The organism is Belnapia sp. AC561 (assembly GCF_979252845.1).
In genome coordinates this window covers 1-48,740 of sequence record NZ_CEEDBP010000044.1, presented here as the reverse complement: position 1 = coordinate 48,740, position 48,740 = coordinate 1, and the positions used below count along the sequence as shown (strand labels likewise).

48 protein-coding genes are annotated in these 48,740 nt (G+C 71.3%); 17 read left to right on the top strand and 31 right to left on the bottom strand.

What is annotated here, in order from left to right:
• A partial coding sequence (locus tag AC0IW9_RS26085; RefSeq protein WP_471651221.1) for an ATP-binding protein occupies window positions 1-266 on the top strand: 266 nt, incomplete at its 5' end.
• 42 nt (window positions 267-308) lie between these two features.
• Here AC0IW9_RS26085 and AC0IW9_RS26080 read toward each other — a convergent pair.
• The 13 genes from AC0IW9_RS26080 to AC0IW9_RS26020 all read right to left on the bottom strand — a co-directional run bounded on the left by AC0IW9_RS26080 (window position 309) and on the right by AC0IW9_RS26020 (window position 11,676).
• On the bottom strand, window positions 309-668 hold the full coding sequence (locus AC0IW9_RS26080; protein WP_471651220.1) for a hypothetical protein: 360 nt from the start codon (window positions 666-668) through the stop codon (window positions 309-311).
• Between the two features lie 129 nt (window positions 669-797).
• Entirely contained in the window at window positions 798-2,048 is a 1,251-nt protein-coding gene (locus tag AC0IW9_RS26075) for a molybdopterin molybdotransferase MoeA (RefSeq protein WP_471651219.1), read from the bottom strand.
• 12 nt (window positions 2,049-2,060) lie between these two features.
• Window positions 2,061-2,567, bottom strand: a complete 507-nt coding sequence (gene mobB / locus AC0IW9_RS26070) for a molybdopterin-guanine dinucleotide biosynthesis protein B (protein WP_471651218.1) — start codon at window positions 2,565-2,567, stop codon at window positions 2,061-2,063.
• A gap of 10 nt (window positions 2,568-2,577) precedes the next feature.
• Entirely contained in the window at window positions 2,578-3,774 is a 1,197-nt protein-coding gene (locus AC0IW9_RS26065; protein ID WP_471651217.1) for a formate dehydrogenase subunit gamma, read from the bottom strand.
• Window positions 3,771-4,367 carry a formate dehydrogenase FDH3 subunit beta gene (fdh3B, locus tag AC0IW9_RS26060; RefSeq protein WP_471651216.1) on the bottom strand — a complete coding sequence of 199 codons (597 nt, stop codon included), beginning with the start codon at window positions 4,365-4,367 and terminating at the stop codon, window positions 3,771-3,773. The genes AC0IW9_RS26065 and fdh3B overlap by 4 nt, the downstream gene beginning before the upstream one ends.
• 2 nt (window positions 4,368-4,369) lie before the next feature.
• Window positions 4,370-7,303, bottom strand: a complete 2,934-nt coding sequence (locus tag AC0IW9_RS26055; protein ID WP_471651215.1) for a formate dehydrogenase subunit alpha — start codon at window positions 7,301-7,303, stop codon at window positions 4,370-4,372.
• Window positions 7,304-7,312: 9 nt separating this feature from the next.
• Window positions 7,313-7,534 carry a twin-arginine translocation signal domain-containing protein gene (locus tag AC0IW9_RS26050; protein ID WP_471651214.1) on the bottom strand — a complete coding sequence of 74 codons (222 nt, stop codon included), beginning with the start codon at window positions 7,532-7,534 and terminating at the stop codon, window positions 7,313-7,315.
• A 22-nt stretch (window positions 7,535-7,556) separates the two neighbouring features.
• A complete protein-coding gene (locus tag AC0IW9_RS26045) occupies window positions 7,557-8,165 on the bottom strand; it encodes a TorD/DmsD family molecular chaperone (protein ID WP_471651213.1) in 609 nt (202 codons plus the stop codon).
• A gap of 134 nt (window positions 8,166-8,299) precedes the next feature.
• Window positions 8,300-8,917, bottom strand: a complete 618-nt coding sequence (locus AC0IW9_RS26040; RefSeq protein ID WP_471651212.1) for a DUF3306 domain-containing protein — start codon at window positions 8,915-8,917, stop codon at window positions 8,300-8,302.
• A complete protein-coding gene (locus AC0IW9_RS26035; protein WP_471651211.1) occupies window positions 8,914-9,447 on the bottom strand; it encodes a DUF3305 domain-containing protein in 534 nt (177 codons plus the stop codon). Before AC0IW9_RS26035 ends, AC0IW9_RS26040 begins: the two co-directional genes overlap by 4 nt.
• A complete protein-coding gene (locus tag AC0IW9_RS26030) occupies window positions 9,444-10,472 on the bottom strand; it encodes a DUF6352 family protein (protein WP_471651210.1) in 1,029 nt (342 codons plus the stop codon). Before AC0IW9_RS26030 ends, AC0IW9_RS26035 begins: the two co-directional genes overlap by 4 nt.
• Entirely contained in the window at window positions 10,469-11,011 is a 543-nt protein-coding gene (locus AC0IW9_RS26025; RefSeq protein WP_471651209.1) for a DUF6505 family protein, read from the bottom strand. Before AC0IW9_RS26025 ends, AC0IW9_RS26030 begins: the two co-directional genes overlap by 4 nt.
• On the bottom strand, window positions 11,008-11,676 hold the full coding sequence (locus tag AC0IW9_RS26020; RefSeq protein ID WP_471651208.1) for a biotin/lipoate--protein ligase family protein: 669 nt from the start codon (window positions 11,674-11,676) through the stop codon (window positions 11,008-11,010). The genes AC0IW9_RS26025 and AC0IW9_RS26020 overlap by 4 nt, the downstream gene beginning before the upstream one ends.
• A gap of 96 nt (window positions 11,677-11,772) precedes the next feature.
• Between AC0IW9_RS26020 and AC0IW9_RS26015 the strand changes: the two genes are divergently transcribed.
• The gene (locus AC0IW9_RS26015; protein ID WP_471651207.1) at window positions 11,773-13,812 is read left to right on the top strand and encodes a 4Fe-4S binding protein; all 2,040 of its coding nucleotides are present in this window, start codon (window positions 11,773-11,775) and stop codon (window positions 13,810-13,812) included.
• Here AC0IW9_RS26015 and AC0IW9_RS26010 read toward each other — a convergent pair whose 3' ends face one another.
• Both AC0IW9_RS26010 and AC0IW9_RS26005 read right to left on the bottom strand, forming a co-directional pair.
• A complete protein-coding gene (locus AC0IW9_RS26010) occupies window positions 13,813-14,103 on the bottom strand; it encodes a hypothetical protein (RefSeq protein ID WP_471651206.1) in 291 nt (96 codons plus the stop codon).
• Between the two features lie 111 nt (window positions 14,104-14,214).
• The gene (locus AC0IW9_RS26005) at window positions 14,215-14,679 is read right to left on the bottom strand and encodes a DUF427 domain-containing protein (RefSeq protein WP_471651205.1); all 465 of its coding nucleotides are present in this window, start codon (window positions 14,677-14,679) and stop codon (window positions 14,215-14,217) included.
• Between the two features lie 89 nt (window positions 14,680-14,768).
• Here AC0IW9_RS26005 and AC0IW9_RS26000 point away from each other — a divergent pair, with 89 nt between their 5' ends.
• Entirely contained in the window at window positions 14,769-15,788 is a 1,020-nt protein-coding gene (locus AC0IW9_RS26000) for an NADP-dependent oxidoreductase (protein ID WP_471651204.1), read from the top strand.
• 37 nt (window positions 15,789-15,825) lie between these two features.
• On the opposite strand, the gene AC0IW9_RS25995 is transcribed toward AC0IW9_RS26000, so the two are convergent.
• The 8 genes from AC0IW9_RS25995 to AC0IW9_RS25960 form a co-directional block, all read right to left on the bottom strand.
• Window positions 15,826-16,536 carry a pirin family protein gene (locus tag AC0IW9_RS25995; protein WP_471651203.1) on the bottom strand — a complete coding sequence of 237 codons (711 nt, stop codon included), beginning with the start codon at window positions 16,534-16,536 and terminating at the stop codon, window positions 15,826-15,828.
• 124 nt (window positions 16,537-16,660) lie between these two features.
• Window positions 16,661-17,500, bottom strand: coding sequence for a TauD/TfdA dioxygenase family protein (locus tag AC0IW9_RS25990; protein WP_471651202.1), 840 nt, complete (start codon window positions 17,498-17,500; stop codon window positions 16,661-16,663).
• 283 nt (window positions 17,501-17,783) lie between these two features.
• Window positions 17,784-18,338: an NADH-quinone oxidoreductase subunit B family protein gene (locus AC0IW9_RS25985; RefSeq protein WP_471651201.1), complete on the bottom strand. Its 555-nt coding sequence runs from the start codon at window positions 18,336-18,338 to the stop codon at window positions 17,784-17,786.
• A complete protein-coding gene (locus AC0IW9_RS25980) occupies window positions 18,338-19,846 on the bottom strand; it encodes a hydrogenase large subunit (RefSeq protein ID WP_471651200.1) in 1,509 nt (502 codons plus the stop codon). The genes AC0IW9_RS25985 and AC0IW9_RS25980 overlap by 1 nt, the downstream gene beginning before the upstream one ends.
• Entirely contained in the window at window positions 19,843-21,288 is a 1,446-nt protein-coding gene (locus tag AC0IW9_RS25975; protein WP_471651199.1) for a proton-conducting transporter transmembrane domain-containing protein, read from the bottom strand. The genes AC0IW9_RS25980 and AC0IW9_RS25975 overlap by 4 nt, the downstream gene beginning before the upstream one ends.
• Window positions 21,288-21,956, bottom strand: a complete 669-nt coding sequence (locus tag AC0IW9_RS25970; RefSeq protein WP_471651198.1) for a hydrogenase-4 component E — start codon at window positions 21,954-21,956, stop codon at window positions 21,288-21,290. Before AC0IW9_RS25970 ends, AC0IW9_RS25975 begins: the two co-directional genes overlap by 1 nt.
• 79 nt (window positions 21,957-22,035) lie before the next feature.
• Complete coding sequence (locus tag AC0IW9_RS25965; protein ID WP_471651197.1) at window positions 22,036-22,995, bottom strand: respiratory chain complex I subunit 1 family protein; 960 nt, start codon at window positions 22,993-22,995, stop codon at window positions 22,036-22,038.
• Between the two features lies 1 nt (window position 22,996).
• The gene (locus AC0IW9_RS25960; RefSeq protein WP_471651196.1) at window positions 22,997-25,057 is read right to left on the bottom strand and encodes a proton-conducting transporter transmembrane domain-containing protein; all 2,061 of its coding nucleotides are present in this window, start codon (window positions 25,055-25,057) and stop codon (window positions 22,997-22,999) included.
• Between the two features lie 224 nt (window positions 25,058-25,281).
• On the opposite strand from AC0IW9_RS25960, the gene AC0IW9_RS25955 reads away from it, so the two are divergent.
• The 4 genes from AC0IW9_RS25955 (at window position 25,282) to AC0IW9_RS25940 (ending at window position 29,112) form a co-directional block, all read left to right on the top strand.
• Entirely contained in the window at window positions 25,282-26,331 is a 1,050-nt protein-coding gene (locus AC0IW9_RS25955) for a TRAP transporter substrate-binding protein (protein ID WP_471651195.1), read from the top strand.
• A gap of 16 nt (window positions 26,332-26,347) precedes the next feature.
• Window positions 26,348-26,896, top strand: a complete 549-nt coding sequence (locus tag AC0IW9_RS25950) for a TRAP transporter small permease subunit (protein WP_471651194.1) — start codon at window positions 26,348-26,350, stop codon at window positions 26,894-26,896.
• A 34-nt stretch (window positions 26,897-26,930) separates the two neighbouring features.
• Window positions 26,931-28,346, top strand: a complete 1,416-nt coding sequence (locus AC0IW9_RS25945) for a TRAP transporter large permease (protein WP_471651193.1) — start codon at window positions 26,931-26,933, stop codon at window positions 28,344-28,346.
• 64 nt (window positions 28,347-28,410) lie between these two features.
• A complete protein-coding gene (locus AC0IW9_RS25940) occupies window positions 28,411-29,112 on the top strand; it encodes a hypothetical protein (protein ID WP_471651192.1) in 702 nt (233 codons plus the stop codon).
• A 61-nt stretch (window positions 29,113-29,173) separates the two neighbouring features.
• Here the strand turns inward: AC0IW9_RS25940 and AC0IW9_RS25935 are convergent, their stop codons facing one another.
• Both AC0IW9_RS25935 and AC0IW9_RS25930 read right to left on the bottom strand, forming a co-directional pair.
• Window positions 29,174-30,592, bottom strand: coding sequence for an amidase (locus AC0IW9_RS25935; protein WP_471651191.1), 1,419 nt, complete (start codon window positions 30,590-30,592; stop codon window positions 29,174-29,176).
• 41 nt (window positions 30,593-30,633) lie between these two features.
• Window positions 30,634-32,736 carry a 3-hydroxyacyl-CoA dehydrogenase NAD-binding domain-containing protein gene (locus AC0IW9_RS25930; RefSeq protein WP_471651190.1) on the bottom strand — a complete coding sequence of 701 codons (2,103 nt, stop codon included), beginning with the start codon at window positions 32,734-32,736 and terminating at the stop codon, window positions 30,634-30,636.
• A 135-nt stretch (window positions 32,737-32,871) separates the two neighbouring features.
• Between AC0IW9_RS25930 and AC0IW9_RS25925 the strand changes: the two genes are divergently transcribed.
• Window positions 32,872-34,113, top strand: coding sequence for an ABC transporter substrate-binding protein (locus AC0IW9_RS25925; RefSeq protein ID WP_471651189.1), 1,242 nt, complete (start codon window positions 32,872-32,874; stop codon window positions 34,111-34,113).
• A 57-nt stretch (window positions 34,114-34,170) separates the two neighbouring features.
• Here the strand turns inward: AC0IW9_RS25925 and AC0IW9_RS25920 are convergent, their stop codons facing one another.
• From AC0IW9_RS25920 to AC0IW9_RS25895, 6 genes are read right to left on the bottom strand one after another with little or no spacing between them, the layout of a single operon-like run.
• Window positions 34,171-34,761, bottom strand: coding sequence for an NADPH-dependent FMN reductase (locus tag AC0IW9_RS25920; RefSeq protein WP_471651188.1), 591 nt, complete (start codon window positions 34,759-34,761; stop codon window positions 34,171-34,173).
• A 21-nt stretch (window positions 34,762-34,782) separates the two neighbouring features.
• Entirely contained in the window at window positions 34,783-35,244 is a 462-nt protein-coding gene (locus AC0IW9_RS25915; RefSeq protein ID WP_471651187.1) for a deoxycytidylate deaminase, read from the bottom strand.
• The gene (locus AC0IW9_RS25910) at window positions 35,244-35,978 is read right to left on the bottom strand and encodes a 2OG-Fe dioxygenase family protein (protein WP_471651186.1); all 735 of its coding nucleotides are present in this window, start codon (window positions 35,976-35,978) and stop codon (window positions 35,244-35,246) included. The genes AC0IW9_RS25915 and AC0IW9_RS25910 overlap by 1 nt, the downstream gene beginning before the upstream one ends.
• A complete protein-coding gene (locus tag AC0IW9_RS25905) occupies window positions 35,978-36,742 on the bottom strand; it encodes a (Fe-S)-binding protein (RefSeq protein ID WP_471651185.1) in 765 nt (254 codons plus the stop codon). Before AC0IW9_RS25905 ends, AC0IW9_RS25910 begins: the two co-directional genes overlap by 1 nt.
• Window positions 36,743-36,798: 56 nt before the next feature.
• Window positions 36,799-37,743, bottom strand: coding sequence for a murein transglycosylase A (gene mltA, locus AC0IW9_RS25900; protein ID WP_471651184.1), 945 nt, complete (start codon window positions 37,741-37,743; stop codon window positions 36,799-36,801).
• Between the two features lie 50 nt (window positions 37,744-37,793).
• Complete coding sequence (locus AC0IW9_RS25895; RefSeq protein WP_471651183.1) at window positions 37,794-38,471, bottom strand: Tim44/TimA family putative adaptor protein; 678 nt, start codon at window positions 38,469-38,471, stop codon at window positions 37,794-37,796.
• Between the two features lie 178 nt (window positions 38,472-38,649).
• Between AC0IW9_RS25895 and AC0IW9_RS25890 the strand changes: the two genes are divergently transcribed.
• The 9 genes from AC0IW9_RS25890 to AC0IW9_RS25850 all read left to right on the top strand — a co-directional run bounded on the left by AC0IW9_RS25890 (window position 38,650) and on the right by AC0IW9_RS25850 (window position 48,544).
• The gene (locus AC0IW9_RS25890) at window positions 38,650-39,228 is read left to right on the top strand and encodes a histidine phosphatase family protein (RefSeq protein ID WP_471651182.1); all 579 of its coding nucleotides are present in this window, start codon (window positions 38,650-38,652) and stop codon (window positions 39,226-39,228) included.
• 58 nt (window positions 39,229-39,286) lie between these two features.
• On the top strand, window positions 39,287-39,775 hold the full coding sequence (gene secB / locus AC0IW9_RS25885) for a protein-export chaperone SecB (protein ID WP_471651181.1): 489 nt from the start codon (window positions 39,287-39,289) through the stop codon (window positions 39,773-39,775).
• A gap of 180 nt (window positions 39,776-39,955) precedes the next feature.
• Window positions 39,956-41,170: a DegT/DnrJ/EryC1/StrS family aminotransferase gene (locus AC0IW9_RS25880; protein ID WP_471651180.1), complete on the top strand. Its 1,215-nt coding sequence runs from the start codon at window positions 39,956-39,958 to the stop codon at window positions 41,168-41,170.
• 19 nt (window positions 41,171-41,189) lie between these two features.
• Window positions 41,190-42,419, top strand: a complete 1,230-nt coding sequence (locus AC0IW9_RS25875) for a glycosyltransferase family 4 protein (RefSeq protein ID WP_471651179.1) — start codon at window positions 41,190-41,192, stop codon at window positions 42,417-42,419.
• Window positions 42,416-43,507 (top strand): non-hydrolyzing UDP-N-acetylglucosamine 2-epimerase, encoded by a 1,092-nt coding sequence (gene wecB / locus AC0IW9_RS25870; protein WP_471651178.1) that lies wholly within the window; start codon window positions 42,416-42,418, stop codon window positions 43,505-43,507. Before AC0IW9_RS25875 ends, wecB begins: the two co-directional genes overlap by 4 nt.
• Window positions 43,504-44,661 (top strand): glycosyltransferase, encoded by a 1,158-nt coding sequence (locus tag AC0IW9_RS25865; protein WP_471651177.1) that lies wholly within the window; start codon window positions 43,504-43,506, stop codon window positions 44,659-44,661. Before wecB ends, AC0IW9_RS25865 begins: the two co-directional genes overlap by 4 nt.
• A complete protein-coding gene (locus AC0IW9_RS25860; RefSeq protein WP_471651176.1) occupies window positions 44,633-46,618 on the top strand; it encodes a polysaccharide biosynthesis protein in 1,986 nt (661 codons plus the stop codon). Before AC0IW9_RS25865 ends, AC0IW9_RS25860 begins: the two co-directional genes overlap by 29 nt.
• A gap of 321 nt (window positions 46,619-46,939) precedes the next feature.
• Entirely contained in the window at window positions 46,940-48,076 is a 1,137-nt protein-coding gene (locus AC0IW9_RS25855) for a hypothetical protein (protein WP_471651175.1), read from the top strand.
• Complete coding sequence (locus AC0IW9_RS25850; protein WP_471651174.1) at window positions 48,077-48,544, top strand: hypothetical protein; 468 nt, start codon at window positions 48,077-48,079, stop codon at window positions 48,542-48,544.
• The last annotated feature ends 196 nt before the right edge of the window (window positions 48,545-48,740 follow it).

The following is a 48,740-nucleotide window of genomic DNA, read 5'->3' as shown; positions in this document are numbered from 1 at the left end:
GCACTGGGGGCGGCGCGGGGGGGGATGCAAGGGGCGATGGCGCGGGCGACTCGCTCTGGGCGCAGGTGACGGTCGACGACGACGGGCCGGGCATCCCGGCCGGGGACCGCGAGGATGCCTTCCGCCCCTTCAGCAGCGGCTCCCCGGATGGCACCGGGCTCGGGCTGGCGATCGCCCGCGATATCGTGCGGGCGCATGGCGGGGATATCGTGCTGGAGGAAAGCCCGCTGGGCGGGCTGCGGGCGCGGCTGCGGCTGCCGGTCTGAGCGGGTCAGCTTACCCTCAGGCCGGCGCCTCAGGCCCGCCCCTCAGCCCAGGCCGGCATGGGCCTCGACCAGCGCATCCGCCGCGGCCCGCATCGCCGCCAGGGTCTTGTCCGCATTGCGGACCGAGGCGGCATCCGGATGCTCGATATCCTCCAGCATCGCCGCGGTATCGGCGACGCCGGCCAGCATGTCGTCGCGCAATTCCTCGATCACCTGGCGGGCCGCATCGCGCGTCTCCTCGCCGCCTTCCAGCAGGCCGGCGACGATCGCCTCCACCTCCCGCTGCATGCGGGAGGGCGCGGCACCGCGGCCGACGAGATCGGCGATGCGCGCCATGGCGGCCTTGCCGGCCGCCTTGGGCTTCGGCGCGGCGGATTTCGATGCCTGTGCCCGTTTGGCCAATCTGCGCTTCCTATCGGCGGGTGCGACTCGCCGGCCCGCCACTGCCTCGGGCTTCTAGCCCAGGTCCGGCGCCGAGAAAAGCGCCCGCCATGGTCTAGACTGTTGTTTTAACGGGGGATTCACGCCGCATCAGAACAGGGCGGCGAAGGGCAGCACCCGCAGCATGTCGCCCGGCGCCACCTCCAGCACATCCTCGGGCAATTCGACGAAGGCCTCGCTCTCGGTCAGCGAGGTCAGCAGCCCTGCCCCCTCCCGGCCGAATTTGCTGGCGACCGGCAGCGGCGCCTCGGGCCCGAGCCGCACCCGCACGTATTCCCGCCGCCCCGCCTTCTTGCGGTAGCTGAAGCCGGACCGTGCCGGGAAGCGCGGCAGGGGCTCCGGCGCGGCGCCGGCCAGGCGCAGCACCAGCGGCCGCGCCAGATGCAGGAAGGTGACGATCGCCGCCACTGGATTGCCCGGCAGCCCGACCACCGGCGTGCCCGCGACCACGCCCATCGCCGCCGGCCGCCCCGGCTTCACCGCCAGCCGCCAGAAGACCAGCCGCCCACCCTGCTCGATGGCGGCGCGCACATGGTCCTCCTCCCCGGTGGAAACGCCACCCGAGGTCAGCAGCAGGTCGTGGCTGCCGGCCGCCCTGCGCAACGCCGCCGCAGTCGCCGCCGCGTCATCCGGCAGGATGCCGAGGTCGACCGCCTCGACCGGCAGCCGCGCCAGCAGCGCCAGCAGGGAGAAGCGGTTGCTGTCATAGGTCTGCGCCGGCCGCAGCGGCCGCCCCGGCGAGGCCAGCTCATCCCCGGTCGAGAAGACGCCGACCCGCACCCTCGGTGCCACCGGCAGGGCATCGAGGCCGAGCGCCGCCGCCAGCCCGATCTCGGGCGCCCGCAGCCGGCGCCCGGCGGGCAGCGCGCGCGCGCCCTGGGCCACATCCTCCCCGGCCGGCCGCGCATTGGCCCCGGGCTTGAGGCCGGGCGGCACCCAGAGCCCGGCCTCCTCCGCCGCCGCATCCTCCTGCATCACCACGGTATCGGCGCCGGGCGGCATGGGCGCGCCGGTGAAGATGCGGCTGGCGGTGCCGGGCCGCAGCGGATGCGCCGCCGCATGGCCGGCGGCGACCCGCCCGTCATGGCCGAGGAAGCTGCGCGCCCCGGCGGTCAGGTCGGCATGGCGGAAGGCATAGCCGTCCACCGCGGCATTGAAGAAGGGCGGCAGCGGCCCCGGGGCGACGACGTCCCGCGCCAGCACCCGGCCGAGCGTGGCCAGCAGCGGCAGGCTCTCCTCCCCGCCGAGCGGCGGCACCCGGCTGGCGATCAGCGCCTCGGCCGCCTCCACCGAGAGCAGCGGGCCACCGAAGGCGAAGCAGTCGTCGGAAAGCTGGGCCATGCGCGGCGTGTCCTACCAGGCCGCCGCATCCACCGCGTGCCGCAGCACGAGATCGGCGATCGCCCGCGTATCGTCCAGTGCCGCCCAGGGCAAGGATGGGCCGGGGGGCGCGGCATCGGCGGCGATGGCGACGATGGCCGGGTCCTCCGGATGGATCCAGGGCTTGCCATTGGCCGCCCGGTGGACCTCGATCTTCGGGTGCCGGTCGCGCTTGAAACCCTCGACCAGCACGAGGTCGACCGGCGAGAGCTGTCCCAGCAGCTCCCGCAGCTCCGGCTCCGGCGCGCCCCGCAGCTCCGACATCAGCGCCCAGCGATTGGCGGAGGAGACCAGGACCTGCCGCGCCCCCGCCTCCCGGTGGATCCAGCTGTCCTTGCCGGGCGTGTCCACGTCGAAGCGATGATGCGCGTGCTTGATGGTGGAAACCCCCACCCCCCGCGCGGTCAGCTCGGGGATGAGCTTGGCGAGCAGGGTCGTCTTCCCGGCCCCGCTCCAGCCGGCGAGGCCGATCATCCGCATGATGCGGCCTTCAGTCGGCCCCGGCCGCCTTGATGCCAGGCGGCGACCCCGCCACCTCCCGCGCCTTGGCCAGTTCCTGCTCCACCCACAGCGCGTGATGCTCCTTGGCCCAGTTGTAGTCGACGCGGCCGGTGCCCATGGCATCGAAGGCGCCCTCCATGCCGAGCGAGCCGATGTAGATATGCGCCAGCATGGCCGCCACCATCAGCACCGACAGCACGCCATGGACCATATGCGCCCATTGCTGGCCCTCGATATCGGTGACGGCGAAGGGGAATATCAGCACATAGCCGGAGGCGGCGACCAGCCCACCCCCCAGCACGGTGATCCAGAATACCATCTTCTGCCCGGCATTGAACCGCTCGGCCTTCGGATGGCCGCGGCCGATGAAGCCGCCGCCGGCCTTGATCCAGGCGAGATCCAGCTTGTTCGGGATATTGTCCCGCACCCAGAGCAGCAGCATCACCACCAGCCCGGCGGTGAAGGGGAAGGCCAGGAAGTTGTGGGCGATCTTGCCGGCCTGGCTGACCGCGGTGAAGCCTTCCGGCCCGATCAGCGGCAGCAGCAGGTAGCGGCCGAAGGTCAGGTTCAGCCCGGACAGGCCGAGGATGATGAAGCAGGTCGCCACCATCCAGTGGTTCACCCGCTCGACGATGTGGAACCGCACCAGGGTGAAGCCGGCCAGACCCTCGCCCAGGCGGATGCGCCCGCGGATGAGGAAGAACAGGCCCAGCGCCCCCAGCATGCCGAGCACGGCGATGGCGGCGACCCAGGTCAGGGTCCGGTTGTGGAAGGCGCGCCATTCGCGGCCCTCCGGCTGGATCAGGTTCGCCGCCGTCGCATTGGGGATGCTGATCCGGCCGGAGATGCGCTCGCCGCGCAGCGCCGCGCGCAGCTCCATCTCCGCCGCATCCTGCTGGCCAAAGTCGCCGAGCGGCGGCGGCGCGACGATGGGGCTGACCGGCGTCGGCGCCACGCTGGCCTGCGGCGCGGCCGGCGTACCGGTCGGCCGGCTCGGCTCGGTGGTATTCGGCACCTGGCCGCCGCCGACGCCGCCACGGCCGCTGCCGACCTCGGGCACCGGCGCCTGCACCTCGGGCGCGCCGCCCGAGGGCGCCACGCTGGAGGACTGGTTCGCGGTCTGGGCCGAGGCGCCGCCGGCGGCCAGCGAAAGGGCGAGCGCCGCCCCGGCGAGGAAGCGCATCATGCCGGCAGCACCTCCTTGTAGGCGGTCCGCCAGCCCCAGGCGCCGGAGCCATAGCCGCGCTTCTGCACCCGTTCCTTGTAGATGCCGGCGATGATGTCGCCGTCGCCGGCCAGCAGCGCCTTGGTCGAGCACATCTCGGCGCAGAGCGGCAGCTTGCCCTCGGCGATGCGGTTGGCGCCGTACTGCAGGTATTCGGCGGGGCTGTTGTCCTGCTGCGGCCCGCCGGCGCAGTAGGTGCACTTGTCCATCTTGCCGCGGCCACCGAAATTGCCGACCCGCGGATACTGCGGCGCGCCGAAGGGGCAGGCGTAGAAGCAGTAGCCGCAGCCGATGCAGAGATCCTTGTCGTGCAGCACGATGGCGTCCGCCGTGGTGTAGAAGCAGCTCACCGGGCAGACCGCGGCGCAGGGCGCGTCGGTGCAATGCATGCAGGCCATGGAGATGGAGCGCTCGCCCGGCTTGCCGTCGTTGATGGTGACGACGCGGCGCCGGTTGATGCCCCAGGGCACCTCATGCTCGTTCTTGCAGGCGGTGACGCAGGCGTTGCACTCGATGCAGCGGTCGCTGTCACAGAGGAATTTCATTCGCGCCATGATCAAGCACTCCGGATCTGGCAGAGCGTGACCTTGGTTTCCTGCATGAAGGTCACCGGGTCATAGCCATAGGTGGTGATGGTATTGACGCTCTCGCCGAGCACGATCGGGTCCGTCCCCGGCGGGTAGAAGCCGCGCCGGTCCTCGCCCTGGTAGAAGCCGCCGAAGTGGAAGGGCATGAAGGCGACGCCGCGGCCGACGCGGTCGGTCACCAGCGCCTTCACCTTGATCCGCGCGCCGTTCTCCGGTCCGGCGACCCAGACCCAGCCGCCGTCGCGCACGCCGCGATCGGCGGCATCGGCCGGGTTGATCTCGACGAACATCTCCTGCTGCAGCTCGGCCAGCCACTTGTTGGAGCGCGTCTCCTCGCCGCCGCCCTCGTATTCCACGAGGCGGCCGGAGGTCAGCACGATGGGGAAGTCGCGCACCACCGTGGTGCTGCGCGCCTGGATGCTCTGCCCCAGGTGCGGCATGCGGAAGCCGCGGCGGTCCGGCAGGGTCGGGTACTTGGCCATCAGGTCGGGCCGGACGGTATAGATCGGCTCCCGGTGCACCGGCACCGGATCCGGCAGGTTCCAGGCGACGGCCCGGGCCTTGGCATTGCCGAAGGGCGAGCAGCCATGCTCCAGCGCGACCCGGATGATGCCGCCCGAGAGGTCGGTGGACCAGGCGGCGCGGTCGATGTTGGCGCCGAAATGCGTCTCGATGCTGGATTTCTCGGCGGCCGTCAGGTCGTCGAACCAGCCGAGCCGCTTCAGCATCGCCACGGTGAATTCCGGGTAGCCGTCCTGGATCTCCGAGCCCTTGGACCAGCTGCCCTCGGCGAGCAAGGTCTGGCCGTTGCGCTCGACGCCGAAGCGGGCGCGGAAGGTGCCGCCGCCGTCCTTCACGTGGAGGTTGGTGTTGTACAGGATATGGGTGCCGGGATGCTTGATCTCGGGCGTGCCCCAGCAGGGCCAGGGCAGGCCATAGGTGTCGTGCTCCACCGGCGTGCCGGGCTTGCCGCGCAGGGTCACCAGGTCGAACTTGTCCTGGTGCTCCATGTGCAGCTTCAGGCGTTCCGGCGATTGCCCGGTATAGCCGATGCTCCAGAGCCCCTTGTTCATCTCCCGCAGGATGCTCTCGGCCGAGACACGGCCGTCCTTGACCTCGATCGTCCGGAACATCTCGGCGCCGAAGCCGAGCTTCTGCGCCAGCGCATGGATGACGTCGTAGTCGTTGCGGCTCTCGAAGATCGGCTCGACGATCTTGTGGCCCCATTGCAGGGAGCGGTTGGAGGCGGTGCGGCTGCCGTCCATCTCGAAGCTGGTGCAGATCGGCAGCAGGTAGGTGCCGTCCTTGCGGCCGGAGATCTGGCTGAAGGTGGTCGGATGCGGATCGGCGACGACCAGCAGCTCCAGCTTCTCCAGGCCCTTCAGCGATTCCGGGATGCGGGTGACGGTATTGCCGCCATGGCCGAAGACCATCATCGCCTTCAGGCTATGCGGCTGGGCGACATAGGCCTCGCCATCCGCCGCGGTCTTCTCCAGCTCGCCCGGCATCAGGGTCGCGTCGAACCAGCGCGTGGTCGGGATGCCCGGCATCTCCATCAGCGCCTTGCTGCCGAAGCGGCCCAGCAGCCAGTCGTAGCCGACGCCCCAGACCCGGCCCCAGTGGCGCCAGGCATTCTCGTCGAGGCCGTAGTAGCCCGGCAGCGAGGTGACATCGAGGCCGAGGTCGGTCGCGCCCTGCACGTTGGTATGGCCGCGGAAGATATTGGCCCCCGTCCCGGTCGCGCCGACATTGCCGGTGGCCAGCAGCAGGATGGAATAGGCCCGCACATTGGCGGTGCCGACGGTCTTCTGCGTCGCGCCCATGCACCAGATCAGCGTGCTCGGCTTCTGCGTGGCGAACATCTGCGCCACGCGCTTGAGCTGGTCGCCCGGCACGCCGGCGACGCGCTGCACCTCATCCGGGTTCCACTTGGCGACCTCGGCGCGGATCTCCTCCATGCCATGGACGCGCTGGGCGATGAACTGCTTGTCCTCCCAGCCATTCTCGAAGATGTGCCAGAGCAGGCCCCAGATGATCGGGATATCGGTGCCCGGGCGCAGCCGCACGTATTCGGTCGCATGCGCGGCGGTGCGGGTGAAGCGCGGGTCGATGACGATCAGGTTGGCGCGGTTCAGCTCCTTGCCGGTCAGCACGTGCTGCAAGGAGACCGGATGCGCCTCCGCCGGGTTGCCGCCCATGATGATCATGGTCTTGGCATTGCGGATGTCGTTGTAGCTGTTGGTCTGGGCGCCATAGCCCCAGGTATTGGCCACGCCGGCGACGGTGGTGCTGTGGCAGATGCGGGCCTGGTGATCGACCGAATTGGTGCCCCAGAAGGCGCCCAGCTTGCGGTACAGATAGGCCGCCTCGTTGGTGAACTTCGCCGATCCCAGCCAGAAGACGCTGTCCGGCCCGGCCTTCTGCCGCAGGTCCAGCAGCTTGGCGGAGATCTCGGAGATCGCGGTATCCCAGCCGATCCGCTGCCACTGTCCGCCGACCAGCTTCATCGGGTATTTCAGCCGCCGGTCGCCATGCACCAGCTCGCGCACGGAGGCGCCCTTGGCGCAATGCGTGCCGCGGTTGATCGGGCTGTCGTAGCTCGGCTCCTGCCCCACCCAGGTGCCGTTGCGCACCTCGGCGGTCACGGTGCAGCCGACCGAGCAATGGGTGCAGACATTCTTGATCCGCGTCAGCGGCGCAGTGCGGTTCGCCATGTCCGGCGCCGCATGGGTCTGCGCCTCGGCCCGGCCGGCGCCGAGGCTGCCGAGCGCGGCCAGTCCGGCCCCGCCGAGCCCGGCCTGGCGGAGGAAGCTGCGGCGGTCGAGCCCGCCGCCGGAGAGACCCTGATAGGCGGTGGCGAGACGCTGCCTGGCGGCCCGGCCATCGGTGCGCTTGATGAGCATGGCGGGGCCTTACGTCTCGTAGCCGTTGGTGCGGTAGAAGGTCTTCACATGCGCGCTGTCCTGGTAGCGCGCGGCGAGGCGCTGGGCCTCGTTCTCCTTCGCGGCCTGCCCGGCGGGCACGGCATCGGCCCGCTGCGCCACGGCCGGCGCGACCGCGCTCGCCGCCGCCGCGGTGCCCAGCCCCAGGGCCCGGAGGAAGCCTCGCCGTTCGGCACCCGTCTTTTCGGTCATCGGCTGTTCCTCCCTCGTATGGTCATGCCGGCAAAGCCGCGGCAGCCTGTTCGATCTCGATGGCGGTGCGGCCCAGCGCGCCCACCGCCCGGTAGAAGACAGCCGCCTCGGCTTTCGCCATGTCGGCGAAGCAGCGCCCGGCCCAGGGCGCCAGGTGCCGGGCGAAGAAATCCTCCGCCGGCTGCCCGGCGAAGCGCCCCTCCAGCAGCCCGGCCATCACCTCGCAGCAGAAGCCGAGGTGGTCCTCCGGCTCCGCCACCCCGGCGGCCCGGGCAATGCCGAGCCGGGCCAGGGTGCCGCGCAGCTCGGCCAGCGGCCGCTCATGCAGGAAGCCGGTCAGGTAGTAGGAGGCATAGGGCAACAGCTCCCCCCGCCCGACGCCGATGAACAGCGCGAAATACTCCCCGGCCACCGCATCGGCCTCCGCGCGCCCGGCGGCCGTGGCGAGGCCGGCCAGGGCCTGGCCGAGCGGCGAGGCATCGCCTTGCAGCCCCGCCAGCCCGCGCAGCAGGGCTGCATCCGGCGGCGCGGAGACCAGCCGGCCCAGCAGCGCGAAAAGCCGCGCCCGCTCGGCATCCAGCGGATCCCGGGCTGCGGCGGCGACTACGGCAGCAGTCCCGGCAAGGTCCATCACGGTTGCTTTATCGACATTAAAACGGATCAACAAGTCACCCTCAGATGTGCCAGAGCCACCCACGTCCTGGCAAGCGGGATCCGTCCCACGCACTGCACATCGCCTCGAGACATGGGGCCGTCCCTGGCGATTCATACCGGCATGGCACGCCCATGCCGGCGCGGCGGCGGGGCCGCTGGCGGCGCGGCATCCTCGGCGGGCGCGATCGCCGCCGCAGCGGTCCCGGTCGGGGCGCTTGAGGCCTGCACCACCTCCGGCCCCGGCTCCACCGGCCGGTCCGCGAGGAGCGCGACCGGCGGCTCAGGCGCGGACGGCGTCTCCTCCGGCACCGCCAGATCCTCCAGCGCGCCGATCGCCTGGGCCAGCAACCGGGTGACATCGCCGCCGAGCTGCAGCGTGAAGCCCGGCACCCCATCCGGCGCGTTGTAATCCCAGGCATAATCCGCCGGGCCGATGAAATCCCGGATCGCCGGGTCCAGCGTCCAGGCCCGGCGCAGGGCCGCCTGGCGCAGCGGCGCCGGCACGCCGGGGCGGAGGAAGGCGGTGAAATCGCTGGCGCCGGTCAGGCTCTCGACCGGCGGCAGGCTGGCCGGATCGAATTCGGCGGCCGCCGCAGCGGGCTCCCGCCCAGCCTCGACTGCAGCCTCGACCTCGGGCACCACGGCCGGCGGCGGCGCCTCGGGCTCCGGCAGCTCGCCGCGCTTGCGCCGCGACCAGCGGCTGAGGAAGCCTTCCTCCCGCCGGCTCATCCGGCGTCCTCTCCGTCCCGGCGCCCGCCGGGCCGATGGCCCAGCGCCTCCGGGTCGGCCCGGTCGCGCCGGCGCTTGTGCGTCATCCGCTCGACATGGTGCCGGGCGACGAAAACCTCCAGCCGGGCGCGCAGGCCGGGCGGCAGCGGCAGCGCCTCCAGCAGGTCCTGGCCGGTATCGGCATAGAGATGCGCCTCCCCGGCATCCACCGTCACCGCATGCAGGGCCAGGCCGGGCGCGGCCTCCACCGGCCGCAGCACCACCCAGATGCTGGGCGCCGCGGCGGAGAGGTTGTCGCGGTAATTCGGCGTATCGGTCGGGCAGAACAGCACCTCCGCCCGGCCGGCGAGGAACAGGGTCCGCCCCGCTGCCTCCCGCAGCACCGTCCAGGCCGGCAGGTCGGGCGCCTGCTCCAGCACCTCCACCGCGCGCCAGGACCATTCGGCCCATTGGGTGACCCCCGGCCGCCGCTCGGCCAGCACCGCGACCGGGATGCGGATCGAGCCCGGGACGTCCAGATGCCCGCTCACACCGCCTCCCCCCGCGCCTTCAGCGGCAGCCCGACCAGGTTCTGCGGCTTGAGCCGCACCCGCTGCGCCGCATCCATCGCCAGCGCCAGATAGACCGGCTTGCCCACCGCCCGCGGCAGCACGCGGGAGCTTTCGGCGAATTCCAGCACGCCGAGCCAGAGGATCCGCGCCAGCCGCGCCTGCTTGACCTTGGCGCCCTTCCAGAGGTCGTTGGCGATCGCCGTCGCCTCGGCATCCAGGCCGACATGCCAGGACCAGTTGCGGTCGTCGATCACCGGCACCGGCCGGATCGTCACCGCCTCCCCCAGCACATGGCCGATGAAACCCTCGAGCGCCCGCGCCAGCCCATGCTGCCCCGGCCTGCCCTCGGCGATGTCGAGCGCCAGGTCATGCGCATCGGACCGCGCGGCGTATTCCTGGGCATTGGCCTCGGACAGCACCTCCAGCTCCACCTCGCGCGGCGGCGCCCCGGCCTCGGTCAGCAGCCGGCCGATGGCGCCGAGGTCGCCGTCCCCGGCCCGGGCATCGAGGAATTCCTCATCCGCCAGCAGCAGCGCGCCTGGGTGGATCGCCGCCCGCTGGGTGCGGAAGAAGGCCTCCGCCGCGCGCAGGGTGAAGGGATCGCCCACCCCCTCCAGCGCGGCCCGGGCGACCAGATGGGTCAGCATCTGCAGGAACAGCGGCGGGATGCCGGCGACCGAGCCGCGGAACAGCGCCAGCCAGGCCGCCTCCAGCGTCGGCTCCGCCTGCACCCGGTCGCGGAAGCCGAGGAAGACCTGCCAGTTCTCCCGCGCATCGGCATCGGCCAGCGCCGCCACCTCGACCGCCGGCACCGCCCGCAGCGGCGCCGCCAGCAGCCCGGTATGCAGCGCCAGCTCCGCCGCGCAGGCCTCCTCCGGCGGCACCAGCTCCGGCCGGGCGAGGAAGGCGCGCCAGAGATCCGGCGTCGGCACCAGCCGCCCCGCCGCATCCCGGTCACACAGGTGGTGGCCGGAGGAGAGCCAGAAGTCACCGGGCATGGTCATGGGCGGTCCTCGGCCAGGGTCGTCAGGTCGGGATGCTCGGGCGCCTCCTCGCCGGTCACCTCGAGGATGCCGAAGACCGGCAGCGCGCCGAAGTCGCCATGCGGCGCCTCCCGCCGGTGCAGGGTGCGGAAGCGCTCCCGCACCGCGCCCGCCTCCACCACCCGGCTCAGCGCCAGCACGGTGCCGGGCGGGTGGTCGCACAGGGAGGCGGCGAAGCCGATCTCCTCCCGCGCCGCCGCCTCGGCCGCCACCGCATCCGGCGCGCCGTAACGGGTGCGGATATGCGCCGCCAGCGCCGCCACCGCCGCCTCGACCTCGGCCGGGCCCGCCTCGGCCACCTCCACCAGGGTGGACCAGCCGAAGCTGCCGACTGCCAAAAAGCCGGCGCGGAATTCCTGCCGCCGCTTGCCCGCCAGCGCCGCCGGGTCCTCGTCCCAGAAGGCGAAGCCGCCCGGCACCGCCCATTCACCGGCCGGCGCCGCCTGCTGGAAGACCACCAGATCCGAGGGATCCAGCCGCAGGGTGCGGGGCAGCTTCATGCCAGCGGCACCCGGCAGGCGCCGCGCAGCAGCTCGCCCGTCGCCGGGTCGATCCGCGCCCCGGCCGCATCCTCCAGCCGGGCGAGGAAATCTGCCATCGGCCGCCCCGGCCCGTCGGCTTCCCAGCGGTCCAGCCCGGCCATCAGCTGCCGCGCCCAGCCGGCGATCAGGGTGGCACCGTCCAGCCCGGCGAAGCCCTCCTCCTCCAGGCAGGTGCGGCCGGGGTCGGCACCGGGTTCGCGGCCCGGCGGCGCGGCCAGCGCCACCTCGAAGCCGACCACCAGCCAGTCCGGCACCGAGGCTGCCCCCAACCCGGCCGGGCTGGCCAGCCGCAGCCGGCCGCAATTCCCGCCATTCACCAGCAGGATGCCCGGCCAGCGCCAGCCCAGCGGCACCTCCGGCGGGCCGAGCACGCCCAGCGCATCCGCCAGCGCATTGGCGGCCACCAGCAGCGCCAGCCGCGCCCCGCCCAGCGGCCGGTCCGGCTCCAGCACCACCGCCGCCTCCGCCCGGGCATAGGCGCCGACCCAGGCAAGCGTCCCCGCCCCCTCACCAACCCGGCGCAGCGCCTCGGCCATGGCATCGCCGCCCTCCCGCAGGGCATGCGGGGTGAAGACGCTGGGCAGCGCGGGCAGACGGGACGACAGCGGGCGGGTATGGGCCATGGAACTCCGGGACGGCCTCGCATCGGGGCGGGCCGCGGCATATATGCGCCCGATCCCGGCGCGCAAAGCCGGATCAACGCCGGGAATCGCCACCGAATGTCCGATCGCATCGCCTTGGTCTGCAGCTGCGAGGACAGCATGATCCTCGATGGCCGGGCGCTCGCCCGCGGCTGCGCGGCGCAGGGCACCGAGCTGCGCAGCGCCGAGCATCTCTGCCGCAGCCAGCTCGACCGCTTCCTCGCCGCCGTCGCCACCGGCCGCCCGGTGACGATCGGCTGCACCCAGGAAGCCCCGCTATTCGCCGAGGAAGCCGCCGCCGCCGGCGCCACCGGCCGCATCGACTACGTCAATCTCCGCGAGCAGGCCGGCTGGGCGAAGGAGGGCCCGGCCGCCGGGCCGAAGATGGCCGGGCTGCTCGCCGCCGCCGCCATCCCCCTGCCGGAGACCCCGCTGGTGCCGCTGGCCAGCGAGGGAGTCACCCTGGTCCTCGGCCGCGACGCCACCGCCCTCGGCGTCGCGCAGCGCCTGGCCGACCGGCTGGACCTGACCGTGCTGCTGACCGGCGAGGAGCCCGTCACCCCGCTTGGCCGGGCCGAATTCCCCGTCCTCCGCGGCCGTGCCCGCATTGCCACCGGCTGGCTCGGCGCCTTCGAGGTGGTGGTGGATGGCCATGCCGCCGCCTCCCCCGCCTCCCGCGCCGCCTATGCCTGGGGCACCGCGCGGGACGGCGCGACCAGCCGCTGCGACCTCATCCTGGACCTGACCGGCGGCGCGCCGCTCTTTCCGGCGCATGCCACCCGCCAGGGCTACCTCCGCGCCGACCCGGCCGATGCCGCGGCGGTCGAGCGGCTGATCGCCGAGGCCGGCCAGCTCGTCGGCGAATTCGACAAGCCGCGCTTCGTCACCTTCGAGGCCGGGCTCTGCGCCCATGGCCGCAACAGGCGCACCGGCTGCACCCGCTGCCTCGACCTCTGCCCGACCGGCGCCATCACGCCGGGCAAGGACTCGGTCCTCATCAGCGCCGAGATCTGCGCCGGCTGCGGCGCCTGCGCCGCGGTCTGCCCGACCGGCGCCGCCACCTATGCGCTGCCGCCGCCGGCCACCACCCTGGCCCGGCTCCGCGCCCTGCTGCTGGGCCATGCCGAGGCCGGCGGCCGCGACCCCATCCTGCTGCTGCATGACGCGGCGCAGGGCGAGCCGCTGATCGAGGCCCTGGCCCGGCACGGCGAGGGCCTGCCCGCCCGGGTGCTGCCGCTGCGGCTGAACGAGACGGGGCTGCTCGACCTCGCCACCCTGGCGGCCGCCTTCGCCTGGGGCGCCGCCGGGGTGCGCGTGCTTCTCCCCGCCCACCGCGGCCATGGCAGCGAGGGGGTCTTCCGCAACCTCGGCTACGCCACCGCCCTGCTGGAGGGGCTGGCGCTGGAGGGCCCGGCCCCGGCCGTCGCCGCCATCGAGACCGACGACCCCTTCACCCTGGCCGAGTCGCTTGCCCCGGCGCTGGCGCTCCGCAGCCGCGGCACCCCGGCCAGCTTCCTGCCGCTTGGCTCGGCGCGGGAGGTGCTGCGCCAGGCGCTCGATGCGCTGCATGCCGCGGCCGGGCCCGCCGCGCCGGCCGTCGTGCCGATGCCGCCCCTGGCTCCCTTCGGCGCCGCCATGGTCGCGGCGGAGGGCTGCACCCTCTGCCTCGCCTGCACCATGGTCTGCCCGACCGGCGCCTTCTCGGCCAATCCGGAGACACCGCAGCTGCGCTTCCTGGAGGATGCCTGCGTCCAGTGCGGGCTCTGCGTCGCCACCTGCCCGGAGCGGGTGATCAGCCTCGCCCCGCGCCTGAACTTCGCCCCCGAGGCCGCCCAGCCGCAGGTGGTGAAGCAGGAGGAGCCCTTCTGCTGCACCCGCTGCGCCAAGCCCTTCGGCACCCGCAGCACGATCGAGCGGGTGAAGGCCAAGCTGGCCGGCAGCCGGCACTGGATGTTCGCCGACCCGGCCCGCCTCGCGGTGCTGGAGATGTGCGAGGATTGCCGCGCCTCGGCGGCAACCCTCGATGGCATCGACCCCTATGCCGGACCGGGCCGCCCCGCCGTCCGCACCACCGAGGACTGGCTGCGCGACGCCGGGACGACCAGGCCGGAGGGCTGATCAGCCCCCCTTGTCGCCGCGCAGGCCGAGCGGGCGCGGCGCCGAATTGGTGCCGCCGACATCGCCGGGCGCCACGCCGCCGCGCTGGATGACCGGCTCGCCACGGCCGTTGCTGCCGGTGATGGTCGGTGCCCCGGCCGAGGCATTGCCGCTATGCGGCTGCTCGAAGGCACGCTGCTGCAGCGGCGCCGAGCCCTGCCCGGTGGTGGCGGTGGTCGGCGCCGGGCCGCTTTCCGCGCAACCCACCAGGGCGGCGGCCAGCGCAAAACTAAGAACTGCAATACGCATCATTATGATCCCATTATCGTAACACGGGATACATTCGGCACTTATGCCGCGACGCGGTATCACGAACGCTTGCGGCACGGGATGACCGGACCGGCGGGGCCGGCCCCGCGGCACTCACCAGCCCAGGGTCCCCGGCCCGCCCTTGAAGGGCCCGATCAGCTCGCTGGTGATCCAGCCCCCGTAGAAGCCGCCGGGCTGCGGCACCACCCGCTCCTCGTCGACGAAGCAGGCCTCCATCCGCCCGGCATAGACGGCGACGTGGTCGCGGATCGCGGCGAAGCCCGGCGTCGGCTGCGGATAGCTCCAGGCCACCCGCTCCTCCACCTGCCCGCCGGCCGCCAGGGTCCAGTAGCGCGCCATCCCCTTCCATTCGCAGAAGCTCTGCCCGGCCGCCGGCCGCAGCACGCCGGGGGCGAAGGCAGCGGGCGGCAGGTACCAGCTCGGCGGATGGAAGGTCTCCAGCACCCGCCAGGCCGCGGTGGTATCGGCGATGGTCTCGCCGCCGAGGATGATGCGGATGCGGCGCGGGCTGGGCTCCAGCCGCGGCGGGCGGGGATAATCGGCGACATGTTCAGTCATGGGTTCCTCTCGTGCAGGGATTTGGCCCCATCCCCTTCCCTCGCAACGGTCGCGGGGCAATGTTGCCGCCATCCCGAGGAGGAACCCCCATGGCCGAGACCAACCTGCAGATCCTGCTGCGCCGCCGCCCCGAAGGCGCCCCGGTGGCCGAGGATTTCGAGATCGTCGAGACCGCCATCCCCCAGCCCAAGCCCGGCGAGGTGCTGGTCAAGGCCCACTATCTCTCGCTCGACCCCTACATGCGCGGCCGCATGTCGGATGCGAAAAGCTACTCCGCCCCGGTCGCCCTCGGCGCCGTCATGGAAGGCCAGACCGCCGGTGAGGTCGTCGCCTCTACGGTCGAGGGCTTTGCCCCGGGCGATACCGTGCTCGGCGGCTTCGGCTGGCAGCGCTATTCCTGCGTCCAGCCCGGGCGGCTGTTCAAGATCGATGCCAAGGAGGCGCCGCTCTCGGCCAGCCTCGGCGTGCTGGGCATGCCGGGGCTGACCGCCTGGGTCGGCCTCGCCGATATCGGCACGCCCAAGGCCGGGGAGACGATGGTGGTCTCGGCCGCCTCCGGCGCGGTCGGCCAGGTGGTCGGCCAGCTCGGCAAGATCGCCGGCTGCAAGGTCATCGGCATCGCCGGCGGCGCCAAGAAATGCGAGTTCGTCACCGAGACGCTCGGCTTCGATGCCTGCCTCGACCATACCGGCGACCTGAACGCCCAGCTGGACAAGGCCTGCCCGGAGGGCATCGACGTCTACTGGGAGAATGTCGGCGGCGCGGTGCAGGCCGCGGTCTTCCCGCGCTTCCGCGACCACGGCCGGATGGTGATGTGCGGCGTCGTCTCCCAGTACAACACGGTGCAGGGCGCCGATGCCTTCGGCGGCGCGCCGGGACCGAACCTCGGCCCGGTGGTGCGCAAGCGCCTGCGCATCCAGGGCTTCATCGTCAGCGACACCGGCTGGCCGCGCTACCCGCAATTCCGCGCCGAGATGCTCGGCCACATGGCGGCCGGGCGGATGGCCTGGCGGGAGGATGTGGTGGAGGGCCTGCGCAATGCGCCCGGCGCCTTCATCGGCCTGCTGAAGGGCGCCAACTTCGGCAAGCTGGTGGTGAAGATCGACTGATGGCCGGTGGGCGGGGCACCCGCCCCGCCCGCCGCGGCTACTCCGCCGCGACTTCCACCAGCACCAGCTCCGCATCCTCCGCCGCGGTGATCTCCATCACCGCCTCGTCCTGGATGCCCACGCCATCGCGGGTACCGACCGCCACGCCATTCACCGTGACGCGTCCCTTGGCCGGCACCAGATAGGCGGCGCGGCCCTCGGCCAGCGGCTGGCGCAGGGTCTGGCCGGCCTTCAGCGTCGCCGCCAGCACCGCGCCATTGACGTTCAGCGGCAGCGCGCCGGTCGCCTCGTCCTGCGGCCGGCCGCTCGCCAGCACCTCGAAGCCGGCCTCGCGTTGCTCCTTCGGGAAGGCCTTGGCACCCCAGTTCGGCTTGGCGCCGCGGCGGTCCGGCATGATCCAGATCTGGAAGATCCGGGTCGCCTCCGGCTCCAGGTTGTACTCGCTGTGCACCACCCCGGTCCCGGCCGACATGATCTGGACGTCGCCGGCCTCGGTGCGGCCCTCGTTGCCCAGGTTGTCGCGATGGGTGATCGCGCCCTCCCGGACATAGGTGATGATCTCCATGTCGCGGTGCGGATGCGGGTCGAAGCCGGTGCCGGCGGCGATCTCGTCGTCGTTCCAGACCCGCAGCCGGCCCCAGTTCATGCGGGCGGCATCATGGTAGCCGGCGAAGGAGAAATGGTGCTTGGCATTCAACCAGCCATGGTTGGCACCGCCGAGGCTGGCGAAGGGACGGACGTCGATCATGGGATCGCTCCTGGAAAGGGCGCCGGCCTGACGGGGCCGGCTGGATGGCAGCCTAGATAGGGCGCCACCCGCCCGAAGTCCCATGACGTGCCGATATCGCCACCATTCACCGCGGCAATGGCCCTCAGGCCGGCTTGTCCCCCGCCAGGGTCACCCGGTGCATCACCCGCCGGTGCCCGTGGTAGTCGTTGACCGGGTTGTGCAGCACGCAGCGATTGTCCCAGAGCGCCAGCGTCCCCGGCGCCCAGCCGATCCGGCAGGTGAACTCCGCCCGCACCTGATGCGCGAAGAGGAAATCGAGCAGCGGCTTGCTCTCGGCCTCGGTCATCCCGGCGAAGCGGCTGGTATGCCCGCCGTTCACGTAGATCGCGCGCTGCCCGGTTTCGGGATGCACCCGCACCACCGGGTGCTCCGCCTCGTAGACCGGCCGCGCATCCTCCCGCGCGCCGTCCTTCAGCCGGTCCTCCCGCGTCTTGGTGACATCCGCCTTGGCACTGCTGTTCACCGCCTTGAGCGGCGCCAGCAGCCGCTGCAGCCCGGGCGAGAGCGCGGCATAGGCCGCGGTGCCGCTGGCAAACAGCGTATCCCCGCCATAGGGCGGCACCTCCCGGGCGATCAGCATGGTCGCCATCGGCGGCTGCTCCAGATAGGCCGTGTCGCTGTGCCAGAGCCCGCCGAAATTGGCCGTCTCATGCTCCAGCTTGACCACCGGGATCACCTCCGGCGCCTCGGGCAGGCCCTTGATGAAGGGATACTCCACCACCTCCCCGAAGCGGCGGGCGAAGCCGGCCAGCGCCGCCGGGTGCAGCGCCTGCTGGTCGCGGAAGACCAGCACCCCATGCTCCAGCCAGATCGCCCGCAGCCGGGCCACCATCGCCTCCGGCAGGTCCGGCGCCAGGGTCACCCCCAGTACCTCCGCCCCCACCGCCCCGGCCAGCCGGCGCACCACAAGGTCGTTGTCCATTCCCGCATTTCCCCTTCGCCTTGGCGCCGAAGCTAGCCAGCCCGCCCCGCTCCGGCAACGCAGCCCCATGCATGGAGGAAGGTTAAGCTCCCTCACATCTCCCGTAGAGGCGCGCTCGCGAAGAATGGCCTCGTCGTTCCAGTGCGGCGGCGCTCCGGCGCCCGGTATTGGATGCACGGCGTTCGGTAGCGGCTATTTCCCGGCAAGCCGCTGCCAGACTGGCGCCCGCGAGGGCTGCCACCGGGCCGGCTGGATCACTCCGGCCGGCCCGCGTCTTTTTCATTCATGCCCGCCGCTTCGGCGCCGCCTGGGCCGCCAGCAGGGCCAGCAGCCCCTCCAGCAGTTGCACCGGTGCCGGCGGACAGCCAGGGATCAGCAGATCCACCTCGAGCGCCTCCGCCACCCCGCCCTCCACCGCATAGCCACCCTTGAAGACCCCGCCATCCACCGCGCAATCGCCGACCGCGACCACCCATTTCGGGTCGGGCGTGCAGGCCGCGGTGCGTTCCAGCGCCTCCCGCATGTTGCGGGTCAGCGGCCCGGTCACCAGCAGCACATCGGCATGGCGCGGGCTGGCGACGAAGCGCAGGCCGAATCGCTCCAGGTCATAGAGGACGTTGCCGAGCGCGTTGATCTCCAGTTCGCAGCCGTTGCAGGACCCGGCATCCACCTGGCGGATCGACAGGCTGCGGCCGAGCCGTCGCTGCGCCGCCTCCTCCAGCCGCTCGACCAGCGCCTGCACCACCGCCTCCGGCACCGGCGGCGCCGGCTCGGCCAGCGGCGGGCTGAACAGGCTGCGCGCCAGCCGGGGCCACATCAGCCGCTTCAAGGGCTGCATCACAGGTCCACCCCGCTGTAGGAACAGTTGAAGCTCTTGTTGCAGAGCGGGAAGTCGGCGACGATGTTGCCCTCGATCGCCGCCTCCAGCAGTGGCCATTGCAGCCAGGAGGGGTCGCGCGGGAAGACCGCCCGCAGCAGCCCGCCGTCGTCGAGCGCGACCCAGTGCAGGCACTCGCCGCGGAAGCCCTCGACCAGCCCCAGCCCCTCGCCGCCGCGGACCGGCAGCGGCACCGCCAGCGGCCCGGACGGCAGCGCCTCGAGCAAGCCGTCCAGCAGGCGCAGGCTCTCGCCGATCTCGGCCAGCCGCAGCCGCGCCCGGGCATCGACATCGCCCCGCGTCAGGACCGGCACCACGGGCGGCACCGCATAGGGGGCATAGCCCGGCACCCGCCGCGCATCGAAGCCACGGCCGGAGGCCCGGCCGACCGGCCCGCCCGCGGCGAAGCCCGCCGCCAGCGCCGGCGAGACCACCCCGGTCCCCACCACCCGGTCCTGCAGGCTGGCATGGCTTTCATAGACCGCGGCCAGCACCGGCAGCTCCGCCGCCACCGCGGCCAGCGCGGCCCGGATCGCCTCCGCCCCGCCCGGCCGCAGGTCCCCGGCCACCCCGCCGGGCACCACCTGGTCCATCATCAGCCGGTGCCCGAAGGCGGCCATGGCGGCGCGCAGCACGCCTTCCCGCAGCAGCCCGCAGCGGGCATGCGGCCAGGCGAAGGCGGCGTCGTTGCAGATGAAGCCCCAGTCGTTCAGGTGGTTGTGCAGCCGCTCCAGCTCCGCCATCACCCCGCGCAGCGCCAGCGCCCGGGGCGGCACCGCGACGGCCATCGCCGCCTCGACCGCCATGGCGAAGGCCCAGGCATGCGCCACGGTGCTGTCGCCCGACAGCCGCCCGGCCAGGCGGGCCGCGACCGGCACCGGCTTGCCCAGCATCAGCCCGATGATCCCCTTGTGCAGGTAGCCCAGCCGCGCCTCCAGCCGCACCACCGTCTCGCCCTGGACATGGAAGCGGAAATGCCCCGGCTCGATGATCCCGGCATGCACCGGCCCGACCGGGATCTGGTGCACCCCCTCGCCCTCCACCGTCAGGAACTCCGGCTGCGGCACCGGCATCCCATTGGCGGCCGGCGCCGCCGCCAGCGGCCCGGTCACCGGCCAGCGCCCATGGTCCAGCCAGGGGCGCAGGTCCACCGCCCCCTCGGCCACCAGGCCCCAAAGGTCGCGCACCATCCGCTCGAAGCGCACCGCCCCGGGCCGGGCCGGGGAGAGTGCCGGGTAGCGCCCCTCCGGCGCCGGGCAGGAGGCGATGAGGAAGGCGCCCTCCGCCTCCGCCAGGAAGGCCGCATGCACCATCGCCGGCTCCGCCCAGAGACCGAGCAGGGCCAGGTCCGGCGCCGCCGCCAGCGCCGCCGCCATGGCCGCCCATTGCTCGCGGTCCAGCAGGTGCCGCGGATGCGGCCGGCAATCCTGCGCCGCCCCGGCGCGGATGATGGCGAGGGCCTCGCTCATCCCGGGATCCTCGCCGCCGTGCCCAGCATCGCCGCCAGCGGCCCCGGCAGGGCAATGCCCAGCAGCATGGCCAGCACCAGGTGCAGCCAGATCGGGCCCAGGGTGAAGGCCCCGACCGAGGCTGCCCCCGCCCGGTCCGCCGCCGGCTCACCCAGGCAGAGCGCCTGCAGGATCCCCACCTTGGCCGTCGTCGCCACCAGCAGGCCGAGGCCGAGCGGCAGGATCAGCCAGGCATGCCGCCCGGCCACCTCCACCAGCAGCAGGAATTCGCTGGCGAACAAGGCGAAGGGCGGCAGCCCCGCCACCGCCGCGATGGCCAGCGCCAGCGCCCAGCCGAGCCCGGGATGGGAGGCGCAGAGCCCCCTGATATCCTCGATCTTCTGCGACCCGCGCAGCTGCACCGCCGCGCCGACGCCGAAGAAGACCGCCGACTTGCAAAGCGAATGCCCCAGCATATGCAGCAGCCCCGCCAGGTTCGCCGCCGGCCCGCCGAGCCCGAAGGCGATGGCCGCCAGCCCCATGTGCTCGATGCTGCTCCAGGCGAAGAAGCGCCGCGCATCCCGCCGCCGCCACAAGGCGAAACCGGCCAGCAGCAGGGAGGCGAGGCCGAGCGCCAGCAGGAAGCGCCCCGGCGCCACCGCCCCCGCATGCGCGCCGACGATGGCCTTGGCCCGCAGCACCGCATGCAGCGCCGCATTCAGCAGCAGGCCGGACAGCACGGCGGAAATGGCGATCGGCCCCTCGGCCTCGGCATCCGGCAGCCAGGAATGCAGCGGCACCAGCCCGGCCTTGGTGCCGTAGCCCACCAGCAGGAAGACGAAGGCGAGGTTCAGCACGCCGGGATCCGCCCGCTCCGCCAGGCCGCGCAGCACCGTCCAGGACAGCCCGCTGTCGCCATGCCCGACCAGGGGCTGCGCCGCGAGATACAGGATGATGGTACCGAGCAGCGCCAGGGTGATGCCGACGCCGCAGAGGATGAAGAGCTTCCACGCCGCCTCGATCGCCGGCGGCGTGCCATGCACCGCGACCATCAGCACGCTGGCCATGGTGGCGATCTCGATCGCCACCCACATCACCCCCATGTTGTCGGCGAGCAGAGCCAGCGCCTGCGCCCCCATGAAGACCTGGAAGGCAACGTGATAGGCGCGCAGCCGCAGCGCATCGAATTGCTCGGCCGCGACGGCGCCGCAGGAATAGACCGCGGTGGTCAGGCCGATGACGAAGGAGAGCACGACCAGCGGCGTGTTCAGCGCATCCACATGGGTCCAGCCCTGGGTGCCGCCGGGATGGAACAGCAGGCCGAGTGCCAGCAGCAGCGAGGCGCCGGAGACGCCGATATTGGCCAGCGCCGCCCGCCGCTCATCCGGCACGAAGGCCAGCACCAGCGCCCCCAGCCAGGGCAGGAAGACCACCGCCCAGGGCAGATGGAATTCGAAGGGCATCACCGCCCCTCCCCGCGATGCGGGTCGAGGAGCGAGACATCGACGCTGTCGAAGCGGCCGCGGATCTGGAAGACGAAGACCCCGGCGACCACCAGCACCACCATCACCAGCGCCGCGGTCGAGAGCTCCACCACCAGCGGCATGCCCGCCACGCCGACGGCGGCGAGGATGAGCCCGTTCTCCATGCTCATCAGCCCGACCACCTGCAGGATGGCGTTGCGCCGGGTGATCATCATCAGCATCCCGAGCAGCACGACCGAGAGCGCGAGCGCCAGATCCTCCCGCGCGATGGCCCGCGCGCCCGTGGTGATCGGCAGCACCACCAGGATCGCCAGCGCCACCAGCGCGACGCCGGCGATGAGGCTGGGCCCGACGCCCATGGCGGTATCCACGGTGCGGTCGAGGTCGAGCCGGCGGATCAGCACCCGCAGCGCGAGGGGGATCAGCACCGCCTTGGCGGCGAAGGCGATCAGCGCGGTGAGGTAGAGCTGCGGCGCCGCCTGCATCATCCCCTGCCAGCCGGCGGCGCAGGCGAGGATGGCGCCCTGGACGGCGAGCGCATTGATCACCGCCGCGACCCGCCGCTGATAGAGCAGCATGAAGGACAGCAGCAGCATCCCGCCGCCGAACAGGTGCGCCACGTCGTAGGGAAGCTGGCCGAAGCTCATGGACCGGGCGCCCCTCCGGACTCACGAAAACCGATGCGGGGCTTGGGGGGAATACGGTCTCCCCGACCTTCGCTTCCCATCACGCCAACCCCGTCGAGATGAACAGCAGCGCCGCCGCCAGCAGTGCCAGCAGCAGCGCCGCGCCGAGGAATTCCGGCACCCGGAAGACCCGCATCTTGGCGATCGCGCTCTCGAATGCCGCCAGCGCGAGACACAGCAGGCCCATCTTCGCCAGCCAGGCCAGCAGCCCGACGACCCAGGCGAGCGGCCCCGCCCCCGCATGCGCCGCGCCGAAGGGCACGAAGATCGCCGAGAGCAGCGCCAGCCACAGCGTCAGCTTCAGCGCCGCCTGATACTCCCAGAGCGCCAGATGCCGGCCGGAGCTTTCCAGCAGCATCGCCTCATGCACCATGGTCAGCTCCAGATGCGTCGCCGGGTTGTCCACCGGAATGCGGGCATTCTCGGCGACCGCGACCGCCAGCATGGCGACGGCGGCCAGCGCGAGGGAGACGCGCAGCCCCAGCCCGCCGTCGCGGAAGGTGGCAGCGATCAGGTCGAGGTTGGTGGTCCCGGCCAGGATGGCGAAGGTCAGCACGCACAGCAGCAGCGCCGGCTCGGCGAAGACGGAAAAGCTCATCTCCCGCGCCGCGCCGAGCCCGCCGAAGGCGGTGCCGACATCCATCCCCGCCAGGGCGAGGGCCATCCGCGCCAGCGCCAGCAGCCCCGCCAGCAGGATCAGGTCGCCGACCGGCGCCAGCACCATGCCGCGGGCGAAGCTGGGGACGCAGGCGATGGCGACCAGGGTGGCGGCGAAGCCCACATAGGGCGCCACCTCCGAGACCAGCGAGGCATTCTCCGCCAGCACCGGCCGTTTGCGCAGCAGCTTCACCAGATCCCAGGCCGGCTGCAGCGGCGAGGCCCCGCGCCGCCCCAGCATCCGCGCCTTCAGCCAGCGCACCACGCCGACGACCAGCGGCGCCGCCGCCAGCATCAGGGCGAGGTGCAGCGCCTGCGCCAGGATCGCCCCGAAGGCCAGCACCTCAGCGCGCCTCCAGCCAGGCGAGCAGCGCCAGCAGCCCGACCAGGGCGGCGAAGCTGAGCGACAGGCAGCCGCGGATCGTCAGGTCGCGCAGCCGCTCCGCCCAGGCGGCGATGCCGTCCCGCGCCCGGGCCAGCGGCGCCAGCAGCAGGCGCTCCGACGGGTCGGCGACATGCGCCGCATAGGCGCCGGCCCGCGGGTCGCCCGGCGACCGCATCAGCACCACCTCTCGTGCGCCGAGCAGGGAGGTGCCCAGCATCCGCCGCAGCGGCTGGGCCATCCCGCCGGCGCCCGGCTGGCTGATCGGGTCGCCGAAGGGCAGCCAGGGCGGCGGGTCGATGAAACCGCAATTCCAGACCGGGCCGCGCCGGGTCGCCCCGGTCGAGCGCCGCCGCACCAGGAACCAGACCCCGACCAGCGTTACCACCAGCAGCAGCGCCACCGCCAGCGGCAGGTAGACCGAGGCGCCCTCCCCCGTCGCCAGCCCCCAGCCCGGTGCCAGGCTCCGCCCCGGCACCGCCGCCGCGACCGGCCCGGCCAGCACCCGGATCGCCGGCGCCGCGAGATCGAGCGCCACCCCGGGGAACAGCCCCAGCAGCACCGTCAGTGCGGCCGGCAGCAGCAGCGCCGCGCGCTCGAGCCGCGAGACCTCCCGCGCCCCGGCCGCGCGCGGGCTGCGCGTGCGGCCGAGGAAGACCAGCCCGAAGAAGCGCAGCATCGCCGCCGCCGCCAGCGCCGCGGCCATGGCGACCAGCGCGGTCGCCGCGGCGGCGACCACCTGGAAGGCGATGTCGCTGACCCGCCAGCCCGCCAGCAGGGATTGCAGCAGCAGCCATTCGCTGGCGAAGCCCGAGAGCGGCGGCAGCGAGGCGGCGGCCGCCATCCCGACCAGCGCCGCCAGCGCCGTCACCGGCATGGCATGGATCAGCCCGCCCAGCCGGTCCAGCCGCCGGCTGCCGGCCGCATGCGCCACCGCCCCGGCGGCGAGGAAGAGCAGCGTCTTGAAGATGCCGTGGCCCAGGGCATGCAGCAGCGCCGCCCCCGCAGCCAGCGCCGCCAGCGGCCCGAGGTCCGCGCCACGGAAGGCCAGCACCAGCCCCAGCGCCACGGTGATGAAGCCGATGTTCTCGATGGTCGAGCAGGCCAGCAGGGTCTTGGCATCGCCCTCGAGATTGGCCCTGAGCGCCCCGAACAGGGCGGAACAGGCGCCGAGTGCCAGCAGCGGCACCCCCCACCAGCCCGGCTGCAGCGGACCGCAGAGGTCGAGCAGCAGCCGCGCCAGCACATAGAGCGCAACCTTGGTCATCGCCCCCGACATCAGCGCCGAGACATGGCTCGGGGCCGCCGGATGCGCCAGCGGCAGCCAGGCATGCAGCGGCACCAGCCCCGCCTTGGCCCCCGCCCCGGCCAGCGCCAAGGTCAGCACCGCGGCCGCCCGCCAGCCCTCCGGCGGCGCCGCGCGGATCGCCGCGAAGTCCAGCCCCCCCGCAGGACCGGCCAGCAGGCCGAAGGCCGGGACGAGGCAGGCCCCGGCCAGCGCCGCGAACATCAGATAGAGCCGCGCCGCCGCCCGGTTCTCCGCCTCGGCATGGTCCGCGGCCACCAGCGCCCAGGAGGCCAGCGACATCGCCTCGAAGCCCAGCAGCAGGGTGAAGCCATCGGCCGCCACCAGGCAGAGCGCCATCCCGGCGATGAAGAGCGGAAAGGGCGGCAGCGTCCGCGCCGGGCCGGGCGGCGCGCCGAGCGCATAGAGCGAGGCGCAGGCGCCGGAGAGGCCGAGCAGCAGCAGGAACCAGGCCGAAAGCCCGTCCAGCGCCACCACCGCGGCACTCTCCCGCCCGGCCCAGGGCGGGCCGAAGGGCAGCACCATCGCGGTCTCCGGCAGGCCGAGCGCCAGCCCGGCGAGGGCCAGCCCGGCGAGCCCGAGGCTGATGCCGAGGCAGCCGCCATGCACCGCCAGCCCCGCCCGCCGGTCCTGTCCCTGGTCCAGCGCGACCAGGGCCACCGCCGCCAGCGCCAGCAGGCCCAGCAGGCCGATCCCGAGGAGGATGCCCGTCAGCACGGGTGGAGTCTCATGGCTTGCACCCGGCCAGTGTGCCCGCACTCGCGAGCGACGCGAAGAGCCAGCCGGGGGTCATCATGGCAAAACACTCACTTAACAACCGTGCAATGAGGCTATAGGGAAGCGACAAGCGCCGAAGGCGCATGGGGCGAATTGTTCGGGGACCAGAATCAATGGATCGTCGTGGGTTGTTTGCCGGGGCCGCTGCGGCCGGCACCCTTGCCTTGTCCACGCCCGCCCTCGCCCAGGGCGCCATGCCCGAGATCCGCTGGCGCTGCGCCTCCTCCTTCCCCAAGTCGCTCGACACCATCTATGGCGCCGGCGAGCATGTCGGGAAGCGGGTCGCGGCGCTGACCGACGGGAAGTTCCAGATCCGCACCTTCGCCGCCGGCGAGCTGGTGCCCGGCCTCGCCGTGGCCGATGCGGTACAGACCGGCACGGTCGATTGCGCCCATACCGCCAGCTACTACTTCGTCGGCAAGGACCCGACCTTCGCCTTCGACGGCGCCGTCCCCTTCGGCCTCAACATGCGCCAGAACAACGCCTGGCTGCAGGCCGGCGGCGGCCGCGAGATCCTCAAGGAATTCTTCGACGGCTACAACATGGTCTCCCTGCCCGCCGGCAATACCGGGGCGCAGATGGGCGGCTGGTTCCGCCGCGAGATCAAGACGGTCGAGGACCTGCGCGGGCTGAAGTTCCGGGTCGGCGGCTTCGCCGGCAACGTGCTGCAGAAGCTCGGCGTGGTGCCGCAGCAGATCGCCGGCGGCGACATCTACCCGGCGCTGGAGAAGGGCACCATCGACGCCGCCGAGTGGATCGGCCCCTATGACGACGAGAAGCTCGGCTTCAACCGCGTCGCCCCCTTCTACTACTATCCCGGCTGGTGGGAGGGCTCGCTGAACCTGTCCTTCTACGTCAGCAAGGCGAAGTACGAGGAGCTGCCGCAGCTCTACAAGGACGTGCTCGAATCCGCCTGCCGCGACAGCACGATCGAGACCATGGCCAAGTACGACGTGCAGAACCCGACGGCGCTGCGCCGCCTGGTCGCCGCCGGCACCCAGCTCCGCCCCTTCCCGCGGGAGGTGATGCAGGCCTGCTACAAGGCGGCCTTCGAGCTGTATGACGAGACCGCGGCGAAGAACCCCACCTTCAAGAAGGTCTACGACCACTGGCGCGCCTTCCGCGACAGCCAGTACCAGTGGTTCCGCGTCGCCGAGAGCGGCTTCGACAATTTCGGCTACTTCATGCACGCCCAGGAACAGCAGCGGCGCTGACGGAGACACCCCCCACATGGGTCCCTTGATGGCCTTCAGCCGCGGCGTGGACCGGCTGAATACCGGCGTCGGCAAGCTGGCGGACTGGGCGGTGCTGCTGTCCTGCGCCATCAGCGCCGGCAATGCCTTCGTCCGCTACGGCATCTCCTACAGCTCGAATGCCTGGCTGGAGGTGCAGTGGTACCTCTTCGGCGCCATCGTCATGCTCGGCGCCTCCTATACCCTGTTCCGCAACGAGCACGTCCGGGTCGACATTCTCTACAGCAACGTCTCCCGCCGGACGCAGCTCTGGATCGACGTCTTCGGCTTCATCTTCTTCATGCTGCCGGCGGTGCTGCTGCTGGCCTGGATGACCTGGCCCTTCTTCCTCGACAGCTGGACCCGCGTCGAGGGCAGCCCCAATGCCGGCGGCCTGCTGCGCTGGCCGGTGAAGATCCTGCTGCCCATCGGCTTCGTGCTGCTCTCGCTGCAGGGCTTCTCCGAGCTCATCAAGCGCATCGCGCTGCTGCGCGGCATCCAGCCCGCCGCCGAGGTGGTGGTCGAATACCACCGCCCCGAGCAATGACCCCTCCCGCCTTCGGCCAGGACGCCCCGCCCCAATGACGATCGACATGGACGTGATGGCGCCGCTGATGTTCGGCGGCCTGGTCGTCTTCCTCATCCTCGGCTTCCCCGTCGCCTTCAGCCTTTCCGCGGTGGGGCTGTTCTTCGGCTTCATCTCGATCGAGCTGGGCTTCTTCACTTCGGCCTATCTCGGCAACCTGCCGCTGCGGGTCTTCGGGATCGTGCAGAACGACCTGCTGCTCTCGATCCCCTTCTTCACCCTGATGGGCGCCATCCTCGAACGCTGCGGGCTGGCGGAGGACCTGCTGGAGGGCACCGGGCAGCTGTTCGGCAAGGTGCCGGGCGGCCTCGCCTATGCCGTCATCATCGTCGGCGCCATCCTCGGCGCCATCACCGGGACCGTCGCGGCCAGCGTGATCGCCATGGGCATGATCAGCCTGCCGATCATGATGAAATACGGCTACGACATGCGGATCGCGACGGGCGTCATCGCCGCGTCGGGCACCATCACCCAGGTGATCCCGCCCTCGCTGGTGCTGATCGTGCTCGGCGACCAGCTCGGCAAGTCGGTCGGCGACATGTATGCCGGCGCCATCGGCCCCAGCATCCTGCAGGTGCTGCTCTTCATCCTGTTCATCGTCGGCGTCAGCATCTTCGCCCCGCACAAGGTCCCGGCCCTGCCGGACGAGGCGCTGGGCAGCCGCGGCTGGCCGCTGATCTGGCGCGTCACCAAGGGCATGGTGCCCTGCGTCGTGCTGATCTTCCTGGTGCTCGGCACCATCTTCATGGGCCTCGCCACGCCGACCGAGGCCGGCGCCATGGGCGCCATGGGCGCCATCGTCCTGGCCTGGATGAACGGCCGCTTCACCTGGGTGCTGCTGCGCCAGGCGATGGAGAACACCATGCGGATCACCGCCATGGTGATCTTCATCCTGATCGGCGCGACGGTGTTCAGCCTGGTCTTCCAGGGCGTCGACGGCAGCCTGTGGATCGAGCACATGCTGGCGAAGCTGCCGGGCGGGCCGACCGGCTTCCTGATCTTCAGCCAGGTCTTCATCTTCTTCCTGGCCTTCTTCCTCGACTTCTTCGAGATCGCCTTCATCATCATCCCGCTGCTGGCGCCCATCGCCGCCAAGCTCGGCATCGATCTCGTGTGGTTCGGCGTGCTGATCTGCGTGAACATGCAGACCAGCTTCATGCACCCGCCCTTCGGCTTCGCGCTGTTCTACCTGCGCGGCATCGCCCCGAAGGAGGTCAAGAGCAGCGACATCTACTGGGGTGCCATCCCCTGGGTGGCCCTGCAACTCATCCTCGTCGCCATCGTCATCTTCTGGCCCGCGAGCGTGACCTACTGGCTGGACAAGGGGACGGGGGTGGACCCGAGCACGGTGCGGATCGAGGTGCCGCTGCCGGACCTGCCGGAGGATGATGCGCCGCCGGTGTTCCGGTAGGGGGCCATGACGGCACGGTGCGAATGCCGATAGGTCGTATCGGCCGCTTCGGAGCGAGGTGGAGATGGCCAACGACTTTTGTGAGCCCGGAACGCCTGGCTACCCGAAATGGACAGCAGTCGATGCGATACTTTGGAAGCTAAAATATTTCGCATCCGGCAAGAACACCCTGCTTTTCCGTTACAAGGACGCCTGGATTATCTACAACAGGGATCGGATCGCCACGGCGGCGACGCGGCATCACATACCCAAGATACTCCTGGCAAGTATCGCGTGGAGCGAAGCTGGCGGCATGCCGGATGGTATCGACATCATTGCCTTTCCAGTCCGCTCATTGCTCTGGAACGACAAATGGTGGTTCGGGCATCCGCCGAAAGCCGGCAAGCCGCCGATCAAGACATCCTTCGGGGCGATCAGCATGCAGGTCAGCGTTGCCGTGGGCGAGATGGGCCTGAAAGCCGATGAGCTGTCTGCGCGGGAGTGGGAGGACATCATCTCTTGTCTTGAAACCAACAGCTTCAATATAGAAATCGTCGCGAAGCACCTCAGAGGTCTTATCCAGCACGATTTCCCCAGTATCGACAGTAAAAATCTGACCGACGATCAGTTTGTCATTGCTGCGTCCCGATACAATCGCGGCACCGCCCGAAAACTCGAAGACTACGTGAATTCCCTGCATGCCCCGAAGGGGTCGCCGGAACGCAGCTATACCGAATACGGAAGGGCGGCCCTGAAGCATCGGGACCACGTCCGCTCCCTCCTCTAGAATGTGGTTGTCCGAGGCGGATGCGCCGCAAGGCGCGAATCACACCATGGCCTCGCGGCCCCTACCGCGGCGCCACCGGCGTCGCCATCGGACAGGCCGCCTCCACCACCTCCGCCGCCTCCAGCGCCAGATCCTCCCGCCAGCGCGGCGCGATGATCTGCACCCCCATCGGCAGCCCCTCCCCGGTCAGCCCGGTCGGCACGGAGACGCTCGGCAGCCCCAGCAGCGGCGTCGCCAGCAGCGCCTGCTGCGCCCGGTAGACCGCATCGAAGCCCTGCTGCCCCGCCACATCCAGCCCCTGCGGAAACGGCGGCTCGGCCGAGACGGGGCAGAGCACCAGCGGCCAGTCCTGCTGGAACACCGCCCATTTTCGCTGATGCGTGGTCCGCCGCGCCGCCAGCGTCATGTAGCCTTCCGTGTCGAGCGGCGGGCAATGCGCCAGCATGAAGCGATAGGTCTCCCGCGCCCCGTCATCGGCGAGATCGGCGAAGGCCTCCGCCATGAATCGCCCGGCCTCGCCATGGGCGAAGGCATCCCAGTCCCGCGCCACCGCGGCGAAATCCGGCGGCGCCCGTTCCTCCACCGCATAGCCGGCGGCGGCCAGGATCCGCCCGGCCCGCTGCACCGCCTCGGCCACCGCCGGATGCACGCCGGTGCCCGCCGGATCCACCGATAGCGCCACCCGGATCGGCCGCTTCGGCCGGCTGCCCTCCAGCGGCGCCGGCATCCACCAGGGGTCCCGCGTATCGCCCCGCGCCATGGCCGCCAGCGCCAGCCGCAGGTCCGCCACCCGCCGGGCCAGCGGCCCCTGCGTCGACATGAGCTGCCCGGCCAGCCCGCGCTCCGCCACCATGCTTGGATTAAAGGCGGGCACTCGGCCGAAGCTCGGCCGCAGCCCGGCGATGCCGCAGGCATAGGCCGGGTAGCGCACGGACCCGCCGAGGTCGTTGCCATGCGCGATCGGGCCGATCCCCGCCGCCACGGCCGCCGCCGCCCCGCCCGAGGACCCGCCCGGCGTATGTTCCGCGCTCCAGGGATTCAGGGTCCGGCCATGCAGCCCATTCTCGGTGAACCAGCGCATCGACAGCGCCGGGGTATTGGTCCGGCCGATGAGGATGGCGCCCGCCGCCCGCAGGTTCGCCACCACCGCACTATCCTCGGCGGCGACGGCATCCTTCAGCGGCACGCAGCCGTTGCTGTTCGGCACGCCTTTCTGGTCGACGTTGATCTTGGTCGTCACCGGCACGCCATGCAGCGGCCCGGTGGCCCCGCCGCGGGCCAGCACCGCATCGGCGGCGGCCGCGGCGGCCATCGCTTCCGCCTCCAGCACCAGCACCACGGCATTGATCGCCGGATTGACCGCGGCGCAGCGGTCGAGCACCGCCCGCGTCGCCTCGGCCGCCGAGACCGCCCGCAGCCGGATCGCCCGGGCCAGGTCGACGGCGTCCCAGCGCCAGAGCTCGGGGGGCAGGTGCTGCATCGGGGGCTCCTTCCGGCAATCCCCCGAGGCTAGAAGCGCCCTCAGCCCCCGTCCAGGCGCGGCGACTTCGCCTCCCGCAGCAGCCCGTCCTGCTCGGCGATCCGCTGCAGCAGCGCGCTCGGCCGCCAGCGGTCGCCGTAGCGCTGATGCCAGGCGGCGATCTGGTTGTAGATCGCCCGCGCGCCGATCCCATCCGCCCAGAACATCAGCCCGCCGCGATAACGCGGGAAGCCGAAGCCGTTGAGCCACATGACATCCATGTCGCTGGCCCGCAGCGACTTGTCCTCCTCGATGATCTTGCAGACCTCGTTGACCGAGGCGAACAGCAGCCGGTGCAGCACCTCCTCATCGGTGAAGGCGCGCTGCGCGATGCCCTGCTCGGCGGCGACCTCGCGGATCAGCCGGTGCACCTCGGGGTCCACCCGCGGGGTGCGGTCGCCCGGCTCGTAGCGATACCAGCCGGCGCCGGTCTTCTGCCCCTTACGCCCGGCCTCCACCAGCCGGTCGGGGACCGGCAGCATGCGGTAGTCCGGATTCTCCGCCAGCCGCCGGCGCCGCGTCAGGTAGCTGACGTCGAGGCCCGACATGTCGTTCACCGCGAAGGGCCCCATGGGGTAGCCGAAATCGACCATGACCTTGTCGATCTGCTCTGGCAGGGCGCCTTCCTCCACCATCAGGTTCTGTTCCATGGTGAAGCCGATGCGGCTGCGGTTGGCGGCGAAGCCGTCGCAATTCCCCGCATAGGCGCTGATCTTGCCGATGGTCCGGCCGAGCTTCATCGCCGTCGCCAGCACGGTCGGCGAGGTCCGCGGCCCCTCCACCACCTCCAGCAGCTTCATCACATTGGCCGGGGCGAAGTAATGCGCCCCCGCCACCATCTCGGGCCGCTTCGTCGCGCCGGCGATCTTGTCGATGTCGATCGCCGAGGTATTGGTCAGCAGGATCGCCTGCGGCTGCATCACCCGGTCCAGCTCGGCGAAGACCGCCTGCTTCACGTCGAGCTGCTCGAAAACCGCCTCGATCACCACGTCGCACTCGGCGATCGCCTCGTAGGTCTCGACCGGCTCGATCAGCGGCAGCCGCTGGTCCATCTGCGCCTGGGTCAGGCTGCCGCGCTTCACGCTGACGGCGTAGTTGTCGCGGATGCGCGCCACGCCCTTCGCCAGCCCCTCGGGCGAGGCGTCCAGCAGCTTCACCGGGATGCCGGCATCGGCGAAGCCCATGGCGATGCCGCCGCCCATGGTCCCGGCGCCCACCACCGCCGCGCTGCGGATCTCCGGCAGCGGCAGGTCCTTCGGCAGGAAGGGGATGCGCGCCACCTCGCGCTCGGCGAAGAAGGCATAGCGCAGGGCGCGGGCCTCGTCCGAGTTCTCCAGCTCGCCGAAGAGCCGCTTCTCCACCGCCATCCCCTCGGCGAAGGGCAGGGTCGCCGCCGCCTCCACCGCCGCGATGCAGTGATAGGGCGCCTGCTGGTTGCGGGCGCGCCGGGCGATGGATTTCCGCATCGTCTCGAAGAGTCCCGGCTCGGCGGTCGCCGGCGGCATGGCGCTGATCCGCCGCATCGGCTTGCCGACAACGGATTTGGCGAAGGCGATCGCCTCGGCCCGCAGGTCGCCCTCCACCAGCGCATCCAGGATGCCGAGCGAGAGCGCCTCCGGCGCCGGCACGTGCCGGCCGCTGACGATCATCTCGAGCGCCGGCTTCGCCCCGATCAGCCGCGGCAGCCGCTGCGTGCCGCCGCCGCCCGGCAGGATGCCGATCAGCACTTCCGGCAGCCCGACCTTGGCGCTGGCCACCGCGATCCGCCACTGGCAGCAGAGCGCATTCTCGAGCCCGCCGCCCAGCGCATAGCCATGGATCGCGGCCACCACCGGCTTGGTGCTGGCATCCAGCGCATCGTAGCTCCGCCGGGGCGAGGCCGGCCGCGGCTTGCCGAAGCGCCTGATATCCGCCCCCGCGATGAAGCTGCGCCCGGCGCCGATCAGCACCATCGCCCGCACCGCGGGGTCCGCCTCGCCCTGGTCCACCGCGGCGACGATCCCATCCGAGACGCCGGGTCCCAGCGCATTCACCGGCGGATAATCGACGGTGATCACCCCGATGCCATCCACCACCTCGAACCGCACGACGGCTGCTTCGGCCATGGTTTCCTCCTCCTGCTTTGCGGCCAGCATCCGCCAGCCGCGCCGCCCCGGCAATCCACCCTCCCACTGGAGACAGCACCCCGAAACGATGTAGCCTGCCGGCCAAGCGGCAGTCCAAGCCGCCGGGAGGACATCATGACCACGTCACGCCGCAGCCTGCTCCAGGCCGGAGCCGCCACCACCGCCGCCGCCCTGGGCGGCCTGCCCTACCGTAGCGCCCGCGCCCAGGCCGCCAATACCCTGAAGATCGCGCTGCTCTGCGACTTCTCCGGCACCTACCGCGACGTCACCGGCCCGACCGAGCTCGCCTGCATCCGCCAGGCCGCCGCCGAGTTCAGCAACCGCGGCTTCAACGTCGAGGTGGTCTTCGCCGACAACCAGAACCGCCCCGACGTCGGCTCCAACGTCACCCGGCAGTGGATCGACCGCGACGGCGTCGACGTCATCGTCGACGGCGGCGCCTCCTCCGTCGCGCTGGCGGCGAACGACGTGGTGCGGGAGAAGAACAAGGTCTTCCTCAACACCTCCTCGGCAACCTCCGATCTCACCGGCTCCAAGTGCACGCCCAATACCGTGCACTGGACCTACGATACCTGGATGCTGGCGAAATCGACCGGCGGCGCCACGGTGCGGGCGGGCGGCAACAGCTGGTACTTCATCACCGCCGACTACGCCTTCGGCCATGCGCTGGAACGCGACACCAGCCAGTTTGTGAAGGCGGCCGGCGGCACCGTGCTCGGCGGCGCCCGCACCCCCTTCCCCGGCACCTCGGACTTCTCCTCCTTCCTGGTGCAGGCCATGGCGGCGAAGCCTAAGGTCATCGGCCTGGCCAATGCCGGCTCGGATACCGTCAACTGCATCAAGCAGGCCGCTGAATTCGGCCTCAGCCGCCGCGGCATCAAGCTCGCCTCGCTGCTGATGTTCCTGCCCGACGTCCATGCCCTCGGGCTGCAGACCGCCCAGGGGCTGATCTGCACCGAGACCTTCTACTGGGACCTCAACGACCGCACCCGCGCCTTCTCCGCCAAGGTGCGCCCGAACATCGGCAACAACGCGCTCTGCATGAACCACGCCGGCGGCTATGCCGCGGTGCTGCACTACCTGAAGGTCGCCGCCGAGATGGGCGTCCCCGCCGCCAAGGCGAACGGCGCCGAGACCGTCGCCCGGATGAAGGCCATGCCCTGCGACGACGACTGCTTCGGCCCCGGCACCATCCGGGCCGATGGCCGCAAGCTGCACCCGGCCTACCTCTTCGAGGTGAAGAAGCCGGAGGAAAGCCGCGGCGCCTTCGACTACTACAAGCTGCTGCAGACGACCGACAGCGAGCAGGCCTTCCGGCCGCTGGCCGAGGGCGGTTGCGCCTTCGTCAGAAGCTGAAAGAAGTAAGGCCGGGGAGAAGGTATTCTCCCCGGACCCCTCATCTATTTCTCAGAGTCAGTAGGGCGGGGCGCGCTCGGCGCGCTGCGCCTTCGCGGCATCGGCCCACCATGCGAGATCCTCGGCGAAGCGCGAAAAGGACTTCGCCAGGGCCTTGCCGCCCTCGCCGGTCGGCATCCCCGCCTCGTCCAGCGTCGCGGCGATCGGCCCGGCCATCACCGTGCTGGAGACCACCACCATCCCCATCTCGGACAGCGTGCCATGCCAGGCGAGATTGCCCCTGACGCCGGAGAGCCGCCCGGCGGAATAGCTGGCGATCGCCGCCGGCCGCCAGAACCACTCCTCGAGGAAATGGTCGGTCAGGTTCTTCAGCCCCGGCTGCACCCCCCAATTGTACTCGCCGGTGACGAAGACGAAGGCATCCGCCGCGCGGATCTTCCCCGCCAGCGCCTCCATCGCCGCCGGCGCCGTACCCTTCGGGTATTCCTTGTACATGCGGTCGAGCATCGGCAGGCCGACGGCCTTGGCATCGATCAGCTCGGCCGCATCCCCCCGCGCCACGAATTCGCGCACCAGGTAATTCGCCAGCCGGATGCCGGTGCGGTCCGCGCGGTAGGAGCCGTAGAAAACCAGGATCGATCGCGCCATGCTGCTTCTCCTGCGACGGCCTCAGCCGCCCTCCGCCACCCCGCGCTGCCACACCACCCCGGCCTCCGCCATGATGATCCGGCCCGCCGCCTCGCTCTCCGCCCAATCCTCCCGCAACTGCCCGACGAAGACCACGCGCTTGATCCCCGCCTGGGTCAGCAGCGCCGCGCAGGCCGCGCAGGGCGGATGCGTCACATAGGCCGTCGTCCCCGCCAGCGGGACACCCGCCCGCGCCGCCGTCGCCACGGCATTGCCCTCGGCATGCACCGAGAGCAGCAGCTTGGTCGGCCGGTCCGCCAGCCGCTCCGGCAGGTCGGTCACCCCGCGCGGGAAGCCGTTGAAGCCCGTCGCCCGGATGCGCCGGTCGTCGTCGACGACGACGCAGCCGACCTTCGTCGTCCGGTGCTTCGACCATTCCGCGATATGCGCCGCCAGCGCCAGGAAGCGCGCATCCCAATGCGGGCTCGGCACCGCCTCCGGCATCAGGCCCGCTTCCAGGTGATCACCAGCACGTCGCGGCACGATGCCGCCCCGGGATCGGCCGGCTGCACCGGCGTCACCCCATGCATCACCCGCCCATCGTCGATGAAGGCGGTATCCAGCCGGTCGAGCAGGGTGAAGCGCGCCAGCTCGCCGCCCGCATTGTCGGTGATCAGCGTCTCGCCGCCCACGAGGTTGGTCCGTGCCACCATGCCGATCAGCACCATGTCGACGCCGTCGTGGTGGACGCCTTCCGGCGTCGGATAGCCCGGCGCCCCGGCCACCGCCTCGATGCGGAACTGATGCACCTCGACGAACCAATCCTGGCCAGGCCTCTGCTGGTCGGCGACCGACCGCCCGACCTCCAGCAGCGCATGCAGGGTCGCGCCCTCCGCCACCGCATCCTCGATGGGTGCGAACCACCGCTCCACCCCGCCATTCAGGCTGTTGTGCACCACCGCCTGGAAATGCGGCCGATGCGGCCCGCGCACATGCCCAGGCGTGCCCGCCTTGGCGCGGTAATTGGCCAGGCGCCGGCGCCGGTAGCGCCCGCCATCGGCCATGAAGCCATCGGTCTCGAGCCGGTCCCAGCTCGCGGCGAATTCCTCGAGCGCCGCAGCCTCCCCGGCGGCACCCAGCCGCCCGGACAGCGCGTTGCCGCGCACCAGGGCGAAGCCCCGGGCCGCCACCTCCGCCAGCAGGGGATCTCCCGGCTGGATCTTCAGCGCCGCGCTCATCACACCTCTCCGATCGCCGGCGCATCCCCGGTGCGGCCCGCCAGCACTTCCGCCACATGGCGCACCTTCACCGGCACGCCCTCCCGCTTCAGCCGCCCCGCCATGTTCAGCAGGCAGCCGAGGTCCCCGGCCAGCAGCGTATCCGCCCCGGTCGCCGCGATGGCGCGCACCTTGTCGGCGACCATGCGGGTCGAGATATCCGGGTACTTCACGCAGAAGGTGCCGCCGAAGCCGCAGCAGATCTCGGCATCCGCCATCTCGGTCACGGTGGTCCCCGCCATGCCCGCCAGCAGCGCCCGCGGCTGCGCCTTGACGCCAAGCTCCCGCAGGCCGGAGCAGCTGTCGTGATAGGTCACCACCCCCTCGTGCCGCGCCGCCACCGCCTTCATCCCCCGCACGTCGGTGAGGAAGGAGACCAGCTCATGCGTCTTGGCCCCCAGCGCCTCCGCCTTGCCGCGGTACTGCGGGTCGTCGGCAAACAGCGCGGGATAGTGGTGGGAGATCATGCCGCCGCAGCTGCCGCTCGGCACCACGCAATAGTCGTAGGGCAGGAAGGCATCGACCACGGCGCGGGCCAGCTCCTTCGCCGTGGCGCGGTCGCCGGTATTGTAGGCCGGCTGGCCGCAGCAGGTCTGGGTCGCCGGGACCTCCACCTGGCAGCCTGCTTCCTCCAGCAGGGCGATGGCGGAAAACCCCACGGTCGGCCGATAGAGATCGACGAGGCAGGTGACGAAAAGCGCAACGCGCGGCCGGGTCTGGAGCATGCCCTCAATCTAGGCGCGGCAAGCCTCCGGCGAAAGCACCGCCTGCACAGGCCGGTTCATGGTTTCTCGCGGGGCCGCAGCACGAAGAGCTGCGCCTCCTCCTTCATCAGCCCGGCCCGGGCGGCGGCGGCCTCCCCCCAACCCCAGAACAGGTCGCCCCGCGCCGGGCCGCGGATCGCCCCGCCGGTATCCTGCGCCACCACCAGCCGCGCCAGCGGCATCCCGTCCACCGGGTCGCGCGCCAGGATGAAGACCGGCGTGCCGAGCGGGATGAAGGCGGGGTCCACCGCCAGGGACCGCCCCGGCGTCAGCGGCACGCCGAGCGTCCCGATCGGCCCCGCCTCCGCCGGCAGGCCCTCGATGGGGCGGAAGAAGATATAGGCCGGATTCTCCCGCAGCAGCGCCGCCGCCTCCTCGGGCGGGGCGGCGGCCAGCCAGGCGCGGATGGCCTGCATCGACATCGCCTCCCGCGCGATGGCGCCGCGGGCGATCAGGCTGCGGCCGATGGCGCGATAGGGATGCTCGTTGCGCCCGGCATAGCCCAGCCGCAGCACCCGCCCATCCGCCAGCCGGATGCGGCCCGAGCCCTGGATCTGCAGGAAGAAGGCATCCACCGGGTCATCCACCCAGGCGAGCTCCAGCCCCAGCCCGGCCAGCCCCCCGGCCTCGATCTGCGCCCGGTCGAGCAGGCGCAGCGGCCCGGCCTCGGGCAGCGCATGCAGCGGCACCTGATAGGCGCCGCCCGGCGCCGCCGCCCCGCGCAGCTCCGGCTCGTAGTAGCCGGTCAGCAGCCCGGTGCCCTGCGGGACCGGCTGGAACCAATGCTCGAAGAAGGCGCGGGCATCGACGGCCACCTCGGCCGCGGCACAGGGCGCCGCCCAGGCCGGCTGCGCCGCGAGGAGGCTGCAGGATCGCCGCAGCGGCGCCATGGCGGCGGCCGGATCATCCCCCGGCCAGCCCGGCAGCCCGGCGAAATCGCCCGCCGCCGCCGGTCCTGCCACGGGCCCTGCCGCAAGCCCCAGACCGAGGGCGGCGGCGCAAAGCCAGCGGCTCAGACGCTTTGCGTCGCGACCAGCTTCCAGGTCGGATCGCCCGCATTCAGGTCGCGCTGGAAGGTCCAGACATCGGTCAGCTCGGTCACCGCATCGCTGCCGGTCACCACCTCGCCGTCGCGGCCCGTGGTCAGGTTGATCTGGTCGGTCACGAACCGCACCGTGATGTCGGCCACGCTGCCGCGCAGGTCGGCGGCATCGATCGCCATCTCCTGCACCGAGCGCAGCTCGGTCCGCTGGCTCTCGCCCGCCTGTTCCCGCGCGGTGATCGCCTGCTCGAAGCCGGCATAGGTATCCTCGGACAGCAGCCCGCGCAGCGTAGCCCGGTCGCCCGCGGCGAAGCCCGCCACGATCATCCGGAAGGCGCCCTCGGCGCCATCGAGGAAGCGGGCGGCATCGAAGCTGCGGTCCACCGCGGCGATGCGCGCCAGCGCCTGGCCCGGCGGCGAGCGCGGATCGGGCACGACGCGCTGGCCGCGCCCGGCATTCGCCGCGACCGGTTCCGCCGCGCCATCGACCACCGGCTTGGCCCGCGGGTCGAAGCCGGCCGGCCGCGCCTCGGGTGCCGCGGGGCGTTCGAAGCCGGTGCGCTTGCCCAGCACGCTCCGCAACCGCAGCACGAGAAAGGCCGCAACCATCGCAAACAGGATGAGATCGACCGGAAAGCCACCCGTCATCGTGGACTCCTTTTCATCTATCTAGGCGGGCGGAGCCCCCCCCGCAACGGGAAGCCGCCTGAACGGACCATAAACTATGTCGCATGAACGCCGCCTTGCGGCCGCATGCGGCGGATGCTTGCCTCGCGTGCGCGCCGCCGCTATCGCCAGGGTCCCCCTTTTCCGGAACCGCATCCCGATGATCCTGCTGCGCCACGGGCAGAGCGAGTTCAACCTCCACTTCTCCGCCACCAAGAAGGACCCCGGCATCCCGGACCCGAAGCTGACGCCGCTCGGCCACGAACAGGCCGAAGCCGCCGCCCTGGCGCTGGCCGGGGAACGCATCGACCGCATCATCGCCTCCCCCTATACCCGCGCGCTGCAGACCGCCGCGCCGATCGCCCGGCAGCGCAACCTGCCGATCACCGTCACCCCCACGGTGCGGGAACGCTACGCCTTCTCCTGCGACGTCGGCTCGCCCTGCACGGCGCTGCGCTTCGCCTTCCCGCATGTCGACCTCGCCCATATCGACGAGATCTGGTGGCCCGCGGTCGAGGAGCCCGATCACCAGATCGAGGCCCGCGCCCGGCTCTTCCGGGCCGAGATGGCGGCGCTGCCGGAATGGCGCCATACCCTCGTCGTCTCCCACTGGGGCTTCATCCTGGCGATGACCGGGGAGCGCAAGATGAACGGCGAGTGGCTCCGCTGCGACCCGACCGGGCCGCATCCCGAGAACATCGTCTGGCGGCAGTACCACCCGAGCGCGGTCAAGCCCTGACAGGCCGCGGGGTGCGTGCTACGCCGCGCACCCGATCAGCCAGCCCGAAAGGCGTCCCATGTCCGACCTGCCCCCGCCCGCCAATGGCAGCGACCCTGCCATGGCCCCCCAGGGCCCCCTCGTCCTCAACATGCAGTACACCAAGGACCTCTCCTTCGAGGTCCCCGGCGCGCCCGAGATCTTCGCCACCCTGCGTGAGCAGCCCCGCGTCGACCTGCAGCTCGACGTCCAGGCCCGGCCGATCCAGGACGGCGGCAACGTCTTCGAAGTCTCGCTGCAGATCCGCGCCGATGCCCAGGCCGACGGCAACGCCTGCTTCATCGCCGAGCTGGTCTACTGCGGCATCTTCACCATCAACGTCCCGCAGGACCAGCTCGAGCCGGTGCTGCTGGTCGAATGCCCGCGGCTGCTGTTCCCCTTCGCCCGCAACATCCTGGCCGACGTGACCCGCGACGGCGGCTTCCCGCCGGTCATGCTGGCGCCGATCGACTTCGTCGCCCTCTGGCAGTCCCGCCGGGGCGAGGCCGCGCCGATGGGCACCGCCTGAGCCGGCCTCACTGCAGCAAGACATGATACCCCGGCGGCATCCCCGCCGGGTCTTTTCCGGCGCGACGCGACCGTCGCGGTGCCGTCTTGCCCGAGCCTGGGATTTTCCTCGCCATGCCCTGAACGTTAACGTAACGTTCCGAATTGCGTATGGAATAATCCCGGACCGAGAAAGCCGCAAATGCCCGATGCCAGGGCCATGCCTGCCGCGCCGCCCGTCTTGCGCCTGCTGCCCCGTACCGCCCGGCCAAGGCCCGCCGCGGCGGATGCGCCCATCCTGCTCTCGCCGCCCCAGCTCACCGGCCGGGAACTCGCCAGCCTCGCCGAGACCCTGCAATCCGGCTGGGTCGCCCCCGCCGGCCCGGTGCCCGCCGCCTTCGAGGCCGCGCTCGCCGAGGCGACCGGCCTGCCGCATGTGCTGGCCGTCAGCTCCGGCACCGCCGCCCTCCACCTCGGCTACCGCGGGCTGGGCACCGCGCCGGGGGACGAGGTCTGGACCGCCACCCTCACCTATGTCGCCACCATCGCCCCGGCGGTGCAGATGGGCGCCCGTCCCCGCTTCCTCGACGTCTGTCCCGAAAGCTGGACCCTCGACCCCGGCCTGCTGGAGGCGGAGCTCGGCCGCGCCGCCCGCCGCGGCCGGCTGCCCCGCGCCGTGGTCCCGGTGGACCTCTTCGGCCAATGCGCCGAACTCGAGGCGATCCGCCCGCTGTGCGACCGCTGGGGCGTGCCGCTGCTGGTCGACAGCGCGGAATCCCTCGGCGCCCGCCAGCATGGCCGCAAGGCCGGCACCGGCGCCCGGCTCGCCGCCTTCAGCTTCAACGGCAACAAGATCATCACCGCCGGCGGCGGCGGCGCCCTGGCCTCGGCCGATGCGGGGCTGATCGCCCAGGCCCGCAACCTCGCCAGCCAGGCGAAGCAGCCGGCGCCGCACTACCAGCACGAGACGACCGGCTATTCCTACGGCCTCTCCTCCATCCTCGCCGCCCTCGGCCTGGTGCAGCTCGGCGTGCTGGAGGACCGGGTCGCCGCCCGCCGCGGCATCTTCGCGGCCTATCGCCGCGGCCTGGCCGACCTTCCCGGACTCGGCCTGATGCCGGAGCCGGACTGGAGCCAGGGCACCCGCTGGCTGACCGCCATCCTGCTCGACCCCGCCCGGGGCGCCCCGGACCGCGATGCGGTGCGGCTGGCGCTGGAGGCCGCGGGGATCGAGACCCGGCCGGTCTGGAAGCCGATGCACCTGCAGCCGGCCTTCCGCCAGGCCCCGCGCCGCGGCGGCGCCATCGCCGCCCGGCTGTTCGAGCAGGGCCTCTGCCTGCCCTCCGGCAGCGGCCTCACCCCGGTGCAGCAGGAGCGGGTGATCGCCCGGCTCCGCCGCTGCTGGCCGGGCGGCTGACGCGGGGCTGCCGCAGCCCATGCGCATCCTCTACCTGCACCAGCATTTCTCCACCCCGGCCGGGGCCACGGCCACCCGCAGCCATGCCATGGCCCAGGCGCTCGCCGCGCGCGGCCACGCGGTGACCATGGCCTGCGGCCGCTATGCCGGGGCGGTCACCGGCCTCGCCGGCGATTTCCGTGCTGGCCGGCGGGAGGGGCCGGTGGACGGCTTCCACGTCGTCGAATTCGCCATCCCCTGCGGCAACGGGCAGCCGCCGGCCGCCCGGGCCGGGGCCTTCCTCCGCTATGCCGCCCGCGCCACCGGCCTGGCGCTGGCCAGGGACAGTGGCGGCGACCGGGCCTGGGACGTGGTGGTCGCCACCTCCACCCCGCTCAGCGTCGCGCTGCCGGCGCTGGCCGCGCAGCGTCTGCGCGCCCTGCCCTTCGTCTTCGAGATCCGCGACCCCTGGCCGGAGCTGCCCCGCGCCATGGGCATCGGCTCCCCATTGGTCTGGGCCGGGATGGACCGGCTGGCCGATGCCGCCTGCCGCCGCGCCGCCGCCGTCGTCGCCCTGTCCGAGGGCATGGCGGAGACCGCCCTCGCCCATGGCGCCGCCCCGGCCCGGCTGCGGGTGCTGCCCAATGGCAGCGACCTCGACCTCTTCGGCCCGCATGTCGCCCCCTGGCGCCCGGCCGGCGTCGGCGCGGAGGCGCCGGTCGCGGTCTATGCCGGGGCGCATGGCGCGGCCAATGGCCTCGGCCAGGTGCTGGAGGCGGCGGCGCTGCTGCGGGCGGGCGGCTCCCGCCTGGTGCTGCTGCTAGTGGGCGACGGAGCGGAGAAATCTCGGCTGCAGGCCCGCGCCCAGGCCCTTGGGCTGGACAATCTCCGCTTCCTCGACCCGCTGCCCAAGCCGCGCCTCGCCGGGCTGCTGGCCGGCTGCCAGATCGGCCTGCAATGCTTGGCCCCGGTCGCCGCCTTCGCCGAATGGACCGCGCCGAACAAGCTGATGGACTACCTCGCCGCCGGCCTGCCGGTGGTCGCCAACCTCGCCGGCCGCGCCGCCCGGCTGCTGGAGAGCGGTCCCTGCGGCATCGCCACCCCGCCCGGCGATGCCGCCGCCCTGGCCGCGGCCCTGGCGGCGCTGGCCGCCGACCCCGCCCGCCGCGCCGCCCTGGGCCGTGCCGCCCGCGCCCAGGCCATCGCCCGCTGGGACCGCCGCGTGCTCGCCGAGGGCTTTTGCCACGTGGTCGAGGCCGCCGCCGCGTGAGCCTCCCCGAATTGCACCTCGTCGCTGCCGCCCGGCCGAACCTGCCGAAGCTGGCCGCGCTCTGGCACGCCCTGGCCGAGGCCGCGCTGCCGCTGCGCCCGGTGCTGCTGCATACCGGCCAGCACCACGACCCCGCGATGTTCGGCGCCCACCTCGCCGGCCTCGGCCTGCCGCCGCCCGGGATCGGCCTCGGCATCGCCGGCGGCGGCCATGCGGCGCTGACCGGCCGCACCATGATGGCCGCCGCCGACTGCTGGCAGTCCCGCCGCCCCGCCGCCGTGGTGGTCGCCGGCGACGTCGATGGCGCCCTCGCCGCGGCGCTGGCCGCCCGCAAGCTCGGCCTGCCCGTCGCCCACCTGGAAGCCGGGCTGCGGTGCCCCGACCAGGACATGCCGGAGGAGATCAACCGCCGCGCCATCGATGCCATCGCCAGCCTGCACTGGGCGCCGGACCAGGCCAGCGCCGCCCGCCTGCTGGCGGAGGGCCATCCCGCCCACCGGGTCCGCGCCGTCGGCAATGCCATGGTGGATACCCTGCTGCGCCAGCTGCCCGCAGCGCGGGACCGGCCGCTGCCGCCCGGGCTGCACCCCGGGCGCTACGGCGTCGTCACGCTGCACCGCGCCGGCAACGTCGACGACCCGGCGGCGCTGGCCGCGCTGCTCGCCGGCCTCGCCGAGGCCGCCCGCCTGCTGCCCCTCGCCTGGCCGCTGCATCCCCGCACCGCCGCGCGGCTGGCCGCGCAGGGCCTCGCCCTGCCACCCGGCATCCTCCGCCTGCCGCCGCTCGCCTACCGCGATTTCCTCGGCCTGCTGGCCCGCGCCCGGCTGGTCGCGACGGACAGCGGCGGCGTGCAGGAGGAAGCGACGGCCCTCGACCTCCCCTGCCTCACCCTCCGCCCCAGCACCGAACGGCCGGTCACGCTGGAGGCCGGCTCCAACTGCCTCGTCACCGCGGCCGCCCTGCCCGGTGCGGTCGCCGAGGTGCTGGCCGGCAGCTGGCCCCGGGCGCGGCCGATCCCGCTCTGGGATGGCCAGGCCGGCCGCCGGATGGCCGCCCACCTCGCCGAATACCTGGCGCTGCCGGCATGACCGCGCCGCTGGTCCTGCTGCTCTCGGCCGCCCATCCGCCCGATGACATCCGGGTGGTCCGCAAGGAGGGCGCGGCGCTCGCCACCGCCGGCTGGCGCGTCCGCCACCTCGCCCCCGGCAGCCCCACCCCGCCGGTGGCGGGCGTCGCCATCGAGACCTATCCGCGCCGCCCCGGCTGGCGCGCCCGCCTGCTTGGCATCCCGTCCCTCGCCCGCCGCGCCGCCGCCAGCGGGGCCGCGGTGATCCATGCCAGCGAGCCGGATGCCTGGGCCGCCGCCCTCCTCGCCGCGCGCCGGACCGGCGCCCGCACCGTGCTCGACGTCCACGAGCACTATCCGAGCCGCCTCGACCCACGGCTGCCCGCCCCGCTGCGCCCCCTGCTCCGTCCCTTGGCCCGCGCCCTGCTCCGCCTGCTCTGCCGCCTGGCCGGCCGCGCCGCCGATGCGGTGGTCGTCGCCAAGGACGGGCTGGACGCCGAATTCCCCGGCGCCATCCCGGTCCGCAACTACGCCCTGCCCATCCCCCTCGCCCCGCGCCGCCATGGCCCTGGTCCGCTCACCCTCGCCCATGCCGGCGCCCTCGGCCGCAGCCGCGGCTGGCCCCAGCTGCTGGCCGCCCTCGCCCTCGCCCCGCCCGGCACCCGCCTCCGCCTCATCGGCCGCTTCACCGATGGCTCCGAACCCGCCTTCCGCGCCGAGGCCGAGGCCCGCGGCCTCACCCCCCGCATCGACCACCTCGGCTGGCACCCCCACGCCACCGCCCTCGCCCTCCTCGCCGAGGCCGACATCGCCCTCGTCCTCTTCCAGCCCGGGGAGGAGAACCACCGCCTCGCCCTCCCCCACAAGCTCTTCGACGCCATGCTCGCCGGCCTGCCCGTCATCGCCCCCGCCTTCGCCACCGAGGTCGCCGGCGTCATCCACGACTCCCGGTGCGGCCTGCTGGTCGAGACCGCCGACCCCGCCGCCATCGCCGCCGCCATCGCCACCCTCACGGACCCTGCCCTCCGCACCCGCCTCGGCACCGCCGGCCGCCAGGCCGCCCTCACCCGCTACGGCTGGCCCGCCGAGGCCGCCCGCCTCGTTGCCCTCTATCACCGACTTGCGCCCCTGCCCCGATCAACCGGGAATGGCCAAGCCCCGCCGCCTGGCCTATAGCGGCCCCATGGCCCGCCGCGCGCCGCAGCACCGCATTCTGCTGAACCTGCTCCTCGATTCCCTCCTGGCCTGCCTGGCCCTGCCGGCGGCGATGCTGCTGGCCGCCCCCGGCGAATGGCCGCCCGAGCCGCACTGGTGGCTCGCCGCCCTGCCGGGCGCGGCACTGGCCCTGCTCGCCGGCGGCCTGCCGGTGCGCCTGCCGCAGCAGTACTGGCGCTACGCCGGGCTGCCGGACGTGCTGGCCATCGCCCTCGCCGCCTTCGTCGGCGCGCTGCTCTTCACCGCCGGCCTGCACCTGCTCGGCGCCTGGCAGCCGCCCAACATCGCCTTCCCGCTGATCCACGCCATCACCCTCGGCACCCTGCTCGGCGCCCCCCGCGTCGCCGGCCGCCTCCACCACGCCCGCCGCGCACCGGACGCCATCGGCACCGCCCAGCCCGTCCTCCTCGTCGGCGCGGGCGACGGCGCCAACCTCTTCATCCGCGGCCTCGCCCAGGAACGCACCCCCGGCTACCGCGTCATCGGCATCCTCTCCATGCGCTCCCGCCAGGCCGGGCGCCGCATCCAGGGCCACCCCATCCTCGGCACCGCGGACGAGATCGCCGCCGTGCTCGACACCATGGCGGAGGAGAAGCGCCTCCCCGCCCTCATCGTCCTCGCCACCGCCCACGTCCAGGGCCTCGCCCTCGAACGCCTGCTCGACGCCGCGGACCGCCACGGCGTCCCCGTCCGCCGCGCCCCCTCCATCACCTCGCTCGACCCCGCCGCCCGCCGGCTGGAGGACAACCCCAAGGCCGACCTCCCCCTCCAGCTCCGCCCCGTGGTGATCGAGGACCTGCTGGACCGGCCCCAGGTCCCGCTCGACCGCGAAGGCATGGCCCGCCTCATCCAGGGCCGCCGCGTCCTGGTCACCGGCGCCGGCGGCACCATCGGCGGCGAACTCGCCCGCCAGGTGGCGGCCCTCGGCCCCGCCCAGCTCACCCTGCTCGACCACGGCGAATACGCCCTCTACGAGATCGACCTCGAGCTGCGCGAACGCCACCCGGACGTCCCCCGCCGCGCCATCCTCGCCGACGTCCGCGACGAAGCCCGCATCCGCCGCCTGTTCGAGGAGCTGCGCCCCGAACTCGTCTTCCACGCCGCCGCCCTCAAGCACGTCCCCATGGTCGAGAACGACCCGCTGGAAGGCCTGCAGACCAATGCCCAGGGCACCCGCATCGTCGCCGACGCCGCCCGCGCCGTCGGCTGCCGCGCCATGGTCTTCATCTCGACCGACAAGGCGGTGAACCCCACCAGCGTCATGGGCGCCTCCAAGCGCCTGGCCGAGATGTACTGCCAGTCGCTCGAGCGCGAGGCCCGCGCCTCGGGCGGCATGCGCTGCGTCACCGTCCGCTTCGGCAACGTCCTCGGCTCCACCGGCAGCGTCGTCCCCCTCTTCCGCCGCCAGCTCGAACGCGGCGGGCCGCTGACCGTCACCCACCCCGACATGCGCCGCTACTTCATGACCGTGCGGGAGGCCGTGGGCCTCGTCCTCCAGGCCAGCGTCATCGGCGCCGAGGACCGCGACGACCAGCCTCCGGGCCTCGCCGAAGGCGGCATCTTCGTCCTCGACATGGGCAAGGCGGTGAAGATCGTGGACCTCGCCCGCCGCATGATCCGCCTCGCCGGCCTGCGCCCGGAGGAGGACGTGGACATCCGCTTCACCGGCCTCCGCCCCGGCGAGAAGCTGTACGAGGAGCTGTTCCACGGCCAGGAACCGCCCCGCCCCACCCAATTCCCCGGCCTGCTGATGGCCACGCCCCGCACCGCCGACCCCGCCCTGGTGGGCCGCGCCATCGACGAGATCGCGGCCAGCAGCCGCGCGGGGAATACAAGGGCGGCGCTGGCGCAGCTCAGCCGGCTGGTGCCGGAGTTTGCGCATAATGCGGATGGGGAAGGCCAGAAGGCCGTCGTGTGATCGCTGCAGGCGCGCTTGCGCCGGAAGCGAGACTCACACGACCAGAGAAAGTCCGCTTGCTTGAAGGCCGGGGCGCCGCCCCGGACCCCGCAAGGAGGGCGCTGCCCTCCTTGACCTCCTGCCAAAGGCCGAAGGGCCTTTGGAAACCTTGGGCTGGCAGCCTACCGGCCATCTACTCGCCACTTGTTCGACGTCTAAATGGCATCAGGCTCGTCCCCACTTTACAAATGAGCCAAATCACCTTGACGACGTCAAATTTCGCTATACCTTTGCAACTTAAGTGCGTTTCGGCATTTATCGATCTCAAATCGTCAGGGCCAGATGACTGAACCAAGAACCTTTTTGCTACGGTATGTCGGCACAAGGTTCGATAATCATCGTCTTCCGCTTGACGTGCTCCCAGATTTGTCTGCCTTTAGAGATTTGCTTGTTTCTTATGTGAAAGCTGAGTGGCGAGCTACTCATACTGATTATGTGCGACTGCCTAAAGGCTTTGAGAAAAGCATTTCTTTTAATTTAGTAAATATCGGCCCCGGCAGCGCTGTGCCAAAACTTGAATGGGATCGCGATACAGCTCAGCAGCTTCTGCCATATTTCAAGGACGAGCTGGAAGGTTTAGTAGAAAATTCGTACCAAAACATTCTCGTACTTTTTGATGGAGCCAGTGGAGCGTCTCCTACTCAAGGGTTGGACTCTGAAGTCGTTCGTTCACTAAACAAATTCGGCTCGAATCTTCTGCCCAATGAACGAATTGAGTTTATTGGAAGCACTGGATCAGATGGAAACATAATATACTTGGATAATTGGCGCCGAAAACGCCTAATTACACGCGATAGAGATAGTTATCAGTTAAGATTTGAAAGTATTGGAAAACTTCTTGGCGTCGAAGTCGATCAGCGCCAGATTATAGGTACTATCACTGTCGATACAGCCGATCACGGCGTAATTCGCATCCCAGTGCCTGCTGTTCGCGCACGACTTGATTTTGATGGAAATATTGGCTTAGACGTACAGTTTAGACTTATGATCGAACTTGATCATAATGATATTTTTCACAGCGTTGTAGAAGTATTCGACGTCGATGTCATCGACGCTGATGTGGTTGTTAGCTTAACTCGCTGCCGTGACCGAATATCTTCATTGCGCTCCCTAAATGATGGATGGCATGACGGAGACGGCAAGGCCCCAACGGTTGAAGCGGCAAGTGCTGCAGCATTGTTACTAGCCAAAAAGCCTACTATGTCGAAAATCTATCATATTTTCCCGACTACACCTGGTGGATTATTATTTGAGTTTGTGCACTCAGGATGGGATTACGCCATAGAAATAGATCCTTCAGGTGCTTTCCAGATTTATGGCGTTCAAATTAATGGGTCCGGAGAAATCGATACACCGATTTATTCCGAACTGAATGATGGATTTTTAGATCATTTTCGTCGTGCAACTGAGGGCCTATAGATGAATCACGAGGCAGACACAGAAGATTCCTCAGAGGTTATGAACCTGCCCTCAGCTGCAGCTCCCACGTTGCTCTTAAGCGATAACGAAGAAGCATTGTACAGGCAGATTCATCCCGCTTTCTATGAAGAAGGTGTTATTTCCAGTTCTACGTTCGTTCCGAGAGAAATAGACGCTGGCAAGCTATCAGTTGATCGAGCGTCACTTTCGACCCCTGAGTCTGCTTACAAGCTATATACGCTCAACGGTTCGGCTTCTGCCGCCGTCTGCTCACTGACCGTTGGTGAATTTCACAATGAAGGCCGCCAATGCTTTTCCGATCCTATTGCCGCAACACCCACGTCCCTAGCCAATCCGGCTCATGCTGTTGCTGACTTTAATGGTGTTGGTACCAATCAAAGAAAAAAAATGGCTCAGCGACTCAGGACTATCGCGTCTCAGCGTGGGATTTTATACCCAAAAACGTAGCTTGTAGTCTTACCTATCTCGAATGCATTCGTACGTTTGTCTAATTTTGGCAGGGAGCTTTGACGCCGACAGATTTTTATGCACCTTGGCTCACAATTCGCGTGTCATGAATTTCATCCTAATTTCGTCTCGACATTCAGAATAAATTCCTACATACTCCGCCCCCACACGGCCGCGGACACCACACCCCATGCCC

Bases quoted from the DNA above. Each gene is read 5' to 3' on its own strand.
- AC0IW9_RS26075 (WP_471651219.1), bottom strand. From the start codon at position 2,048: ATGGCCCAGCTTTCCGACGACTGCTTCGCCTTCGGTGGCCCGCTGCTC.
- mobB (WP_471651218.1), bottom strand. From the start codon at position 2,567: ATGCGGATGATCGGCCTCGCCGGCTGGAGCGGGGCCGGGAAGACGACC.
- AC0IW9_RS26065 (WP_471651217.1), bottom strand. From the start codon at position 3,774: ATGATGCGCTTCCTCGCCGGGGCGGCGCTCGCCCTTTCGCTGGCCGCC.
- fdh3B (WP_471651216.1), bottom strand. From the start codon at position 4,367: ATGGCGCGAATGAAATTCCTCTGTGACAGCGACCGCTGCATCGAGTGC.
- AC0IW9_RS26055 (WP_471651215.1), bottom strand. From the start codon at position 7,303: ATGCTCATCAAGCGCACCGATGGCCGGGCCGCCAGGCAGCGTCTCGCC.
- AC0IW9_RS26050 (WP_471651214.1), bottom strand. From the start codon at position 7,534: ATGACCGAAAAGACGGGTGCCGAACGGCGAGGCTTCCTCCGGGCCCTG.
- AC0IW9_RS26045 (WP_471651213.1), bottom strand. From the start codon at position 8,165: ATGGACCTTGCCGGGACTGCTGCCGTAGTCGCCGCCGCAGCCCGGGAT.
- AC0IW9_RS26040 (WP_471651212.1), bottom strand. From the start codon at position 8,917: ATGAGCCGGCGGGAGGAAGGCTTCCTCAGCCGCTGGTCGCGGCGCAAG.
- AC0IW9_RS26030 (WP_471651210.1), bottom strand. From the start codon at position 10,472: ATGACCATGCCCGGTGACTTCTGGCTCTCCTCCGGCCACCACCTGTGT.
- AC0IW9_RS26025 (WP_471651209.1), bottom strand. From the start codon at position 11,011: ATGAAGCTGCCCCGCACCCTGCGGCTGGATCCCTCGGATCTGGTGGTC.
- AC0IW9_RS26020 (WP_471651208.1), bottom strand. From the start codon at position 11,676: ATGGCCCATACCCGCCCGCTGTCGTCCCGTCTGCCCGCGCTGCCCAGC.
- AC0IW9_RS26015 (WP_471651207.1), top strand. From the start codon at position 11,773: ATGTCCGATCGCATCGCCTTGGTCTGCAGCTGCGAGGACAGCATGATC.
- AC0IW9_RS26010 (WP_471651206.1), bottom strand. From the start codon at position 14,103: ATGATGCGTATTGCAGTTCTTAGTTTTGCGCTGGCCGCCGCCCTGGTG.
- AC0IW9_RS26005 (WP_471651205.1), bottom strand. From the start codon at position 14,679: ATGACTGAACATGTCGCCGATTATCCCCGCCCGCCGCGGCTGGAGCCC.
- AC0IW9_RS26000 (WP_471651204.1), top strand. From the start codon at position 14,769: ATGGCCGAGACCAACCTGCAGATCCTGCTGCGCCGCCGCCCCGAAGGC.
- AC0IW9_RS25995 (WP_471651203.1), bottom strand. From the start codon at position 16,536: ATGATCGACGTCCGTCCCTTCGCCAGCCTCGGCGGTGCCAACCATGGC.
- AC0IW9_RS25990 (WP_471651202.1), bottom strand. From the start codon at position 17,500: ATGGACAACGACCTTGTGGTGCGCCGGCTGGCCGGGGCGGTGGGGGCG.
- AC0IW9_RS25985 (WP_471651201.1), bottom strand. From the start codon at position 18,338: ATGCAGCCCTTGAAGCGGCTGATGTGGCCCCGGCTGGCGCGCAGCCTG.
- AC0IW9_RS25980 (WP_471651200.1), bottom strand. From the start codon at position 19,846: ATGAGCGAGGCCCTCGCCATCATCCGCGCCGGGGCGGCGCAGGATTGC.
- AC0IW9_RS25975 (WP_471651199.1), bottom strand. From the start codon at position 21,288: ATGCCCTTCGAATTCCATCTGCCCTGGGCGGTGGTCTTCCTGCCCTGG.
- AC0IW9_RS25970 (WP_471651198.1), bottom strand. From the start codon at position 21,956: ATGAGCTTCGGCCAGCTTCCCTACGACGTGGCGCACCTGTTCGGCGGC.
- AC0IW9_RS25950 (WP_471651194.1), top strand. From the start codon at position 26,348: ATGGGTCCCTTGATGGCCTTCAGCCGCGGCGTGGACCGGCTGAATACC.
- AC0IW9_RS25945 (WP_471651193.1), top strand. From the start codon at position 26,931: ATGACGATCGACATGGACGTGATGGCGCCGCTGATGTTCGGCGGCCTG.
- AC0IW9_RS25940 (WP_471651192.1), top strand. From the start codon at position 28,411: ATGGCCAACGACTTTTGTGAGCCCGGAACGCCTGGCTACCCGAAATGG.
- AC0IW9_RS25935 (WP_471651191.1), bottom strand. From the start codon at position 30,592: ATGCAGCACCTGCCCCCCGAGCTCTGGCGCTGGGACGCCGTCGACCTG.
- AC0IW9_RS25930 (WP_471651190.1), bottom strand. From the start codon at position 32,736: ATGGCCGAAGCAGCCGTCGTGCGGTTCGAGGTGGTGGATGGCATCGGG.
- AC0IW9_RS25925 (WP_471651189.1), top strand. From the start codon at position 32,872: ATGACCACGTCACGCCGCAGCCTGCTCCAGGCCGGAGCCGCCACCACC.
- AC0IW9_RS25920 (WP_471651188.1), bottom strand. From the start codon at position 34,761: ATGGCGCGATCGATCCTGGTTTTCTACGGCTCCTACCGCGCGGACCGC.
- AC0IW9_RS25915 (WP_471651187.1), bottom strand. From the start codon at position 35,244: ATGCCGGAGGCGGTGCCGAGCCCGCATTGGGATGCGCGCTTCCTGGCG.
- AC0IW9_RS25910 (WP_471651186.1), bottom strand. From the start codon at position 35,978: ATGAGCGCGGCGCTGAAGATCCAGCCGGGAGATCCCCTGCTGGCGGAG.
- AC0IW9_RS25905 (WP_471651185.1), bottom strand. From the start codon at position 36,742: ATGCTCCAGACCCGGCCGCGCGTTGCGCTTTTCGTCACCTGCCTCGTC.
- AC0IW9_RS25895 (WP_471651183.1), bottom strand. From the start codon at position 38,471: ATGACGGGTGGCTTTCCGGTCGATCTCATCCTGTTTGCGATGGTTGCG.
- AC0IW9_RS25890 (WP_471651182.1), top strand. From the start codon at position 38,650: ATGATCCTGCTGCGCCACGGGCAGAGCGAGTTCAACCTCCACTTCTCC.
- secB (WP_471651181.1), top strand. From the start codon at position 39,287: ATGTCCGACCTGCCCCCGCCCGCCAATGGCAGCGACCCTGCCATGGCC.
- AC0IW9_RS25880 (WP_471651180.1), top strand. From the start codon at position 39,956: ATGCCCGATGCCAGGGCCATGCCTGCCGCGCCGCCCGTCTTGCGCCTG.
- AC0IW9_RS25875 (WP_471651179.1), top strand. From the start codon at position 41,190: ATGCGCATCCTCTACCTGCACCAGCATTTCTCCACCCCGGCCGGGGCC.
- AC0IW9_RS25865 (WP_471651177.1), top strand. From the start codon at position 43,504: ATGACCGCGCCGCTGGTCCTGCTGCTCTCGGCCGCCCATCCGCCCGAT.
- AC0IW9_RS25860 (WP_471651176.1), top strand. From the start codon at position 44,633: ATGGCCAAGCCCCGCCGCCTGGCCTATAGCGGCCCCATGGCCCGCCGC.
- AC0IW9_RS25855 (WP_471651175.1), top strand. From the start codon at position 46,940: ATGACTGAACCAAGAACCTTTTTGCTACGGTATGTCGGCACAAGGTTC.
- AC0IW9_RS25850 (WP_471651174.1), top strand. From the start codon at position 48,077: ATGAATCACGAGGCAGACACAGAAGATTCCTCAGAGGTTATGAACCTG.